The 45493-nt window shown below is 73.8% G+C and carries 35 protein-coding genes and 2 pseudogenes; 15 read left to right on the top strand and 22 right to left on the bottom strand.

Translation table 11 applies throughout. From position 1 onward, the window contains the following. Positions 1–96: 96 nt before the first annotated feature. The 3 genes from ACIQVZ_RS18165 to ACIQVZ_RS18155 form a co-directional block, all read right to left on the bottom strand. Complete coding sequence (locus ACIQVZ_RS18165) at positions 97–1863, bottom strand: DEAD/DEAH box helicase (protein ID WP_402451019.1); 1767 nt, start codon at positions 1861–1863, stop codon at positions 97–99. Between the two features lie 157 nt (positions 1864–2020). Further along, complete coding sequence (locus tag ACIQVZ_RS18160) at positions 2021–2227, bottom strand: cold-shock protein (protein WP_350881634.1); 207 nt, start codon at positions 2225–2227, stop codon at positions 2021–2023. Between the two features lie 323 nt (positions 2228–2550). Then, a complete protein-coding gene (locus ACIQVZ_RS18155) occupies positions 2551–4773 on the bottom strand; it encodes an MMPL family transporter (RefSeq protein ID WP_402451016.1) in 2223 nt (740 codons plus the stop codon). A gap of 403 nt (positions 4774–5176) precedes the next feature. On the opposite strand from ACIQVZ_RS18155, the gene ACIQVZ_RS18150 reads away from it, so the two are divergent. Together ACIQVZ_RS18150 and ACIQVZ_RS18145 are read left to right on the top strand one after the other, a co-directional pair. Continuing rightward, the gene (locus ACIQVZ_RS18150) at positions 5177–6070 is read left to right on the top strand and encodes a phosphotransferase enzyme family protein (protein WP_402451013.1); all 894 of its coding nucleotides are present in this window, start codon (positions 5177–5179) and stop codon (positions 6068–6070) included. A gap of 253 nt (positions 6071–6323) precedes the next feature. Then, the gene (locus tag ACIQVZ_RS18145; RefSeq protein ID WP_402451012.1) at positions 6324–7355 is read left to right on the top strand and encodes a polysaccharide deacetylase family protein; all 1032 of its coding nucleotides are present in this window, start codon (positions 6324–6326) and stop codon (positions 7353–7355) included. Between the two features lie 38 nt (positions 7356–7393). On the opposite strand, the gene ACIQVZ_RS18140 is transcribed toward ACIQVZ_RS18145, so the two are convergent. From ACIQVZ_RS18140 to ACIQVZ_RS18120, 5 genes are all read right to left on the bottom strand, one after another. Further along, a complete protein-coding gene (locus ACIQVZ_RS18140; RefSeq protein ID WP_350881640.1) occupies positions 7394–8095 on the bottom strand; it encodes an exonuclease domain-containing protein in 702 nt (233 codons plus the stop codon). 198 nt (positions 8096–8293) lie between these two features. Beyond that, complete coding sequence (gene efeB, locus ACIQVZ_RS18135; protein ID WP_402451010.1) at positions 8294–9547, bottom strand: iron uptake transporter deferrochelatase/peroxidase subunit; 1254 nt, start codon at positions 9545–9547, stop codon at positions 8294–8296. A 126-nt stretch (positions 9548–9673) separates the two neighbouring features. Then, positions 9674–10129: a GNAT family N-acetyltransferase gene (locus tag ACIQVZ_RS18130; protein ID WP_350881644.1), complete on the bottom strand. Its 456-nt coding sequence runs from the start codon at positions 10127–10129 to the stop codon at positions 9674–9676. Between the two features lie 129 nt (positions 10130–10258). Further along, positions 10259–11818: a carboxylesterase/lipase family protein gene (locus ACIQVZ_RS18125; protein ID WP_402451007.1), complete on the bottom strand. Its 1560-nt coding sequence runs from the start codon at positions 11816–11818 to the stop codon at positions 10259–10261. A gap of 305 nt (positions 11819–12123) precedes the next feature. Next, positions 12124–13398, bottom strand: a complete 1275-nt coding sequence (locus ACIQVZ_RS18120; RefSeq protein ID WP_371516519.1) for an SAV2148 family HEPN domain-containing protein — start codon at positions 13396–13398, stop codon at positions 12124–12126. A gap of 457 nt (positions 13399–13855) precedes the next feature. On the opposite strand from ACIQVZ_RS18120, the gene glgX reads away from it, so the two are divergent. From glgX to treZ, 3 genes are all read left to right on the top strand, one after another. Beyond that, complete coding sequence (gene glgX / locus ACIQVZ_RS18115; protein WP_402451004.1) at positions 13856–16123, top strand: glycogen debranching protein GlgX; 2268 nt, start codon at positions 13856–13858, stop codon at positions 16121–16123. Positions 16124–16193: 70 nt separating this feature from the next. Then, positions 16194–18701, top strand: a complete 2508-nt coding sequence (gene treY, locus ACIQVZ_RS18110) for a malto-oligosyltrehalose synthase (RefSeq protein ID WP_402451003.1) — start codon at positions 16194–16196, stop codon at positions 18699–18701. 2 nt (positions 18702–18703) lie between these two features. After that, complete coding sequence (gene treZ / locus ACIQVZ_RS18105) at positions 18704–20479, top strand: malto-oligosyltrehalose trehalohydrolase (RefSeq protein ID WP_402451001.1); 1776 nt, start codon at positions 18704–18706, stop codon at positions 20477–20479. A 13-nt stretch (positions 20480–20492) separates the two neighbouring features. Here the strand turns inward: treZ and ACIQVZ_RS18100 are convergent, their stop codons facing one another. Continuing rightward, positions 20493–21386 carry a transketolase family protein gene (locus tag ACIQVZ_RS18100; protein ID WP_402450998.1) on the bottom strand — a complete coding sequence of 298 codons (894 nt, stop codon included), beginning with the start codon at positions 21384–21386 and terminating at the stop codon, positions 20493–20495. 103 nt (positions 21387–21489) lie between these two features. Then, the gene (locus ACIQVZ_RS18095; protein ID WP_350881656.1) at positions 21490–22203 is read right to left on the bottom strand and encodes a transketolase; all 714 of its coding nucleotides are present in this window, start codon (positions 22201–22203) and stop codon (positions 21490–21492) included. 57 nt (positions 22204–22260) lie between these two features. Between ACIQVZ_RS18095 and soxR the strand changes: the two genes are divergently transcribed. Further along, on the top strand, positions 22261–22800 hold the full coding sequence (gene soxR / locus ACIQVZ_RS18090; RefSeq protein ID WP_402450997.1) for a redox-sensitive transcriptional activator SoxR: 540 nt from the start codon (positions 22261–22263) through the stop codon (positions 22798–22800). A 128-nt stretch (positions 22801–22928) separates the two neighbouring features. On the opposite strand, the gene ACIQVZ_RS18085 is transcribed toward soxR, so the two are convergent. Both ACIQVZ_RS18085 and ACIQVZ_RS18080 read right to left on the bottom strand, forming a co-directional pair. Then, positions 22929–23435, bottom strand: coding sequence for a GNAT family N-acetyltransferase (locus tag ACIQVZ_RS18085; RefSeq protein ID WP_402450995.1), 507 nt, complete (start codon positions 23433–23435; stop codon positions 22929–22931). Between the two features lie 66 nt (positions 23436–23501). Continuing rightward, positions 23502–24146, bottom strand: a complete 645-nt coding sequence (locus tag ACIQVZ_RS18080; RefSeq protein WP_402450993.1) for a formylglycine-generating enzyme family protein — start codon at positions 24144–24146, stop codon at positions 23502–23504. A gap of 76 nt (positions 24147–24222) precedes the next feature. On the opposite strand from ACIQVZ_RS18080, the gene ACIQVZ_RS18075 reads away from it, so the two are divergent. The 3 genes from ACIQVZ_RS18075 (at position 24223) to ACIQVZ_RS18065 (ending at position 26830) form a co-directional block, all read left to right on the top strand. Next, positions 24223–24867: a CatB-related O-acetyltransferase gene (locus ACIQVZ_RS18075; RefSeq protein WP_402450991.1), complete on the top strand. Its 645-nt coding sequence runs from the start codon at positions 24223–24225 to the stop codon at positions 24865–24867. A 95-nt stretch (positions 24868–24962) separates the two neighbouring features. Then, on the top strand, positions 24963–25394 hold the full coding sequence (locus ACIQVZ_RS18070; protein ID WP_402450990.1) for an SRPBCC family protein: 432 nt from the start codon (positions 24963–24965) through the stop codon (positions 25392–25394). A gap of 176 nt (positions 25395–25570) precedes the next feature. After that, positions 25571–26830: an alpha/beta hydrolase gene (locus ACIQVZ_RS18065; RefSeq protein ID WP_402450987.1), complete on the top strand. Its 1260-nt coding sequence runs from the start codon at positions 25571–25573 to the stop codon at positions 26828–26830. Between the two features lie 739 nt (positions 26831–27569). Here ACIQVZ_RS18065 and ACIQVZ_RS18060 read toward each other — a convergent pair. Together ACIQVZ_RS18060 and ACIQVZ_RS18055 are read right to left on the bottom strand one after the other, a co-directional pair. Then, the gene (locus ACIQVZ_RS18060; RefSeq protein ID WP_350881670.1) at positions 27570–28124 is read right to left on the bottom strand and encodes a hypothetical protein; all 555 of its coding nucleotides are present in this window, start codon (positions 28122–28124) and stop codon (positions 27570–27572) included. Between the two features lie 156 nt (positions 28125–28280). Beyond that, entirely contained in the window at positions 28281–29177 is an 897-nt protein-coding gene (locus ACIQVZ_RS18055) for a LysR family transcriptional regulator (protein WP_402450984.1), read from the bottom strand. A 70-nt stretch (positions 29178–29247) separates the two neighbouring features. Here ACIQVZ_RS18055 and ACIQVZ_RS18050 point away from each other — a divergent pair. Continuing rightward, a pseudogene (locus ACIQVZ_RS18050) lies at positions 29248–29952 on the top strand (hypothetical protein); the annotation flags it as partial. Between the two features lie 134 nt (positions 29953–30086). Beyond that, positions 30087–30728: an HD domain-containing protein gene (locus ACIQVZ_RS18045; protein ID WP_402450982.1), complete on the top strand. Its 642-nt coding sequence runs from the start codon at positions 30087–30089 to the stop codon at positions 30726–30728. Positions 30729–30765: 37 nt separating this feature from the next. Here ACIQVZ_RS18045 and ACIQVZ_RS18040 read toward each other — a convergent pair whose 3' ends face one another. Beyond that, a complete protein-coding gene (locus ACIQVZ_RS18040; RefSeq protein WP_350881678.1) occupies positions 30766–31305 on the bottom strand; it encodes a GNAT family N-acetyltransferase in 540 nt (179 codons plus the stop codon). A gap of 101 nt (positions 31306–31406) precedes the next feature. Between ACIQVZ_RS18040 and ACIQVZ_RS18035 the strand changes: the two genes are divergently transcribed. After that, positions 31407–32693, top strand: a complete 1287-nt coding sequence (locus ACIQVZ_RS18035) for a sensor histidine kinase (RefSeq protein ID WP_402450980.1) — start codon at positions 31407–31409, stop codon at positions 32691–32693. A gap of 3 nt (positions 32694–32696) precedes the next feature. Here the strand turns inward: ACIQVZ_RS18035 and coaE are convergent, their stop codons facing one another. After that, the gene (coaE, locus tag ACIQVZ_RS18030; RefSeq protein ID WP_350881682.1) at positions 32697–33299 is read right to left on the bottom strand and encodes a dephospho-CoA kinase; all 603 of its coding nucleotides are present in this window, start codon (positions 33297–33299) and stop codon (positions 32697–32699) included. Positions 33300–33378: 79 nt separating this feature from the next. Then, complete coding sequence (locus tag ACIQVZ_RS18025) at positions 33379–34020, bottom strand: MBL fold metallo-hydrolase (RefSeq protein ID WP_350881684.1); 642 nt, start codon at positions 34018–34020, stop codon at positions 33379–33381. Positions 34021–34082: 62 nt separating this feature from the next. Between ACIQVZ_RS18025 and ACIQVZ_RS18020 the strand changes: the two genes are divergently transcribed. Beyond that, positions 34083–34508 (top strand): MarR family winged helix-turn-helix transcriptional regulator, encoded by a 426-nt coding sequence (locus ACIQVZ_RS18020; protein WP_402450977.1) that lies wholly within the window; start codon positions 34083–34085, stop codon positions 34506–34508. On the opposite strand, the gene ACIQVZ_RS18015 is transcribed toward ACIQVZ_RS18020, so the two are convergent. Both ACIQVZ_RS18015 and rpsA read right to left on the bottom strand, forming a co-directional pair. Beyond that, positions 34488–36734: an MMPL family transporter gene (locus ACIQVZ_RS18015; protein WP_402450975.1), complete on the bottom strand. Its 2247-nt coding sequence runs from the start codon at positions 36732–36734 to the stop codon at positions 34488–34490. The genes ACIQVZ_RS18020 and ACIQVZ_RS18015 overlap by 21 nt on opposite strands. 246 nt (positions 36735–36980) lie before the next feature. Next, positions 36981–38471 (bottom strand): 30S ribosomal protein S1, encoded by a 1491-nt coding sequence (rpsA, locus tag ACIQVZ_RS18010; protein WP_063347134.1) that lies wholly within the window; start codon positions 38469–38471, stop codon positions 36981–36983. 414 nt (positions 38472–38885) lie between these two features. Between rpsA and ACIQVZ_RS18005 the strand changes: the two genes are divergently transcribed. After that, the gene (locus ACIQVZ_RS18005; protein ID WP_402450973.1) at positions 38886–39740 is read left to right on the top strand and encodes a class I SAM-dependent methyltransferase; all 855 of its coding nucleotides are present in this window, start codon (positions 38886–38888) and stop codon (positions 39738–39740) included. A 6-nt stretch (positions 39741–39746) separates the two neighbouring features. Next, positions 39747–42266, top strand: coding sequence for an ATP-dependent helicase HrpB (hrpB, locus tag ACIQVZ_RS18000; protein ID WP_402450971.1), 2520 nt, complete (start codon positions 39747–39749; stop codon positions 42264–42266). A gap of 43 nt (positions 42267–42309) precedes the next feature. Here hrpB and ACIQVZ_RS17995 read toward each other — a convergent pair whose 3' ends face one another. The 3 genes and pseudogenes from ACIQVZ_RS17995 to ACIQVZ_RS17985 form a co-directional block, all read right to left on the bottom strand. Further along, on the bottom strand, positions 42310–43569 hold the full coding sequence (locus ACIQVZ_RS17995) for a hypothetical protein (protein WP_402450969.1): 1260 nt from the start codon (positions 43567–43569) through the stop codon (positions 42310–42312). 129 nt (positions 43570–43698) lie between these two features. Next, positions 43699–43851, bottom strand: a pseudogene (locus ACIQVZ_RS17990) (DUF397 domain-containing protein); the annotation flags it as partial. A 160-nt stretch (positions 43852–44011) separates the two neighbouring features. Continuing rightward, the gene (locus ACIQVZ_RS17985; protein WP_402451038.1) at positions 44012–45304 is read right to left on the bottom strand and encodes a tetratricopeptide repeat protein; all 1293 of its coding nucleotides are present in this window, start codon (positions 45302–45304) and stop codon (positions 44012–44014) included. Positions 45305–45493: the final 189 nt, after the last annotated feature.

The following is a 45493-nucleotide window of genomic DNA, read 5'->3' as shown; positions in this document are numbered from 1 at the left end:
CCTCAAACGCGCCCAACACCGCAACTGGCCACCACCACAACCGGCAACAGTCACAATCACCCAGCCGGCAACAACCTAAAGTCACCGGCATTGGGCCTAGTCGAAGGCGCGGCGCTGGCGGCCGGTGCCGTAGTTGGAGCCGGACTTGGCGCCGCTGCCGGGCTTGGCGCGGCCGGAGGAGCGGCCGATGAAGCCGGCCGCCTGGGGGCGGTCGCCCTGGGCGGCGGCGCCGCCCAGGCGCTGCTTGGGGCGGGGGCGGCGCGGGTTGCCGTTCATGTCGACGTCGGCGGGCAGCGCGGAGCGCTTGCCGGGACGGCGGCGCGGGTTGCCGGACTTGGCGTCGGCCTTGGCGGCGGGGGCCTCGGCGGGCGCGGGGACGGCGACGGCGACCGCGACGCCGCTGGGGGTGCGGGCGCCGGTGATCTTGGCGAGGTCGGCGTCGCCGGGGCGGACCTTGGTGACGGTGGGGCGGATGCCGGCGACCGTCATCAGCCGGTTGACCTCGCGGCGCTGCTCGGGCAGGACGAGGGTGACGACGGTGCCGGACTCGCCGGCCCGGGCGGTGCGGCCGCCGCGGTGCAGGTAGTCCTTGTGGTCGACCGGCGGGTCGACGTTGACGACCAGGTCGAGGCCTTCGATGTGGATGCCTCGGGCGGCGACGTTGGTGGCGATCAGCGCGGTGACGTGGCCGTCCCGGAACTGGTCGAGGACCCGGTTGCGCTGCGGCTGGGACTTGCCGCCGTGCAGGGCCGCGGCCCGGACACCGGTGGCGAGCAGCTGCTTGGCGAGGCGGTCGGCGCCGTGCTTGGTGTGCACGAACATGATCACGCGCCCGTCGCGGGAGGCGATGTGCGCGGTGGTGGACGCCTTGTCGGCCTGGTCCAGCTGGAGGACGTGGTGGTCCATGGTGGTGACCGCGCCGGCCGACGGGTCGACCGAGTGGGTGACCGGGTCGGTGAGGAAACGCTTGACGAGGCGGTCGACGTTGCGGTCCAGGGTCGCGGAGAACAGCATCCGCTGCCCGCCCTCGGCGACCTGCTCCAGCAGCTTGCTGACCTGCGGGAGGAAGCCCATGTCGGCCATCTGGTCGGCCTCGTCGAGGACGGTGATGGCGACGTCGGACAGGTTGACGTCACCGCGGCCGATCAGGTCGTCGAGCCGGCCGGGGGTGGCGACCAGGACCTCGGTGCCACGGCGGACGGCGTTGGCCTGGCGGTTGATCGACATGCCGCCGACGACGGTGGTGATCCGCAGGTTGACGGCGGTCGCGTAGGGGGTGAGCGCGTCGGTGACCTGCTGGGCGAGCTCGCGGGTGGGCACCAGGACGAGCGCCAGCGGGTAGCGGGCGACGGCGCGGCGCCCGGCGGTGCGGGCGAGCAGCGGCAGGCCGAAGGCGAGGGTCTTGCCGGAGCCGGTGCGGCCGCGGCCGAGCACGTCGCGGCCGGCGATCGAGTCGGGCAGCGTGGCGCCCTGGATCGGGAACGGCGCGGTGACGCCCTCGCGGGTGAGGGTGCTGAGGATGCCCTTGGGCAGGTCCAGTTCGGCGAAGGTGTCCGCCGGGGGCCGGGCCGGGGTGCCCTCGACGACGGTGAAGTCGGCGGCCTCGGGCACGGCGGCGGCGCGGGTGTTCTTGGGGGCGCCGGTGCGGCCGCGCGGCTTGCGGGCGCGCTCGGCGTCGCCGGTGGCGCGCGGGTTCTCGCCGCGGCGGGCGCGGTCGGCGGTGCCGGTGCGGCCGGCGCTCTCGCCGCGGCCGGTGTTCTCGCCGCGGCCGGCGCCGCCGCTGCGGCGCGGGTTCTCGCCACGGCGGGCCTGGTCGGTGGTGCGGGCGGCACGGTCACGCGGCGGGCGGGCAGGGGTGGTCACGAAGTCTCCGTACGTCGGTCGGCAGCCCCGGGTGGGGGCTGGTCGGCCGTCGGTGGGAAATTCGCCGCCCCGGCCGTACGGCGGCATGCGCGGGGGCCCGCACCGTGTGGTACGGGCCCCCGCTTCGCGAGATCGCGAGTCAGCGTGGAGGCTGACGTCAGCCGATGACGCGGATGTTCTCGGCCTGCGGGCCCTTCTGGCCCTGGGTCACGTCGAACTCGACGGCCTGGCCCTCAACGAGCTCACGGAAGCCGTTGGCCTGGATGTTCGAGTAGTGCGCGAACACGTCCGGGCCGCCCTCGGCCTGCTCGATGAAGCCGAAGCCCTTTTCGCTGTTGAACCACTTCACGGTGCCGGTAGCCATAACCGTCTCCTCAAAAAACTGGGGCATCAGGGATTCACACCGCGTGAACCCCGGAGTAGCCGCGATCCCCATCCGGAGACTGAAACACCGGACAAAACAAATGCGCCTGTTGGTTGGACCAGCAGGCGCACACATACGTTCATGGGAACCAAAACTGCAACTGGGTCGACTGTAGCACGGCGACACCCCGATTGACCGGGGACTTTTGTGCTCAACAGATCACGTTTGACGGCCAGGGAAAGAGGGCAAGCGGCGCCCCGCCGAAGCGGGACGCCGCCTGTGTGGCGCGTCGGTCGGGCATCGACCGTGTCCGAACGAGGCGATCAGCGCCGTCCGGCCGGCTCCGGCACGCCGTACGCGTCCGCCGCCGGCGCCGGGCCGGCACCGTGGCTTCCGCCGTGGCCCCCGCCGTGGCCGTGCTCGGGGTCGGCGCCGTGGCCGGGCCACCAGGCCCGGTTGCCGATCAGCGCGGTGAGCGCCGGGGTGAAGAACATCGCCATCACGAAGGCCGCCAGCACGATGCCGAAGGCCATCGCGAAGCCGAACTCCATCATGAAGGTGTTGCCGGCGAGCATGAACGTCCCGAACGAGGCCGCCAGGATGAAGCCGGCCGCCGCGACGGTCGGGCCGGCGTGGCGCAGCGCCTCGCGGGCCGCCTCGCGCGGGCTGCGGCCCGCGCGGGCCTCCTCGCGCAGACGGGCGATGATCAGGATGTTGTAGTCCGTCCCGATCGCCACCACGAAGAGGTAGATGAGGATCGGCATCATGAACATCAGGCCGGTCTCGTTGCCGATCTTCTGGAAGATCAGCGTGGTGGCGCCCAGGGTGGCGCTGAAGCCGAGGCCGACCGAGGCCATCAGGTACCAGGGGGCGACCACGCTGCGCAGCTGGAGGGCCAGGATGAGCAGGATCAGCAGCCCGGCGATCGGGAAGACCAGCTTGTAGTCGTGGGTCATCGCCAGGTTGATGTCCTTGAACACCGAGGTGAGGCCGCCGACCTTGGCCTCGCTGCCGGCCGGGGCCTGCGCGTGGGCGACGGTGCGCAGCTCGGTCACCGCGTCGATCGCCTCGCTGCTGGCCGGGGCGTCCTTGAGCATGACGGTGAACTGGGCGGTGGTGCCGTCGGCGCTGATGCTCTTGGCGTCGGCGCTCGGCAGGTAGACCTTGGACACCCCGCCGACGCCCTGCAGCTTGTCGGCGTAGGCCGGGAAGGAGGCCGGGTCGAGCTTCTTGCCGTCGGTGCTGCTCAGGTAGACCTGGCTCGGGTCGGCGGCGCCGGCGGAGAAGCCCTTGGCCATCTTGTCCTGGACGACCATCGACTCCTTGTCCTTGGGCATGGAGCTGCCGGCCATGTCGAAGTCGCCGTTGTAGCCGAGCGCGCCCACGGACAGGGCGACCAGCACGCCGCCGGAGGCGACGGCGGCCAGCGCCGGGCGCTTCTGGACGACCCGGCCGAGCGCGGTGAAGCGTGCGGTGCTCGGCTCGTCGGTCCACTTCTTGCCGGGCCAGAAGACGGCGCGGGCGGGGATGACGGCGAGCAGCGCGGGGGCCAGGGTGATCGAGGCCAGGGCGGTGACCACGACCGCGATCGCCAGGGCGGGGCCGAGCGCCTGGAACATGCCGAGGCTGGAGAGGATGAGAGCGGCGAAGGCGATGGTGACGGCGCCGGCGGCGGAGGCGATCGCCTCGCCGACCCGGCCGACCGCGTTGGCCACGGCGGTGTCGCGGTCGTCGCCGGCGCGCAGCCGCTCGCGGTAGCGGAAGGCGAGGAACAGGAAGTAGTCGGTGCCGACGCCGAGCACGACGACGATCAGGATCGCTATCAGGATGGGTGTGCTCTTGAGGCCGAAGATGTCGGTCGCGTAGTTGATCAGGCCCATGGAGGCGGGCAGCGCGATCATCAGCGAGACCAGGACCGGCAGCAGGCCGGCCAGGATGCCGCGGAAGATGATGCCGACGATCACGATGACCAGGAGCACCGTGGCCATGGTGATGATGCCCTCGGCCGATCCGGAGGCTTCCTTCTGGTCGAGCGCCTGGGCGGCGGGGCCGCCGAGCTGGAACTTCAGGTCGGTGCCGGAGGCCAGTGCCTTGCCGTCGTCGCGGAGGGCCTTGGCGATGTCCGCGGTGGCGTTCTGGTCCTGCTGCTTCGACTTGTCGACGGCGATCATGGCCATCGCGTACTTGTGGTCCGGGGATATGCCCAGCTGGTCGGACGGCGGGATGATCTTCTCGACGCCGTCGATCTTCTTGGCCGTCAGGTCCTGGACGAGCTTGCCCATCGCGGCCTTGTCCGCGTCGGTGAACGCGGCGCCGTCGTTGCGCTCGAAGAGTGCGAGCGCGCCCGGGGTGAAGGCGGCCGGGAAGGCCCGCTCCTGCACCTGTGCGGCCTGGATGGACTCGTAGTGCTTGGGGAGGAACGCGGCTTCGTCGGTCTGCGAACTGACCTTCGGCGCGGTCATGAGGACGGCGATCATTCCGATCACCCACGCGATGATCACCCACCACGCGCGGCGTACGACGAATTGTCCTAGTCGGTGGAACATGCTCGATGCCTCCTGGGCATGGTTCACCGCAGCCCTTGGGGGACGGGACGCCGGGCGACGGCTGGACCGGCGGGAGACGCGCGGCGGCGCTCCCTAGCCGGTCGGCAGGTAAGTGGGTCTGGGCGTCATCCTACGAGCACTTTGCTTGCCGACCGGCAAGGAGCCCCCGTGGTCCAACCCCCGTCGGGCCGCCACCAAGCGGCCCCGGCCCAGTTTCTCCCGGGCGCACCCCTCTTGACCTCGTGCTCCGGGTGGAGACAGCTCCCCCTCAGGGTGGATCTCTCCCCCTACCCCCTGGGAGGAGATGTCAGGGTAGGAGGGTAGGGAAAACCCCACCCCGGTCCGTCATGATGATCACCGTCCGGAGGCCTCCGGATGAACGCCGCCCCAACGGAGCACCGCCATGATCCCCTTCGACGAAGGCCGCGCCCGGCTGCTGCTCGCCCACGCCTGCGAGTCCGCCGGACTGCCCGGCCCCGGCGACGCCCGGCTGCTCGCGCTCGGCGAGAACGCCGTCTTCGACCTCGGCGACCCGGCCGTCGTCGCCAAGGTCGGCCGCGGCCCCGAACTGTACGAACGGGCCCGGCACGAACTCGCCGTCGCCCACTGGCTCGCCGCCCAGGACGTCCCGGTGGTCCGCCCGTACGACGCGGTGGACGCCGAGCCCCAGCTCGCCCACGGGCACCCCGTCACCTTCTGGCACCGGCTCGCCCCCGCCGTCCGCCCCGCCCGCCCCGCCGACCTCGCCCCGCTGCTGCGCGCCCTGCACCGGCTGCCGCTGCCGCCCTTCCCGCTCGCCCGCCGCGACCTGTTGGCCCCCGTCGAACGCTGGCTGGCCTCCGCCGAGGGCCACGTCGACCCGGCCGACGTCGCCTTCCTGCGCCACCGCCGGGACGGCTTCGCCGCCGCCCTGCCCGACCTCGCCCCGCACCTGCACCCCGGCGTGATCCACGGCGACGCGCTGCCCCGCAACGTCCACGTCGGCCCGGACGGGCCCGTCCTGCTCGACCTGGAGAACGTCTCGCACGACCTGCGCGAACACGACCTGGTCGTCCTCGCGCTCAGCCACGACCGGTACGGCGTGCCCGGCGAGGAGTACCGGGCCTTCGTCGAGGCGTACGGCTGGGACGTGCGCGCCTGGCCCGGCTTCGCGGTGCTGCGCGGGGCGCGGGAGACCGCCAGCGCCTCCTGGGTCGCCCAGCAGGTGCCCGGCAACCCCGCCGCGCTGGCGGAGTTCCGGCGCCGGGTCGCCTCGCTGCGGGAGGGCGCCACCGAGGTCCGCTGGTACCCGTTCTGAGGCGTCGGGTTCCTGAGGTGCCGGGTTCCTGAGGTGCCGGGTTCCTGAGGTGCCGGAACGCCCCCGTCACGGCCCCCGGGATACCCGGCGGGCCGCGGGGGCGCCAACCCGGGCGCGTGTGAGAAGACTCCTACGGCGCTCCGGTCCGCTCCGCAACCGGGCCACGTACGCTCGGCGTCCTATCGGACAGTCATCCTGACCGAGGGATCGGCACCCGTCCTCTGCACCCCTCTGCACCACAGGAGCCGCCGCCATGCCCCACTCCGCCACCCGCCGGCCCTCCCCTCCGACCCGTACGGCCCTCACGGCCCGCCGCCGGCTGGTCGCAGGCTGCGTCGTGGCGGCCGCCACCCTGGGCCTGGCCGCGTGCGGCACCGCCAGCGGAGCGCTCCAGCCGACGGCCGGCGTCAGCACCCAGCCCCCGATCACCCTCGCGCCGACCGACTCCCGGCCGACCGACGGTCCCGTCGCCACCGTCGCGCCCGCCCCCGGCTCCGGCTCCAGCTCTGACAGCGCAGCCGCCTCCGCCGCCCCGCCGGCCGTCCCGAAGCCGCACCCGCCCACGGCGCCCGCCGAGACGACCGCCGCGCCCCACGGCGGCACGCCGGCCACCCCGGTCACCACCACCCCCGTCGCGACCACGCCCGCCACGGGCACCCCCGCGCCGCCGCCCGCGCCGGTCAAGCCGGGCACCGTCATCGGCTCCACCGCCTCCGGCGGCCACACCGTGGCGCTCACCTTCGACGACGGCCCCGGCCCCGCCACCGGCCAGATCCTCGACCTGCTCGCCCAGTACCACGCCAAGGCCACCTTCTGCGAGATCGGCCAGAACGCCGCCGCCAACCCGGCCCTGGTCAAGCGCGTCCTCGCGGCCGGCCACCGGCTCTGCGACCACAGCGTCCACCACCCGCAGCCGTTCGCGAAGCTCCCCCACGACAAGGCCGCCTACGAGATCTCCGCCGCCAAGGACATGATCGTCAAGGCCGGCGGCCCCGGCACCCGGGTCAGCTGGTTCCGCGCCCCCGGCGGCGGCTTCAACGCCGACAACGAGCAGATCACCGCGAGCCTCGGCATGTCCTCGCTCGGCTGGTCCGTCGACCCGCGCGACTGGTCCCGCCCGGGCGTGCCCGCCATCGTCTCCACCGTGCAGAAGCAGCTCAAGCCCGGCGGCGTGATCCTGATGCACGACGGCGGCGGCGACCGCACCCAGACCGTGGCCGCGCTCAAGCAGCTGCTGCCCTGGCTGGTCGCCCAGGGCTACACCTTCGACTGGCCGGCCGGCTAGGCCGGGCCTGGCCCGCCCACCGGCCTCACCGGGGGCGGTCACCTCATCGGCCACCGCGGGTCGACCACGGCCTGCGGGTCCTTGCCCCGGCGCAGCCACGCCTGCAAGCCCTCCGCCCACTCCCGGTACCAGCCGATCTGGCGCCCGTGCAGCTCGGCCGGCGCGACGTCGCCGACCTCGGCCCGGTAGCGCTCGGCGAGCGCGACGGCGACCCGCACGGCCGCCAGCGCGTCGCTGCCCGCCTCGTGCGCGTCCGTCAGCTCGACGCCGTACACCTCGCAGACCCGCTGCAGGGTGCGCGAGCCCTTGCGGTACTTGTCCACCGCCCGGTCGACGACCAGCGCGTCCAGCACCGGCCCGACCGGGGCGCCGAGGCGCTCGGCGAGCGGCACCAGCCCGTACCGGCGCAGCTCGGCGTCGAGCAGCGACAGGTCGAACGGCGCGTTGAACGCGACCACCGGGCGCCCTGCGGCGAGCCGCTCGCAGAGCGCACCGGCTATCTCCTCCACCGCCTCCTTGGCCGGCCGGCCCTTGCCGCGGGCCAGGTCGTCGCCGATGCCGTGGATCGCCTCCGCCTCGGCCGGGATCGGGACCCCGGGGTCGAGCAGCCAGTGCGCGGCCCCCACCCGGCGGGCCCCGACGGTGTCCACGAGCGCGGCCGTGACGATGCGGTCCACGGCCGGATCGGTGCCCGTGGTCTCCAGGTCGAAGCCGACCAGTGGCTGCTGCCACCAGCTCATAAGGGGGTGTCCTTCCGTCCTGCCGCTCGAAACAGCCCCCATCATCACCCGCCCCACCGACATCCCGGCCGCCGGGGCGGTCGGGGTGCGGGCCGGTACGGCGGCGGACGGCAGCGGGCGGCCCCCTCGGTTTCGGCAGGTCGCCCCAACGGCGGGCGCCCGCGCCCCGGTTGGGCGACGGGCGCGCGAACCGGGGCGTCAGGTGGTGGTGAGGAGGGTGCGGCCGAGCCAGTCGGTGGTGTCGTGGGCGCCGGGGAGGACGTAGAAGTAGCCGCCGCCGGTGGGGCGGAGGTGGCGGGCGAGGGGTTCGGTGTTGAGGCGGGTCTGGACGGCTTCGAACTGGCGGGCCACGTCCTGCTGGTAGCAGCAGAAGGCGAGGCCGAGGTCGGGTTCGCCGTCGGGGTCGAGGCCGCGGTCGTAGTTGAAGGCGCGGCGCAGGATGCGACTGTCGCGGGTGCCGTCGGTGCGGGGGTTGGCGAGGCGGATGTGGGAGTCGAGGGGGATGACGGCGCCGTCGGGGTCGTTGCGGTAGTCGGGGGTGTCGGTCTCGCCGGCCGCCCCGAGCGGGGCGCCGTCGTGCTTGCGTCGGCCGATCAGGCGTTCCTGCTGCTTGAGCGGCACCTCGTCCCAGCCGGCGACGAGGGTGCGGATGGCGCGGATGACCTGGTAGCTGCCGCCGGCGGCCCAGCGCGGTTCGTCGCCGCCCTCGCCGACCCAGACGAGGGCGTCCAGCTCGCGGGCGTTCGTGGTGTCGGGGTTCTCGATGCCGTCCTTGAAGCCGAGCAGGTTGCGGGCGGCGCCGGTGGGGCGGGAGCGGTTCTGGAAGCCGTCGAGCTGCCAGCGCGGGCGGATCAGGCCGTTGGTGCTGCGCAGCAGGTCGCGGATGGTGTGCTGGACGGTGTCGCGGTTCTCGGCGCAGATCTGGAGCGAGAGGTCGCCGTGGCATTCGGCGGGGCGCAGCGCGTCGACGGGGAAGGGGCGCATGGCGGTGAGTCGGCGGGGGCGGTGGCGGGTGAGGCCGTAGCGGGTGTCGAAGAGGGAGGCGCCGACGGCGACGGTGACGGTGAGGTCGTCGGCGGGCAGGTCGGGGCCGAGGGTGCCGCTGTCGGAGGGGGCGGCGGCGGGGCCGAGGTCGGGCGGGGTGCCGCCGGCGGTGAGGAAGCGGATGCGGTCGGTGAGGGTGCGCAGGAGGGTTTCGAGGGCCTTGCGGTCGCGGGCCTTGACGTCGAGGGCGAGGAAGGTGCCGTAGCCGGGGGGCGGGTTGGTGATGCCGGCCTGGTGGCGGCCGTGGAAGTCGATGCGCCGGGTGGCGGTGCGGGGCGCGGCCTGGGCGGGGCGGGCGCCGGTGAGGGTGAGGGCTCCGGCGGTGGTGGCGCCGAGGGCGGTGCGCAGCAGGCCGCGGCGGGTGGCGCGGGGGTGTTCGGAGCCGGTGGAGTGCGGGCTGTCGATCATGGACGGGACGCTAACAAGCGGTTGGGCCCGGTACTCGGGTGAGCGCCGCGCCCGAGGGCCGGTCACCATCCGTCCGGCCTACTGGCGTCACCCGGGCGAGTGCCGCCGGGCGCGGCCGGCCCCGGTTCAGGCGGCGGGCTCGCGGACCAGGTAGACGTCGATCGGGTCCTCGTGGTCGAGGACGAAGCCGTGGCGTTCGTAGAGGCTGCGGGCGGGGCTGCCCTGGAGGACGTCGAGGCGCACGGGCTCGCCGGCGGCGTCGGCCTGGGCGAGGAGGTGGCGCAGGACGGCGGTGCCGAGGCCGCGGCCCTGGTGGGCGGGGGCGAGGTAGAAGTGCTCGATCCAGCGGCCGCCCTGCTCGGCGGGGCGGACGGTGACGGAGCCGGCGAAGGCGCCGTCGACGAGGATGACGGAGCTGTGGAGGCTGGAGAAGCCCGCCCGCAGGCGCCGGCGGACCCGGTCGTCGTCGTAGCGGCCGAGGCGTTCGAGGTCGGCGCGCAGGACGACGGCCTTGAGTTCGGCGACGGGTTCGACGTCGGCGGCGGTGGCGGGGCGCAGGGTCCAGGCGGGGAGGCTGTTCACGGCCCGCAGTGTGGCAGCGGCCGCACCGGCCCGGCCAGCGGGTTTCGGGGGCCGGACGCCGGGGCGGGGCGTGCCGAGGGGGCCGGGCGGTGGCCCGGCCCCCTGTTCCGGCGGGCCGGCGGGAGGGCCTCAGCGGGTGCCGAGGTCCAGGGCCGGGAAGGAGTAGTCGTCCCAGAGCGCGCGTTCGTCGTCGTGCGGGGCGTACTGGACGCTGGGGTTGAGGTCCCAGATCCGGGTGGCCCGGGTGTCGGCGGTGTAGGGCGGCCAGCCCGGGTCCCCCGTGCGGGCGAAGGAGGCCCAGGCGTCGGCCATCCGCTCGGACAGCCGGGTGAGTCGGGGCCGCTGGGCGGCGACGGTCTGCGCGCCGCGCGGGAACGCGCCGAGGTCCAGGCCGCCGAAGACGAAGGGCAGTTCCAGGGTGTGCATGGCGCCCAGGTTCTGGGCGGCGGGCAGGCCGGGGACGTAGGGCACGTGCCAGTCGAACTGGTAGACGTGGGTGGGCCGCCAGCGGGACTGGGCCTCGGCCAGGCGCAGGGTGGGGATCCGTTCGGTCTGGTCGGTGAGCATCGCGTTCACCACCCGGCCCTCGGTGGCCCCGGGGCGGTCGGCGGCGTACCGGTCGTACATCTGCTGTTTGCGGTCGGCGAGCACCGGGGGCAGGGTGCGGTAGGCGCTCAGCGGGAGGTCCGGCAGCGTGGGGTCGAACAGCGCCCAGTAGTCGGTCTCGTTCTCGGTGGTGCCGGTCATCACGTCGACGTCGCGGGCGCTGCCGGCGGCGATCCGTTCGACGACCGGGCCGGGCACCAGTGCCCCGTCGATGGAGGGGCCGAAGAAGACCGCGGAGGACAGGCCGGAGAGCCCGTGCTGGACCTGTTCCTGGAGTTCGAGGACCTGTGGGGTGGTCAGCCGGTCGAGGTCCGCGACGGTGTGGATGCCGCCGGTGGCGAAGACCTTTCCGGCGGTGGCCCGCGCGGCGGCCGCGGTGTGCACGAGGTAGCCGGGCCCGCTCTCGACGATGGCGCGCTGGAAGAGCTGCTCGGGGTGGTCGCCGGCCAGCAGGGCGCTGATCGAGATGGCGCCGGCCGACTGGCCGAAGACGGTGACGTTGCCCGGGTCGCCGCCGAAGGCGCCGATGTGCCGGCGCACCCAGGTCAGCGCGGCGATCTCGTCGCGCAGCCCGTTGTTGCCCGAGCCGGCGTAGGACGGGTCGAGCGCGCCGAGTTCCGTCCAGCCCAGGATGCCGAGCCGGTAGTCCAGGTTCACCACGACGGCGTCGCCGCGCTCGGCCAGCAGGCCGCCGTCGAAGACGGGCTGGCCGGCGGCGCCGAGTTCGTCCGCGCCGCCGTGCAGGAAGACCATGACGGGTTTGCGGGCGCCTCCGCCGTGCGCCGACCACACGTTGAGGTACAGGCAGTCCTCGGTGCCGCCGCCGCCCGCGCTCAGGTCCTGCGGGCAGCCGGGGCGGGCCTGGGTGGCGCGCAGCGTTCCGGGCCAGGGCGCGGCGGGCTGCGGCGGGCGGAAGCGGCGCTCACCGGTGGGCGGCGCCGCGTACGGGACGCCCAGGTAGGCGCACCGGCCGTCCTGGGCCACCCCTTGCAGGCGGCCGGCGGAGGTCGCCGTTCGGCAGCCGCCCGCGTCCCGGGCCTCGGCGGGGACGGCGGGCAGCAGGCCCAGCAGGGCTGCCGTCACGCCGGCCAGTGCGAGCGGCCAGCGTCGGCGGGCGGTTGCGCCGTTCTTCCCCGGCCGTCTTCCGCGCCGCCCCGCCCCGGGCGCTTCGCGCGGCCTTCCGGGCGCCGCCCCCCGTACTCCGTGCTTTGTTCCGCGCACCATGGCGCACTCCCCTCGACGTCGTCGCGCCGCTCGTGCGGCCGCGACCCCGCCTTCAGCTTGCTCGGCGCGGCCCGGGGGTGTCGCCGCCGCACGGATGGAGTTCCGGGTCTCCACCCGGGGGTGGAGAAGGGCAACTGACGACACATCAGGAGTGGTGGGCGGGTTCAGGACACCGGCCGGGAGTCGCCCCAGGCGCCCTCGAACTCCTCGCGGTAGACCTCCAGCAGGCCCTGTTCGCTGCCGCCCGGCTGCTGGCCGGCGCCGCCGCGCAGCACCAGGGCCGGGGACTCCATGCCCCGGGCGCGGCGCAGGTAGGGCTGGATGACGCCGAGGTCGCGGCTCTGGCGGCGGCCGCCGACCTGGCCGGTCGGGCGGGGGCCCTCGACGAGGTAGGCGGTGAAGCGCGGGGTCTCGTCGAAGACCCGGATCTCGAAGCCGCCCTGGTCGCGCAGCCGGGCCCGCACCCGGCGCACGTGCATGATGTTCATCTCGATGGAGCGCGACAACTCGCCGCGCCCGAGGCCGAGTTCGCGTTCGCGGCGGCGGACGGCGCTGCTCGCCGGGTTGAGGAAGAGCAGGCGGACCCGGCAGCCGTCGCCGGCCAGCCGCACCAGCCGCTTGCCGGTGTAGTTCTGGCAGAGCATGCCGAGGCCGATGCCGAGCGCGTCCAGGCGTCGGGCGCCGTCCAGCAGGTCCTCGACGGGCAGGTCGCGCTGGAGGCGGACGCGGTCGGCGTGCACGGCGACGACGTCCGCGTACCGGCCGGCCACCAGCGACTCGACGACGTCGGCGGGCACGCCGCCGGCGCCGCCGTCGAGGACGGCGAGCAGGCGGGCGGCGGCGCGTTCGGTCTGGGCGAGGACGGTCTGGGTGAGCACCCGGTTGCGGGAGACCACGTGCCGGGCCACTTCCAGTTCGTCCAGGGCGAGTTCGATCTCGCGCCGGTCGGAAAGGTAGGGCTCGAAGCAGGGCCAGTGCTGGACCATCAGTTCGCGCAGCTGGGGCAGGGTGAGGAAGACCAGCGGGTCGTCGTCGGCCGGGTCGAGCAGGTAGCCCTTGCGGCGGCTGACCTCGCGGACGGCGCCGGCCCGGTGCGCCCACTCCTCGCCGGCGGGGCCGGCGGCGGCGGTGACCCAGTCCTCGCCGTGGGCGGGGGCGTAGATGGGGTGCAGCACCTCGTCGACGAGGGAGCGCAGCCGCTGTTCGACGAGGTTGAGCCAGACGTAGGCGCGGCCGGACAGGCGGACCCGCTGGTAGGCGTCCTCCCATTCGGCGGCGGACCAGGCGAGGGCGGGGACCTCGACCGGGCCGCCCTGGGCGGGCACCAGGGGGCGGCCGGACAGGGTGGGGCGCATGACGACCGTGGGCGCCTCGCTGCGGGCGCCGCCCCGGTCGGGGCCGTCGGGCCCCGGGCCGCGGCCGCCGGCGGGGAACACCATGCGCCACCTCACCTGGTCTGCTGCTCTACGCTCCGCCCCTGCGCGGCTGATGGAGCGCCACCGGCCCGGGGACGGCCGGACGATCAAGAGTACTGCCCGCCGCGAGCGGTGTGCAGCCGGATGGCCCACGGGGCCCGGCACCACCACCAGGCCCACCCTTCACGGACCCACGCCCATCGCAGGCCGCGCCCGTCGCCGGCCCAGCCCCTCGCGGGCCCCGCTCGCCACCGGCCCGCGCTTATCACAGGAATGCCGACTGGACACCCGTTCGGGCGAACCGGCAGCACATGTCCCGGCCGCCGGGGGAAGGCTCGGGGAGTATGCGCACTGTGCCGTGCGTCACGGCGCGCGAGCGCCGCACATGCCCGGCCGCCCGGCCGGGAAGAGAGCGTCCGGGTCCGGGCACGTTATCGGACTACACGTCAGTTTCCGTTGAGTGCAAGGAAGTTGAGGACTCATGCAGGTCTGGCCCGGTAAGCCCTACCCCCTCGGCGCCACCTACGACGGGGCCGGCACCAACTTCGCGGTGTTCTCCGAGAGTGCCGACCGGATCGAGCTGTGCCTGATCGACGAGGACGGCTCGGAGACGGCCGTCGAACTGCGCGAGACGGACGCCTTCGTCCGGCACGCCTACCTCCCCGGCGTCCAGCCCGGCCAGCGCTACGGCTTCCGCGTCCACGGCCCGTACAACCCCGGCCTCGGCCAGCGCCACAACAGCGCCAAACTGCTGCTGGACCCGTACGCCAAGGCGATGAGCGGACACACCGACTGGGACGAGGCCGTCTACGGCTACCACTTCGGCGCGCCCGAGCGCCGCAACGACCTCGACTCCGCCCCGCACACCATGCACTCGGTCGTGATCAACCCGTACTTCGACTGGGGCACCGACCACCCGCCGCGCACCGACTACCACCGCACCGTCATCTACGAGGCGCACGTCAAGGGCCTCACCCGGCTGCACCCCGGCATCCCCGAGGAGATCCGCGGCACCTACGCGGGCCTGGCCCACCCGGCGGTGATCGAGCACCTGGCCAAGCTCGGCGTCACCGCGATCGAACTGATGCCGGTGCACCAGTTCGTCCGCGACCACCGGCTGCGCGACCTGGGCCTGACCAACTACTGGGGCTACAACACCATCGGCTTCTTCGCCCCGCACTCCTCCTACGCCTCCAGCGGCGACCGGGGCCAGCAGGTGCAGGAGTTCAAGTCGATGGTCAAGGCGCTGCACGCGGCCGGGATCGAGGTGATCCTGGACGTCGTCTACAACCACACCGCCGAGGGCAACCACCTCGGGCCGACGCTGTCCCTGCGCGGGCTGGACAACGTCTCCTACTACCGCCTCGCCCAGGACCAGCGGTTCTACGAGGACACCACCGGCACCGGCAACAGCCTGCTGATGCGCAGCCCGCACGTGCTCCAGCTGATCATGGACTCGCTGCGCTACTGGGTCACCGAGATGCACGTCGACGGCTTCCGCTTCGACCTCGCCGCCACCCTCGCCCGGCAGTTCCACGAGGTCGACCGGCTCTCCTCCTTCTTCGACCTCGTCCAGCAGGACCCGGTGGTCTCCCAGGCCAAGCTGATCGCCGAACCCTGGGACCTCGGCGAGGGCGGCTACCAGGTCGGCAACTTCCCGCCGCTGTGGACCGAGTGGAACGGCATGTACCGGGACACCGTGCGCGACCTGTGGCGCGGCGAGACCGCCGCCCTCGCCGAGTTCGGCTCCCGCCTCACCGGCTCCTCCGACCTCTACCAGGACGACGGCCGCCGCCCCATCGCCTCCATCAACTTCGTGACCTGCCACGACGGTTTCACCCTGCGCGACCTCGTCTCCTACAACGACAAGCACAACGAGGCCAACGGCGAGGACAACCGCGACGGCGAGTCCTTCAACCGCTCCTGGAACTGCGGCGTCGAGGGCCCCGGCGCCGACCCGGCCGTCGAGGAGCTCAGAGCCCGCCAGCAGCGCAACTTCATCGCCACCCTGATGCTCTCCCAGGGCGTGCCGATGCTCTCCCACGGCGACGAACTCGGCCGCACCCAGCAGGGCAACAACAACGCCTACTGCCAGGACAACGAACTCACCTGGGTGCACTGGCCGGACGGCGACGGGCCCGAGACGCGGCTGCTGGAGTTCACCCAGGGGATGATCTGGCTGCGCCGCGACCACCCGGTGTTCCGGCGGCGGCGCTTCTTCCACGGGCGGCCGGTCCCCGGGCGCCCCGGGCCGGGGACGCTCGCCGCCGGCGGCCGCCCCGCCGGCAGCCACCTCGCCGGCGGTCGCCCCTCGGGCGCCGACCCGTCGGGCGCCGACCCGTCGGGCGCCGACCCCTCCGGCGGCCACGACTCGGGCGGCCACGGCTCCGGCGGCTACGACGACCTCACCGACATCGCCTGGTTCACCCCCGGCGGGGAGGAGATGACCAAGCGCAACTGGGGCGCCAGCTACGCCAAGTCGCTGACCGTCTTCCTCAACGGCTACGCCATCTCCGAGCCGGACCGGCGCGGCGGGCGGATCGTCGACGACTCCTTCCTGCTGATGTTCAACGCGCACTTCGAGCCGCTGGAGTTCACCCTGCCCGCCGACCACGGGCAGGAGTGGCAGGTCGTGGTCGACACGGCGCAGCCCCGGCTGCCCGCCCCGGGCACGGGCGCGCGGGTCAAGGCCGGGGACGTGCTGTGGCTCACCGACCGCTCGCTGATGGTGCTCCAGCGCCCGGCCTGACACCCCGCGCTCACCTGTTCGGACCAGCAGCGGGTCTTGGCGGCGGGCTCCCCCGGGTACTCATGGACCTATGACCTCCGCCGCCGAGCCCGCACCGCCCCGCCCGGCCGCCGCCTCCCCCTCCTCCGCCACCGCTACCGCCCCGGCCCCCACGGCCAGCTACCGCCTCCAGCTGCAACCCGGCTTCACCCTCCACGACGCCGCCACCGCCGTCCCCTACCTCGCCGCCCTCGGCGTCTCCCACCTGCACCTGTCCCCGCTGCTGGAGGCCGCCCCCGGCTCCACCCACGGCTACGACACCGTCGACCACGGCCGGGTCAGCGAGCAGCTCGGCGGCGAGGGCGCCCTGCGCGCGCTGGCCGCCGCCGCCCACCGGCACGGCCTGCGGCTGCTGGTCGACGTGGTACCCAACCACATGGCGGTGCCCGTCCCCGAGCGGCTCAACCAGCCGCTGTGGCAGGTGCTGCGCGACGGCCCCGACTCGCCGTACGCGCGCTGGTTCGACATCGACTGGGCGGCCCAGCCCGGCCCCGTCGACGCCCCCGCGCGCGGCCGGGTGCTGCTGCCGCTGCTCGGCGACCGGCTCGGCGCCGTGCTGGACCAGCTGGTGGTGGACGGCGAGGTGCTGCGCTACCACGACCACGAGCTGCCGCTGCGGCCCGGCACCTCGGGGCTGCCGCCGGACGAGCTGCTCGCCCGCCAGTGGTACCGGCTCGCCTGGTGGCGGCTGGCCCGCACCGAACTGAACTACCGGCGCTTCTTCACCGTCAACGAGCTGATCGCCGTCCGGGTCGAGGAGCCCGAGGTGTTCGCCGCCACCCACGCCACCCTGCTGCGGCTGCACGCCGACGGCGTCGTCGACGGCTTCCGGATCGACCACCCCGACGGGCTCGCCGACCCGCGCGGCTACCTGCGCCGCCTCGCCGGCGCCACCGGCGGGGCGTACACCGTCGTCGAGAAGATCCTCACCGGCGACGAGCGGCTGCCCGCGGACTGGCCGGTCGCCGGGACCACCGGCTACGACGCGCTGCGCCGCATCGACGGCGTGCTCACCGACCACGCGGGCGCCTGCCGGCTGGCCGGGGCGTACGCGGCGTTCCTGACCGGCTCGCCCCCGGACGGCGAACCCTGCGCCGACCCCCACCCGGCGGTCGCCGCCGCCCGGCGCGGGCGGGCCGACATGACCGCGCCGCACGGCGAGCTGGCCGCCGAGGTGGACCGGCTGGTGCGGATCGCGGTGCGGATCGGCGCCGCCGAGCCCGCGTACGCCGACCACGCGCCCTGGCAGCTGCGCGCGGCGCTGCGGCGGCTGCTCACCGGCTACCCGGCGTACCGGCCGTACGCCCGGCCCGGGGAGCCGGTGCCGCCGGCCTCCGCCGAGCAGGTGCGCGCGGCGCTGGGCGGCTCGGCCGACCCGACGGACCGGCTGGTCGCCGCCCTGGCCCTCGGGGAGCTGGGGAGCGGGCCGCACAAGGACGAGTTCTGCGAGCGCTTCGCGCAGACCGCCGCCGCCGTGGCCGCCAAGGGCGTCGAGGACACCGCCTTCTACCGGTGGAACGCGCTGCCCGGCCTCAACGAGGTCGGCGGCGAGCCCGGCCGGCCGGGGCTGCCCCCGGCCCGCTTCCACGACTGGTGCCGCTACCTGGAGCGCGCCTGGCCGCACAGCATGACGGTGCTGTCCACCCACGACACCAAGCGCAGCGCCGACGCCCGCGCCCGGCTCGCCGTCCTCGCCGAGCGGCCCGAGGCCTGGGCCGCCGAGGCCGCCGCCTGGTCCACCGCCGCCGGGCCCGGCCCCCGCGGCGATCACGACGGCGAAAGCGACCACGACCACGGTGCCCGCGACGGCGACTGGCTGCTCTGGCACACCCTCGTCGCCGCCTGGCCGATCGACCCCGACCGGCTCGTCGCCGCCCTCCTCAAGGCCGCCCGCGAGGCCAAGCTGCACACCTCCTGGACCACCCCCGACGCCCGCTTCGAGCAGGCGCTCACCGCGCGCGCCCGCGCCGTCCACACCAACCCCGGACTGCTGCCCCGGATCGAGGGCCTGGTGCAGGCCCTCGCCCCGTACGCCCGCGCCAACACCCTCGCCGCCGCGCTGCTGCACCTCACCGTCCCGGGCGTGCCCGACCTCTACCAGGGCAGCGAGGAACCGCTGTACACCCTCGTCGACCCGGACAACCGGGGCGTGGTGGACCTCGGCGCGCTCGCCGTCCGGCTCACCGACGCGGCCGCCCCGCGCCCCGGCGACCTCGCCCGCGAGAAACTGCACCTCACCAGCGCGGCACTGCACCTGCGGCGCGACCGCCCGCTCGGGCCCTACCGGCCGCTGACCGCCGCCGGCCCCGCCGCCGACCACCTGCTGGCCTTCGCCCGCGGCGCCGACGTCGTCACCGCCGTCACCCGGCTCCCGTACGGGCTGGAGCGCGCCGGCGGCTGGCGCGGCACCGTCCTGGAGCTGCCCGAGGGCGGGCCCTGGACGGACCTGCTGACGCTGCGGACCCACCCGGCGGGCCCGGTGCCCGTCACGCGGCTGCTGGCGGACCGGCCGGTGGCCCTGCTGACGAGGAGGAGCTGAGCGTGCGGACCTACGAGGTGTGGGCCCCCCTGGCCACCGACCGGGTCGAGGTCGAGGTCGACGGCTGCGCCCACCCGCTGGCCCGGTGCCCGGACCGCCCGGGCTGGTGGACCGGCGGCGCTCCGGCCGGCGACTACGCCTTCCGCCTCGACGGCGGGCCGCCGCTGCCCGACCCGCGCTCCCCCTGGCAGCCGCACGGCCCCGACGGCCCCAGCCGACCGGTCGACCACGCCGTGTTCCGCTGGTCGCGGACCGGCTGGCGCGGCCGCGCGCTGCCCGGCGCCGTGCTGTACGAGCTGCACATCGGCACCTTCACCCCCCGCGGCACCTTCGACTCCGCCGCCGAACACCTCGACCACCTCGTCGAGTTGGGCGTCGACTTCGTCGAACTGATGCCGGTCTGCCCGTTCCCCGGCCGGCACGGCTGGGGCTACGACGGGGTCTCGCCGTGGGCCGTGCACGAGCCGTACGGCGGGCCCGAGGGGCTGAAGCGCTTCGTCGACACCGCCCACCGCAAGGGCCTCGGCGTGGTGCTGGACGTCGTCCACAACCACCTCGGCCCCTCCGGCAACCACCTTCCCGCGTACGGCCCGTACTTCACCGACCGGCACCACACCCCGTGGGGGGCGGCGGTCAACCTGGACGCCCCCGGCTCCGACGAGGTGCGCCGCTACCTGATCGGCAGCGCGCTCGGCTGGCTGCGCGACTACCGGATCGACGGCCTGCGGCTGGACGCCGTGCACGCCCTCGCGGACGACCGGGCCGTCCACTTCCTGGAGGAACTGTCCCACGAGGTCGAGAAGTTGGCCGTCGCGACCAACCGCCCGCTGTTCCTGATCGCCGAATCCGACCTCAACACCCCGCACACCACCGCCCCGCGCGCGGCCGGCGGCCAGGGCCTCACCGCGCAGTGGAGCGACGACTTCCACCACGCCCTGCACTGCGCGCTCACCGGCGAATCCCAGGGCTACTACGGCGACTTCGCGCGCCGCCCGCTCGCCGCCCTCAGCAAGACGCTCACCCGCGGCTTCTTCCACGACGGCACCTGGTCCGGCTTCCGCGGCCGCGGCCACGGCCGGCCCTTCCCCCCGGACGGCGGACACCGGCTGCTCGGCTACCTCCAGACCCACGACCAGATCGGCAACCGAGCCCTCGGGGACCGCATCTCCACCTGCCTCACCGCCGGCCGGCTCGCCTGCGGCGCCGCGCTGGTGCTCACCTCGCCGTTCACCCCGATGCTGTTCATGGGCGAGGAGTGGGGCGCGGCCACCCCCTGGCAGTACTTCACCGACCACACCGACCCGCAGCTCGCCGAGGCCGTCCGGCAGGGCCGGCGCCGGGAGTTCACCGACCACGGCTGGGCCGCCGAGTCCGTCCCCGACCCGCAGGAACCCGCCACCGTCCTGCGCTCCGTCCTCGACTGGACCGAGCCCCGGCGCGCCCCGCACGCCGAACTCCTCAGCTGGCACCGGACGTTGATCCGGCTGCGCCGCGACCGTCCGGAGCTGTCCGACCCCGACCTCGGCGCGGTGCGGGTGGCGTACGACGAGGCGGCGCGCTGGCTGGTGGTGCACCGGGGGCCGTACCGGATCGCCGTCAACCTCGGCCCCGCCGAGGCCGCCCTGCCGCTGGACGGGACCGGGCGCGAACTGGTCGCGGCCTTCGGGGCGGCGGCGCTGGACGGGACGGCGGTACGGCTGGGGGCGGACGCGGTGGCGGTGGTCGCGGTGGCGGTCGTCGCGGTGCCGGGCGTCGCAGTGCCGGGCGTCGCGGTCTGACCTGCCACGCGCGTCACCAGAGGAAGGTGCCGATCCGCTCCCGCAGCGAGGCCGCGTCCAAACCGTAGGCGGCCAGGTGCTCCGCGATCGAGCCGTAGTGCCGGTGCTCCTCGCGCGGCACACCCAGGCCCAGCACCCGGTGCGGGCGGTCGGCCAGCGCGGCGTGCGCCTCGTTCGCCGAGGTGCCCGCCAGGTACGGCTCCACCAGCACCACGTCCGCCTGCTCCCCCACCGCCGCCCGCAGCCCGGCCGCATCGAAGGGGCGCACCGTCGTCGCGTACAGCACGGTGGCGTCCAGGCCCTCGGTGGCCGCGAGCACCGCGTCCAGCATCGGCCCGACCGCGACGACCACGCCGCGCGAGCCCTGCCGCACGGTGGTGAACCGGCCCGCCTCGACCGGCAGGGCCTGCGCGTTCCGGTGCTCCGAGAGGCGGACGTAGACGTTGCGGTCGCCGTCCGCGACGGCGTGGCGCAGCAGCTGCTCGGCCTCGTCCGGGTGGCCCGGCACGTGGACCGTCCAGTCCGGCAAGGTGTCCAGCAGGGCGACGTCGCCCGGGGACATGTGGGTGCGGCCGCCGGCCGGCCAGTCGTAGGAGCCGGCCGCGCTCACCAGGACGGCGCCGACACCCTGGTGGACGAGGTCCAACTTGACCTGCTCGAAGGGCCGTTCGACCAGAAAGCTGGCGAAGGTGTGGGCGATCGGGCGCATCCCGGTCAGCGCCAGGCCGCCGGCCGCGCCGATCAGCAGCTGCTCGCGGATGCCGACGTTGACCACCCGGTCCGGGTGGCGCTGCTGGGCCGGGGCGAAGCCGGCCGCACTGATGTCGGCGAGCACCACGGCCAGTCGGGGGTCCTCGTCCAGCAGGCGGCTGGTGACGTCGATGAAGCGGTCGCGCATGGTGTCCATCGGTGAAGTGCCTTTCGGTGCGTGCTGGTTGGCGCTTGCGTTGGGGTTCTCGGGCTCAGGAGTCCTCGGGCTCAGGAGTCCTCGGGCTCAGGAGTCCTCGGGCTCAGGAGTCCTTGGGCTCGACCCGGGCGACCACCACGTGCGGGCGGCCCGGGTGCTCGGCGGTGTAGGCGCGGTACAGCGCCTCGTGGTCGCGGCCGTCCACCGTCACGGCGGACCAGCCCTCGGCCGCGAACCGGGCCGCGATCCCGCCGTGCCAGCCGTGCGTGGCCGAGGAGTTGTCGATCACCACCACGTGCAGCCGCTCCAGCCCGTACGCACCGGCGAAGGCCACCGCCTCGTGGTTGGAGCCCTCGTCGAACTCGGCGTCGCCGACCAGCACCCACACCGCCGGGTCGGTCAGGCCCTGCGCCCGCAGCCCGAGCGCCGTGCCGACGCCCAGCGGCAGGCCGTGCCCGAGCGAGCCGGAGGCGATCTCCACCCCGGGGACGAGCATCCGGTCCGGGTGGTGGCCGAGCGGAGAGTCGTAGCCGCCGAAGCTCGGCAGCACCCCGGGGTCGATGAAGCCCTTGGCCGCGAGCACCGCGTAGTACGCCATCGGGCCGTGGCCCTTGGAGAGCAGGAAGCGGTCCCGGTCCTGCGCCTCGGCCCGCTCCGGGCTCACCCGCAGGACCCTGTCGTACAGCACCCAGAGCGCGTCCAGGGTGGAGGTGGCGGCCGGGCCGTGCTTCTCGTCGCCGGTCATCAGGCCCATCAGCGCCGACAGGTCCTCGAAACGGGCGGTTTCCGCGAGGTCCGCGGTTGCGTTCGTCGTCATGACCACGATGGTGCAACTTAAAGTCGACTTGAGGTCAAGCGGCTAGAGTGGGTGCCCATGACCGCGACCCCGGACCACGGCCGAGCACCCGGCCCGCACCGCGACGACCTGCTCACCATCGGCCAACTCGGCCGCCGCAGCGGCCTCGCCGCCTCCGCCCTGCGCTACTACGAGAGCCTCGGCCTCATCCACGCCACCCGCACCGCCGGCGGCCAGCGCCGCTACCCCCGCGGCACACTGCGCCGGATCGCCTTCGTCCGCGCCGCCCAGCGCGTCGGCCTCTCCCTCGACGAGGCCCGCGTCGCCCTCGACCGGCTCCCCGACCGCCCCGCCCCCAGCGGCACCGAGTGGGACCGGGTCGCCGAATCCTGGCAGAGCCGCATCGACGAGCAGATCGCCGAGCTCCAGCGCCTCAAGGCCAAGCTGACCGGCTGCATCGGCTGCGGCTGCCTCTCCCTCTCCCGCTGCTCCCTCTACAACGCCGCCGACCGCGCCGCCGACACCGGCCCCGGCGCCCGCTACCTCCTCACCCGCGACCCGGCCGGCGGCCCGGAACCCCTCTCCCCCGCCACCACCGACACCTGCGGGCCCCACTGAACCGCTCCGGCGCGGGGCGCGGGCCGCTTCCTGCTCCCGGCCCGCCCCGGCGGGAGTCGAAGCCCTCCGCGCGGACGCCGGACGCCCTCGCGGAGGAGCGGTTCAGGGTCGCCTAGGTTCAGGGTCGCCTAGGACCTGGGGTCCGTACGCAGCAGGCTGTAGAGGACACCGTCGCGCCATTCGCCGTCCCGGAAGGTGACGCTGCGCCGCACACCCTCGCGGGTGAAGCCGCACTTCTCCAGGGCGCGCTGCTCGGCGTAGTTGGTCACCTCCGTGTCGGCCTCCAGCCGTATCACCGGCGAGTGCGCGAACAGGTAGTCCACCAGAAGGCGTTGGGCCTCCGTGCCGATGCCGCGGCCGCGCCACTCCGGGCGGAGCATGATGCCGAGGTTCCAGTGGTGGCAGGCGCTCATGGACTCCACCCGCCGCCAGCCGACGAAGCCCGCGAACTCGCCCCCGCAACGAACGGCCAGCACCGACTGCTCGGGCGCCAGCAGGCCGTTCTCCGCCCACTGGCGCCGGTGCCGGCCGGGGTCGCGCCACCCGAACCACTGGAACGGGCCCACCGCCTCGGGGTCGAGGAGCAGCGCTTCGAAGTGACCGAGGTCGGCTTCGTCGATCGGTCTGAGGGACACCGGTGCATCGTTCATGCAGACCCCAACGGTCCGTGACCTGGCCCGGGTTCCCCACGGCGCGCGCCTTCAGGCGGTGATCGACCGGGCGAGCCGGAAGCCGACGTCGTCGATCCGCAGGGTGGGGTGGCTGCGGCGGCGGACGGAGGCGCGGCAGCTCCAGTGCTCGTCGAACCAGCCGCCGCCGCGCAGCACGCGGTAGCCGCCGTACACCTCGGCGTCGTACACGTCCCAGCACCACTCCCACACGTTGCCGAGCAGGTCGTACAGGCCGAAGCCGTTGGGGCGCAGGCCGCCCACCGGGTGCGGGCGCTCGTCCGAGGTGCCGCGGTGCCACGCGATCTCGTCGAGCGGCCCGTAGCGGGGGCCGTCCGTCCCGGCGCGGCAGGCGTGCTCCCACTCGGCCTCGGTGGGCAGCCGGTAGCCGTCGGCGGCGCGGTCCCAGGTGACGGACTCGCCGTCCTGGTGGTAGGCGGGGGTGAGGCCGTGGCGCCGGGACAGTTCGTTGCAGTAGTGGACGGCGTCGTACCAGGACACGCTGTCGGCGGGGTGCCGGTCGCCGGCCCCGGCGCCGTACTGCTCGCGGGTGACCGGACAGACCGCCAGCTCGTAGGGGGCGAGCTCGACGGTCCAGCTCCGCTGCGTACGGCGGTCCGACAGCGTGACGCGGCCGGGCGGGACGGCGATCAGGTCGGTTCGGGTGCTCGCATCCATGGGCCGCGATCCTAGACGGTGGCATGATCGATGTCCTGCCCGCGCTTCACGCCTGCCGATCCGAAGTGGTGTCGCCATGAGTTCGGTTCCGCCTGATCCTTCGACGCTGCACCCGATGGCCGGGCAACCGCGCGTGGTGCTCCTCAAGCCGTTGGTGACGTCCCCGCTGATCGACGTCGGCGACTACTCCTACTACGACGACCCGGACGACGCGACCGCGTTCGAGACCCGCAACGTGCTCTACCACTACGGCCCGGAGCGGCTGGTGATCGGGAAGTTCTGCGCGCTGGGTACGGGGGTCCGGTTCATCATGAACGGGGCGAACCACCGCATGGACGGCCCCTCGACGTTCCCGTTCCCCATCATGGGCGGAAGCTGGGCCGAGCACTTCGACCTGATCACCGGCCTCGCCGGCCGCGGGGACACGGTGGTCGGCAACGACGTCTGGATCGGCTACGGCGCCATGGTGATGCCCGGGGTGCGCATCGGCCACGGCGCGATCATCGCCTCCGGTGCCGTCGTCGTCGACGACGTCCCCGACTACGGGATCGTCGGCGGCAACCCGGCCCGACTCATCCGTACCCGCTACAGCGAGCCGGACATCGCCCGCCTGCTGGCCCTCGCCTGGTGGGACTGGCCGACCGAGCACCTCACCCGGCACCTGCGCACCGTCATGTCCGGCACCGTCGACGGCCTCGAAGCGGCCGCGCCGGGCAGGTGACCTCCCGGCGCCGACCGCCGGTCCCTCTGGCGCCCGGCGCACGCCGACCCGAGGATGGTGCCCGTCCGTACGAAGGTCGGCGAAGGGTGACGACGATGGCAGGCACGAAGGTCAGTACGGTTGTGGAGGCTCCGGCCGAGCAGGTGTGGGAGCTGCTGGGGGACTTCCACGACCTCGGCGGCTGGCATCCGGGGCTGCCGGCCAGCAGCCTCGGCAACGAGCTGACGGGCAACGCGATCGGGTCGGTCCGGGTGTTCGAGATCGACGGCACGGCGCTGCACGAGACGCTGCTCGCCTACGACGAGGAGGCCCGCAGCTACACCTACAGCTTCCCCGAAGGGGCATTCGAGCTGTACGGCTACCGGGCGACGCTGCGGGTCACCCCGGTCACCGCGCTCGACGCCAGCTTCGTGGAGTGGAGCGCCACGTACGACGTCGACGCCGAGCACCGCAAGGACTCCGCCGACCGCCTCCACGGGGTGTTCGCGACCGGTCTGGCGGCACTGCGCGAGCGGTTCGCCGACTGACGGCGGCGGGCGGCCCTGCCCTGCGACGGGCCTGCCCTATGGCGGGCCTGCCCTGCGGCGGGCCGCCTTCTCCCCGTCAGACCTCCATTCGAAGTCCCCGTCCGCCTCCCAGGCTCCTTCCAGCGATCTGCCAGCCTCTCATCGACTTCTCATCCGGCACCCCTAGCCTCCGCCAGATGAACGTCTCCCTGCTCGGCGGCTGGTTCCCCTGGGCCGTCCAGGCCGCGGCCCTCGTCCTGTTCCTGGCCGCCCTCGGCTGGCGGGACCGGGCCTGGCGGCTGAAGTGGGGCCCGATCGCCCTCGGGACGGCGCTGCTGCTCACCGCCCTCGCCGCCGTCGGGGTACTCGCCCTCGCCGGGATCACCGATCCGATCCCGTTCGGGGTGTGGCTGTGGGGCGGGGTCGCGATCGCGGCGGTCAGCGCGCTCGGGTTCGGCTGGCGCGGCGCCCGCTGGTGGCGCCGGGCGCTGGCGCCGCCGGCCGCGCTGCTCGCCCTGTTCTGCGCCGCCAACAGCGTGAACATCTCCACCGGCTACTACCCGACTCTCGACGACGCGATCGGCGAACTGGGCGGGCAGCCGCTGCCGGAGCAGATCACGCTGGCCGAACTCGGCTCCCTGCACGGGAAGACGAGGACCGGCCGCATCGTCCAGGTGGACATCCCCAGCACGGCCAGCGGGTTCACCCACCGCCAGGAGCTCGTCTACCTGCCGCCCGCGTGGTTCCGCAGCCAGAACCGGCCGAAGCTGCCGGCGCTGGAGCTGATCGGCGGCGAGTTCGCCGCGCCCGACAACTGGATCCGCTCCGGCAACGCCGTGAAGACCGCGGACGACTTCGCCGCCAAGCACAACGGCTTCGCGCCGATCCTCGTCTTCGTCGATGCGACCGGCGGCTTCCGGATCGACACCGAGTGCGTCGACGGCCCGCACGGCAACTCCGAGAGCCACCTGCTCAAGGACGTCCCGCCGTTCGTCCAGAAGACCTTCAACGCCGCCACCGACCCGCACAGGTGGGGCGTGGCCGGCTGGTCCATGGGCGGCACCTGCGCCGTCGACCTCACCGTCGAACACCCCGACGTCTTCACCCACTTCGGCGACTTCTCCGGCGACAAGGGCCCCGCCACCGGCGACAAGGACCACACCGTCCAGGAGCTGTACGGCGGCGACACGGCCGCCTGGGCCGCCCACGACCCGCTGACCGTGCTCGCCCACCACCCCAAGTACCAGGGCGTCTCCGGCTACTTCGGGCAGGGCGACGAGGAGCACGGCCAGATCGAGTCCGCCAGGGCCCTCGACACCGCCGCCCGGAAGGACGGCATCCGCACCACCACCGCCGTCGGCTCCGGCAAGCACACCTGGCAGACCGGCGCCGCCACCTTCGCCCAGGCCCTCCCCTGGCTCGCCCAGCAGCTCGGCGTCCCCGGCACCCACGCCTGATCCGCCACCGGCCCGGGGCCGGGAGCGCGCCGGGCCGGGCCGGTCGCCCGGAGGGAGGGCGGCGGATCCGGTCGGGGGAAAGCCTTGGCATGAGCCGTCCGCCGCGACCGGCCGCGGGCCCGCACGGGCGGGCGCGCCGGGGCTGCGACCGACCGGCGGACCCGCGCCCGACAGGGGGAATCCGCGACCGCGCGCCGTCCGCCGACCGGTCGGGCGCCGAAGGCCCGCCATACCTTCCGACACGCCCGCACACACCTTCACCACCAACGCCCCCGTGACGGCCGGGGAAGGCGGCCTACCCGCCGGTATCCCGCTTTGCTCCCGGCGGCCCGGTGGCATAAGTTTCGACCGCCGTCGACGCAGCCGACCCCGACCGCCCCTCGGAACAGGGGGGCGCAGCGGGCCGGCGGCCGGGCGGCGGAACGTACGGGGGAAGGGAACAGCCATGCCGAGTGCCCGCATCCGCGAGGCGACCGGGCGGCGGGAACGGGCGGACGGCTCCGCGCACACACGGCCCGGGACCACCGCGGGCCCGGCCCCGGCCCACTCGGGCCGCTGACCCGGCGCCGCGGCCCCAACCACGACCACGACCACAGAACCACCACAGACGGCCCCGCGCACCGCCGAGGCGGCGCCCGGGGCGGACGGCAGGTCGGCCCGTCCGGCACAGGGGACCGGACGGACCGACCGCCGCACCAGCACGAGGACCAGAGGGTCAGAGCGGCAGAGGGCCGGAGAGTCAGAGGCCGAGGCTGCTGAGCGCGGTGGTCCAGTCGGTCACGATGGCGCTGCGGGCGTCGTCGAGGCCGACCTTGCCCTTGCAGACCGCGTTCTTCAGCTTGGTCTCGACGCCGTCCTTGCCGGTCGCGGTCTGGCTGCCGTAGCGGGGCTCGGGCCAGAGGTTGCGCGGGTCGCGCGGGGCGCCACCGAGCTCCAGCGGGACGAAGTGGTCCTCCTCGTAGTCGGACAGGTTGGTGTCCGCGTAGCCGTACTGCGCGATCTGCTGCGCCTTCAGCGCGTTGGTGTAGCTGGTCGGCGGACGGACGGTGGAGGTCCAGCCGGAGACGCAGATGGTCTGGCCGATGGTGGCCTGGGTGACGTCCGGGTTGTAGGCGCCCGGCGTGCAGGACGGATCGGGCAGCGGCAGGTAGGCCTGCGAACAACTCGCCGCGAGCGGACGGATCTTGACGGGCGAGCCCTTGGCGGGGGCGGCCTGCGCGGTGCCGGCCGCGAGCCCGGCGGCGGTGAGGGCGGCCGCCGCGGCGACGACGGTGAGACGCTGACGGAGCATCATGTGGGGAGATCTCCCGGGCCTTGCCCGGCCTCACGCCGGGCGACTGTGTCCATGACAGCACCACCGATGCGACCACCGTCAGTCCCAGGACGTGAACGCCCGGTGATCGCGCCTCCACAAACACCGCGGGCGCCCGGCGCGGTCCGGGGAGCGGGCTCAGGACGTGCCCGACAGCAGCCGCGCCAGCAGCGCGGCCGGCCCCTCCGGCAGGCTGCCGTGCACCAGTTCGGTGCGGTGCACCAGCCGCGGGGCGGAGACCGGCGCGGACGCGACGCCGGGCGCCCCGGCGAGGACGGACGCCGGGAGCAGGCTGAGCCCGTGTCCGGTGGCGACCAGGGCGAGCAGCCCGTGCACGTCGGTGCCCCGGTAGCGGGTCGCGGGGCGGAAGCCGTCGACGCCGGCGGCGGCGCGCAGCCGGGCGGCGGTCGGGGTGAGGTCGGGGGCGTCGAGCCAGCGGGCGGCGGAGAGGTCGGCGAGCGCGACGCCGGTGCGGCCCGCGAGGGGGTGGCCGGCCGGGAGGGCGACGGCGACGGGCTGCTCGTCGACGGCGACGGTGCCGAGCGGGCCGACGTCGGGCAGCGGCAGCGGGTCGCTGGGGGCGGCGAGGCCGTCGATCAGGGCGAGGTCGACCTCGCCGGTAGCGACCTGGGCGGGCAGCGCGTCCTGGGCGAGGACCCGGACGACGAGCTCGGCCGCCGGGTGGGCCCGGCGCACCTCGCCGAGTGCGCGCCCCAGGGTCGCTCCGACCGCCAGCGGGGTGGCGCCGAGCACCAGCCGGGCACGCGGGGCACCGGCCAGGCGGGCGACGTCGGCGCGCGCCGCCTCCAGCCGGACCAGCAGGGGCGCCGCGTGCTCCAGCAACCGCAGGCCGGCCTCGGTCGGGCCGACCGGGCGGCGGTTGAGCAGGCCGGTCCCGAGGTCGGCCTCCAGGGCGGCGATCTGCTGGGAGACCGCGGACTGGGTGTAGCCGAGTTCCCGCGCGGCCTCGGAGAAGGAGCCGAGGCGGGTGACGGTGACGAAGGTGCGCAGCTGCTGCGGATCCACGGCAGTCATCAACTCTTCTGATCGAGGGGTAAGAAATCATCGTTGGCGCTGATCTCGGGTGCGGGGTCAGGATAGTCCCATGACGTACCTCACCCCGCGGATCGCGCTGGTCGGCGACCGCTCCCCCGCCGTCCGCTCGCACGCCCGCATCCCCGGCCTGCTCGACGCCCTCGCCGAGCGCGAGCAGCTCGTCCTGGACGCCTACTGGATCCCCACCGAGGACGCCGGGGCGCCCGGCGCCCTGGACGGCTTCGACGCGATCTGGCTGCTCCCCGGCAGTCCCTACCGCAGCGAGGCGGGCGCGCTGGCCGCCGTCCGGACGGCCCGCGAGCGCGGCATCCCCTTCCTCGGCACCTGCGCCGGGTTCCAGCACGCGGTGCTGGAGTACGCCCGCAACGTCTGCGGCCTCGGCGGGGCAGTCCACGGCGAGGAGCACCCGGAGCGGGACGAGCAGGTGATCGTGCCGCTGGCCTGCTCCCTGGTCGGCCACGAGGGGGCGGTCGCGATCACTCCCGGCACGCTCGCCGAGCGCGTCCTCGGCACCACCCGCACCCTGGAGCGGTACCACTGCGCGTACGGCCTCAACGCCGACTACCTGGACCGGCTGCGCGCGCACGGGCTGCGGTTCAGCGGCGCGGACGGCGCGGGCGAGGTGCGCGTCCTCGAACTGCCGGACCACCCGTTCTTCCTCGCCTCGCTGTTCCAGCCGGAGCTGTCCGGCGACGGCACCCGGGCGCACGCCATGATCCGCGCGCTGGCCGGCGCCGCCGTCGCCCACGCGGCGGGCTCACCGACCTCGACCGACCCGGGCACCGCCCCGACCGCCGCCGTACCGACCGCCACCGACCCGACCGCCACCCACCCGACCGCCACCGACCCGGGCACCACCCCGGAGACCGCCACCCTGGAGGCCACCGCATGACCGCCACCGAGATCGCCGGAGTCTGGATCCCCGACAGCCGCCTCGCCGCCGAGGCCACCGAGCTGGTCCGGGACGCCACCACCGAGCTGCTGTACCACCACTCCCGCCGGGTCTACCTGTTCGGCGCCCTCCAGGGCCGCCGCCGGGGGCTCGACTTCGATCCCGAACTCCTGTACCTGGCCGCAATGTTCCACGATCTCGGCCTGGGCCCCGAGCACCACGCCTCCGGTCGGCGCTTCGAGGTGGACAGCGCCGAGGCCGCCGCCGCGTTCCTGCGCGGGCACGGGGTGGACGAACGGCGGGTGCGCCTGGTGTGGGAGGCGATCGCCCTGCACACCACGCCCGGCATCCCGGAGTTCCTGGAGCCGGAGATCGCGCTGACCACCGCCGGGGTGGAGCTGGACGTGCTCGGCATCGGGTACGCGGACATCGCCGCCGCCGACCGGGACGCCGTGGTCGCCGCCCATCCGCGCCCGGACTTCAAGCGCGGCATCCTGCGCGCCTTCCACGACGGCGTCGCGCCCAAGCCGGAGACCGCCTTCGGCAACGTCAAGGCGGACGTCCTCGCCCACTTCGACCCGGACTTCGAGCGGACCGACTTCGCCGCCGTGATCGAGAACTCCGCCTGGCCGGAGTGACCCCGCCCCGCCCCCGTCTCCATCCCCACAGGGCACGTCACATCGGCAGCGAACGCAACCGCACCGGCCCCTCCGGCCACCGGGCGCCCTCCGCCAGCGGCGCCCACATGGTGCGCAGCGGCATCACCGCCAACCGCCCCTCGGGCTGCTCCACCGTCACCTCCTGCGCGACCTCGCGGAATCCGAGCCCCCGGTAGAACGTGGCCAGCGGCGGGCGGCAGAACAGCAGCGCGTGGCGGTGGCCGAGGGTGCGGGCGTGGCCGAGGGCGGCCCGGACCACGGCCCGCGCGAGGCCGGCGCCGCGCCGGTCGGGGGCGACGGCGACGCCGCCGACGCCGATCGCCGCCAGGTCGGTGCCGCCGACGGTGAGCGGGAGCGGCACCAGGCCGGTGTGCGCGACGAGCCGGCCGTCGGCGGCCCGGATGCCGAAGTGGATGTCCTTGGGCAGCCAGGTCAGTCCGGTGTAGGCGACGCCGTACGGGTCGTCGCCGGGGCCGAGGATCTCGTCATGGTCGGCGCGGGTGTACTGCGGCAGCCGGACGACGGTCGGCGGCTCGGAAGAGAAACGATCATCCATCCGACCATGATCCCTTCCCGGGAAGGCGAATTCCAGGCTGTTCCCGGCCACTGCGGCCCGCTCGCCACCCCGGGCCGGACGGGGTGTGCGAGCATGCCCCCATGCGCCAGCCCACCCAGCAGCGGCCCCGACTCCGGCGCCCCACCGGCCGGTTGGACCCCACCCGTCACCAGCACCACCCGTCCCCCGACCAGCCCCACGGCGCCCACCAGCCCTACGCCGCCGACCAGTTGGACTCCGCCCTCGCCGCGGTACCGCTGCCGGGCCCGCCGTTCCGTCTGCCCGGCCCGGTCGTCGCGCTCGGGCCGACCGTCCTGGTGCTGCTGGTGCTCGTCCCGCTCGCCGCGGGCGACCCCGACATCGGGCCGACCACCTCGGCACCGGTCAACGCGGGCCTGGTGGCGGCCGGCGCACTCGCCCTCGCCGTCCGCCTGCGGTACCCGGCGGCCGTCGCCGCCGTCACCCTGCTGGGCGGTCAGCTCCCGCTCGCCGTCGCCCTCTACGGGCTGGCCACGCGGCGCGGCGCCACCCGGGTGCCGGTCGTCCTGGCCGTGCTGGCCGGGGTGCGCCTGCTCGTCCCCATGGACCTCGGGGACGTCAGCAGCCTCTCCGCCCTCGCCAACCTGGCCGAGGACCCGCTGGTCTTCGGCGCCGTCCCGCTCGCCCTCGGCCTCACCGCCCACCAGCGCGCCCGCGCCGTCGCCGCGCTCGCCGAACGCAACCGGCTGCTGGAGGCGGCCCGCCAGTACGCCGAGGAGCGCGCCGCCGCCGCCGAACGCGCCCGGCTCGCCCGGGAGATGCACGACGTGGTCTCCAACCGCGTCTCCCTCATCACCCTGCACGCCGGCGCCTGCCAGGTCGCGTCCGCCGACGACCCGACGGCCGTCCGGGAGACTCTCGGCCTGATCCGCGCCCTCGGCCTCCAGGCCCTCACCGAGCTGCGCGGCCTGCTCGGCGTCCTCACCCCGGCCTCCGACCAGGGCCCCTCACTGCACGGACTGCCCGCCCTGGTCGAGGAGTCCCGCCAGGCCGGACTCGCCGTCGACCTCACCCTCACCGGCCCCGCCGAAGGGCTGCCCGCACCCGGACCGGCCGTGCAGTACGCCACCTACCGGATCGTCCAGGAGGCCCTGACCAACGCCCACAAGCACGCCCCGGCCGCCGAGGTCGCCGTCACCGTCGAGGTCCACCCGGACGGGCTGCGCCTGGACATCGTCAACTCCCCCGCCGCGGCGGGGGACCCGGACGGGCCCCGGCTGCCCTCCGGCGGCCACGGCCTGGACGGCATGCGCACCCGCGCCGACGACCTCGGGGGCACCCTGCACGCCGGCCCCACCACCGAGGGCGGCTTCGCCGTCCGGGCCCGTCTGCCGCTGACCGCCGCCTGAACCTCAGGCAGCGGCGGCGCGCTTCACCAGCTCCGCCCACACCTCGTCGACCCGCGCCGCGAGCGCCTCCAGCGGCCCGCCGTTGTCGATCACCACGTCGGCGATCGCCAGCCGGTCCGCCCGCGAGGCCTGCGCGGCCATCCGGGCCAGGGCCTCGTCCTCGGCCATCCCGCGCAGCCGCACCAGCCGCTCCACCCGCACGTCGTCGGCCGCGTCGACCACCACGACCAGGTCGTACAGCGGGGCGAGGCCGTTCTCCGCGAGCAGCGGCACGTCGTGCACCACCACCGCGTCCGGCGCGGCCGCGGCCTCCAGTTCGGCGGACCGGGCGCGCACCAGCGGGTGGACGATCGCGTTCAGCGCCTGGAGCCGCGCCGGGTCGGCGAACACGATCGCGCCGAGGGCCGGGCGGTCGAGCGCGCCGTCCTCGCGCAGCACCTGCGGCCCGAACTCGGCGGCCACGGCCGCCAGACCGTCCGTCCCGGGCGCGACCACCTCGCGGGCGATCACGTCGGAATCCACGATCACCGCGCCGTGGGCGGCGAAGAGCCGGGACACCTCGCTCTTGCCGGCGCCGATGCCACCCGTCAGTCCGATCTTCAGCATGGCGTCAGGCTACCGGCGCCCGGACCGCCGGGACCAGCGGCCGACCATCGCGCAACCGGCCTCCCGGCCCCCGGCGCCGTCAGCCGAGTTCCAGGCTCTCGCCCTCCCCGAGCACCGTCAGCTCCGCGCCGGTCCCCGGCCCGTCCGGCCCGAGCAGCCGGGTGGTGACCATGTGCCCGATCGGGCTCAGCATCGCCTCGTGCACCGGCACCGCCACCCGCGGGGCGGCCTCCCGGACGTAGTCGACGACCTCGCTGACCTTGCTCCACGGCGCCGCGAGCGGCAGCAGCAGGGTGTCCACCGAGTGCGGCGGCACGGTGAAGGCGTCGCCGGGGTGGAACAGCCGGCCGTCGAAGAGGAAGCCGATGTTCTTCACCTGCGGGATGTCCCGATGGATGACCGCGTGCCACTCGCCGTGCACGCTCACCCCGACCCCGCCGACCTCGAAGGCGTCGCCCTCGCCGACCACGGCGACGCGCTGCGCCACGCCGTCCAGTAGGGCGGCGACCGCGCTGTTGGTCCACACCCGAAGGGCCGGGTCGGCCTCCAAGGCGGCGCGCAGCCGGGCCTCCTCGAAGTGGTCCATGTGCTCGTGGGTGATCAGGACGGCGTCGGCCCCGGTCAGCGCGGCGGGGTCGGTGAACGCCCCGGGGTCGACGACGACGGTCGTCCCGTCGTGCTCCAGGCGTACGCAGGCGTGTCCGAACTTGGTGATCCTCATGCGGCAGACCATACAGCAGGACTGTACAGTTTTGCTGTGGAGACTCCCGGTACTCTTCTCCCATGAACAGTCCGGCTCCCGAAACCCTCGAACTCGCCGCCGAGCTCCGCGCCGCCATCGGCGACCTGGTCCGCTCCCTGCGCCCGGGCGACGAGCTGCCGCAGAACCAGGCCGGTGTCCTCGGCGTCCTCGTCCGCGACGAACGCGCCTGCACCGTCGCCGAACTCGCCGGGTTGCAGCGCGTCCGCCACCAGTCGATGGCCCGCACCGTCGCCCTGCTGATGGAGGCCGGGCTCGTCACCCAGCAGCCCCACCCCACCGACGGCCGGAAACTGCTGGTCACCGCGACCGGAGCGGGCCGCGCCGCCCTGCTGGAGCAGCGCGCCCGCCGGGAGGAGCGGATCGCCACCGCCATCGAGGCCCGCCTCACCCCCGAGGAGCGGCTGGCCCTGCGGGCGGGCGTCGACCTACTGCGCCGACTGCGCTGAGCCCACCAGGTCCCTGGCCTCCGGTCGCGGGGCCGGGACGGCCGTCGCGCCGACGGCCGCCTCGCCCACAGACGCCTCGCCGACGGTCGGCAGTTCGACGTGCTCGCTCAGCCCGAAGCGCCGGTGCAGGCGCCGCAGCGGGGCGGGCGCCCACCAGTTGAACTCGCCGAACAGGCTCATCGCGGCGGGCACCAGCAGGCAGCGCACCAGGGTGGCGTCCACCGCGACGGCGACGGCCAGCGCGATGCCCATCTGCTTGACCATGAGCATGTCCCCGAGGGCGAACCCGGCGAACACGATCACCATCAGCAGCGCCGCCGAGGTGATGATCCGGCCACTGCGCTGGACCCCGAGCTCCACCGCCCTGGTGCAGCTGTGCCCCTTGTCCCGCAGTTCCTTGATCCGGGCGAGCAGGAACACCTCGTAGTCCATGGACAACCCGAAGGCGAAGGCGAAGACCAGCACCGGGATGAAGGTCTCCAGCCCGCCGGTGGGGCTGAAGCCGAGCAGCCCGCTGAAGTACCCGTCCTGGAACACCAGGGTGAGCGCGCCGAGCGAGGCGCCCAGCGACAGCAGGTTCATCAGCAGCGCCTTGACCGGCATCACCACCGAGCCGGTCATCAGGAAGAGCAGCACCAGCGTGCCGACCGCGACCAGCCCGAGTGCCCAGGGGCCCCGCGACAGCAGCTCGTCCTTGAAGTCGACGACCGAGGCCGCGCCGCCGGTGACGTAGGTCTTCAGCCCGCCGCGGTCGTCCCGCAGTTCCTGGACGACCTGCTTGGCCTGGTGGCCCTGCGGGTCGCCGTGGACGAGCACGTCGACGGTGGACACCGAGTCGCTCACCGGGCTCACCGCCCGCACCCCGGCGACCCCGGGCAGCTTGGCGACGACGTCGTCCGCGTACGCCTGGGCGACGGGCGCGCCGCCCTCGACGACGACGGTGATCGGCGCGGCCGCCGCCTGCGGGAAGCGCTGGTCGACGGCGTCGGCGACCTGCCGCCCGGCCGAGGAGGCGGGCAGCACGGCGGCGCCGGAGTTGCGCATGTCGGCGTGCAGGAAGGGCGCGCCGGCGGCCATCAGCAGGGCGACGCAGGCGAGCGCGACCGGCACCGCCCGCTTGCTGACCCGGCGGACGGTCCGGCTGAAGAAGCCCTCGTCGGGAACGGGCGCGGCGGGCGCCTTGATCCGGGAGCCGGCGAAGCCGAGCAGCGCGGGGATCAGCGTCAGCGCGGCGGCGACCGCGATCACCACCACGCTCACCCCGGCGGCGGCGACCGCGCCGAGCACCGGGCTGGTGAAGACGAACAGGCCGGAGAGCGCGACGGCGACGGTGAGGCCGGAGAAGGCGACGGTGCGCCCGGCGGTCGCGGCGGTGCGTTCGACGGCGGCGGCGATGCCCGCGCCGTGCCCGCGTTCCTCCCGGAAGCGGTTCACCATGAGCAGCGCGTAGTCGATCGAGAGTCCGAGCCCGAGCACGGTGGCGATCGGCAGCACGCTGGTGTCGATGTCCATGATCCGGCTGAAACCGAACATGGCCAGCAGCGCGCCGCCCACCGAGGCGACCGCGCCGATCACCGGCAGGCTGGCCGCGGCGAGGCCGCCGAAGACCAGCACCATGACGATCAGGGTGAGCGGCAGCGTCACCATCTCGCCGAAGCGGGTGTCCTGTTCGGTCTGCTTCTTGACCTCGTCCTGGAGCACCAGGTCCCCGCCGACGGTGACGTGGGTACCGGCCTCGCCGTTCAGGGCGGCGAGGCGGTGGGTGACGGCGTCGGCCTGGGCGGAGGTGCTGGTGTCGGCCATCCGTACGGTGACCAGGCTCGCGGTGCCGTCGGCGGAGCGCAGTGCGGCGGGCGCCGGGCCGGTGCCGTAGGCGTCGAGCGCGGAGGAGACACCGGGGAGGGCGGCGAGGTCGGCGGTGGCCTTGGTGACGGCGGCCCGTACGGCCGGGTCGTCGACCGGCTTCCCGTCCACGACGGCGGTGACGGTGCCGCGGGCCGGGTCGGTCGCGGCGACCACCGCGCCGCCCCGATCGGCTTCGGCGGTGGCGGAGGAGGCGCCGGCCACCGTTCCTTCGAAGACCCGGCCGCCGATCAGCACGCCCACGACCAGGACGACGGCCCACAGGCCGAGCACCCAGCGGCGGCGGCGGAAGCAGAACCGGCCGAGGGCGGCGAGCCGCCCGGGGACCGCGGGGTCGCCGGCAGCGGTGGGAGCGTTGCGCATGAAGGAGGCCTTTCGGGCAGCTCCCCTCAATGTAGGGGCAACCCGGTGTTCGACCTATAGACGGACAATGAGCCACATCTCACAAAATTCCTTCACATAAACCACAAATAAGTGAAGGCGAAATACGAAAGAACGTGAAGTAAAAAACCCCGGCCAAAGGCGGAAACGAAATGGGCCCCACCCGGATTTCTCCGGGTGGGGCCCACCGTTCAGCTATGCGCCAGGTACTGGCAGCGGGTCAGAGCTTCAGCTCTGGCCGCCCGCCAGCTTCTCGCGCAGGGCCGCCAGGGCCTCGTCCGAGGCGAGAGCGCCGGAGCCCTCGTCGCTGCTGGACGAGTAGGAGCCACCGGCAGCGGCGGCGACGGCGTCGCCACCCTCGGCAGCGGCCTCGGCGTCGGCCTCACGGCTCTTGATGACCTGGGCCTGGTGCTGCTCGAAGCGGGACTGCGCCTCGGCGTACTGGCGCTCCCACTCCTCACGCTGCTTCTCGAAGCCGGCCAGCCAGTCGTTCGCCTCGGGGTCGAAGCCCTCCGGGTAGATGTAGTTGCCCTGGTCGTCGTACGAGGCAGCCATGCCGTACAGGGTCGGGTCGAACTCGACCTCGGCCGGGTTGGCACCCAGCGCCTCGTTGGCCTGCTTGAGCGACAGGCTGATGCGGCGACGCTCGAGGTCGATGTCGATGACCTTGACGAAGATCTCGTCGCCGACCTGGACGACCTGCTCCGGGATCTCCACGTGGCGCTCGGCCAGCTCGGAGATGTGGACCAGACCCTCGATGCCCTCGTCCACGCGGACGAACGCACCGAACGGAACCAGCTTGGTGACCTTACCCGGAACGACCTGGCCGATCTGGTGGGTACGGGCGAACTGCTGCCACGGGTCCTCCTGGGTCGCCTTCAGCGACAGGGAGACGCGCTCGCGGTCCATGTCAACGTCGAGAACCTCGACGGTGACCTCCTGGCCGACCTCGACAACCTCGGACGGGTGGTCGATGTGCTTCCAGGACAGCTCGGAGACGTGCACCAGGCCGTCGACGCCACCCAGGTCCACGAAGGCACCGAAGTTGACGATCGAGGAGACGACGCCGGAGCGCACCTGGCCCTTCTGCAGGGTGGTGAGGAAGGTCTGGCGGACCTCGCTCTGGGTCTGCTCCAGCCAGGCACGGCGGGACAGGACCACGTTGTTGCGGTTCTTGTCCAGCTCGATGATCTTGGCCTCGAGCTCCTTGCCCACGTAGGGCTGGAGGTCGCGGACGCGGCGCATCTCGACGAGCGAGGCCGGCAGGAAGCCACGGAGGCCGATGTCGAGGATGAGACCACCCTTGACGACCTCGATGACGGTACCGGTGACGATGCCGTCCTCTTCCTTGATCTTCTCGATCGTGCCCCAGGCACGCTCGTACTGAGCGCGCTTCTTGGACAGGATGAGACGACCCTCCTTGTCCTCCTTCTGGAGGACCAGGGCCTCGATGTTGTCACCGACGGCGACGACCTCGTGCGGGTCGACGTCGTGCTTGATCGAGAGCTCGCGGGACGGGATGACGCCCTCGGTCTTGTAACCGATGTCGAGGAGGACCTCGTCACGGTCGACCTTCACGATGACGCCCTCGACGATGTCGCCATCGTTGAAGTACTTGATGGTCTCGTCGATGGCGGCGAGGAACGCCTCGGCGTCGCCGATGTCGTTGACCGCGACCTGCGGGGTGGTGCTGAGGGAGGAGTCGGTGGGGCTCGTCATTAGGAAAAGGGCTCCGGTACGGACATGAAAGTCGTAGGTAATGCCACGCGGAGGGCCCGTATCGCTCCCACCGAAAGCCGGACAGCCAAGAACACGGCGCACCGGCATTCCCGCACAAACGGGAAATCCGGCGTCCGTCTTGCGACCGTGGGGTCTTCGACAGATGCGAGCGCGACCTGCTCCGTCTGAGGCGCGCAGGCCCGCAGCGCAACTTGTAGCATACGGGGACGGCCAGGCACGGTCAACGCCAAGAGCGGCAAGACGGTGGAGCCCGGTATGGATCAGGCCATATCCTCCGATTGCGCACCTTGCGGTGGCGCCCGAAGGGGCCCTTCCCCGGATGCCACCACCAGGATCGGGTCCTTGACGGGCCCGGTCTCGGCAGCGGCGCTTCCGCACTCCACACCCTACGCGATGGGCATTATCACCGTGGCCACCACCCCCCAGTCCGACCTGCATGATCTTGACGGCGACGGCGACGACGCGGTACGGCGCGCGGCCGGCACCGGGGAGAGCAGCCGGGCCAGCCGGCACTGGTGGGACCGCAACGCCGACGAGTACCAGGACGAGCACGGGGAGTTCCTCGGCGACGACCGCTTCACCTGGTGCCCCGAAGGCCTCGACGAGGCCGACGCCCACCTCCTCGGCGAGGTCGCGGACAAGGACGTGCTGGAGATCGGCGCCGGCGCCGCCCAGTGCTCGCGCTGGCTGGCCGGCCGCGGCGCCCGCCCCGTCGCCCTGGACATCTCCCACCGCCAACTCCAGCACTCCCGCCGGATCGACCTCGGCCGCGGCGCCACCCCCGTCGCCGTCGTCCAGGCCGACGCCGCCGTCCTGCCCTTCGCCGACGCCTCCTTCGACCTCGCCTGCTCCGCCTACGGCGCCGTCCCGTTCAGCGCCGACACCGCCGCCCTGATGCGCGAGGTGCACCGGGTGCTGCGCCCCGGTGGCCGCTGGGTGTTCTCCGTCACCCACCCGATCCGCTGGGCCTTCCCCGACGAGCCCGGCGTCGAGGGCCTCACCGCCGCCTCCTCCTACTTCGACCGCACCCCCTACGTCGAGGAGGACGAGCACGGCCGCGCCAGCTACGTCGAGCACCACCGCACCATCGGCGACCGGGTCCGCGAACTCGTCGGCGCCGGATTCCGGTTGACCGACCTGGTCGAGCCCGAGTGGCCGGCCGGCCTGGAGCAGGAGTGGGGCGGCTGGTCCCCGCTGCGCGGGCGGCTGATCCCCGGCACCGCGATCTTCGTCGCCGAGCGGGGCTGAGCCCCTTTGACCTCGACGAACCCGGCCTGGCGCGAACTGCCCGTCCGCACCGCCCTGCCCGCGCTGCACCGCGCCCTCGACGAGCAGGGCACCGCCGTCCTCGCCGCACCGCCCGGCACCGGCAAGACCACCCTGGTACCGCTCGCACTCGCCGGTCTGCTCGATCCCGAGCGCCCGACGCTTCGCGTGCTGGTCGCCGAACCACGCCGACTCGCCGTCCGGGCCGCCGCCCGGCGGATGGCCTGGCTGCTGGGCGAGGCGGTCGGCGGGCAGGTCGGCTACACCGTGCGCGGGGACCGTCGCGTCGGGCCCTCCACCGTCGTCGAGGTGGTCACCACCGGCGTACTGCTGCAACGGCTCCAGCGCGACCAGGAGTTGCCCGGAGTGGACGTGGTCGTCCTGGACGAGTGCCACGAACGGCACCTGGACGCCGACACCGCGCTCGCGTTCCTCCTCGACGTCCGGGCCGCGCTGCGGCCCGAACTGCGGTTGGTCTGCGCCTCGGCCACCTCCGACACCGCGGCCTGGGCCGAACTCCTCGGCGGCGCGTCGGTGGTGGAGGCGCACGGGGTCTCCCACCCGGTCGAGACGGTGTGGGCGCCGCCGCCGCGCGCCGTCCGGCCCGCCCACGGCACCCGGGTCGACCCGGCGTTGCTCGACCACGTCGCCGCCACCGTCCGGCGGGCGCTCGCCGAGCAGGAGGGCGACGTGCTCTGCTTCCTGCCCGGCGTCGGCGAGATCAGCCGTGTCGCCGGGCAGCTGTCCACCGTGGCGGCGGACGTCCTGCAACTCCACGGCCGCGCCCCGCAGTCCGTCCAGGACGCCGCCCTCACCCCCTCGGACGGCCGCCGCGTCGTGCTCGCCACCGCCGTCGCCGAGTCCTCGCTCACCGTGCCCGGCGTCCGCGTCGTCGTCGACGCCGGGCTCGCCCGCGAACCGCGCACCGACCACGCCCGGGGCCTGGCCGGGCTGGTCACCGTCCGCGCCTCGCTCGCCGCCGCCCGCCAGCGCGCCGGCCGTGCCGGCCGCGAGGCCCCCGGCACCGTGTACCGCTGCTGGAACGAGGCCGAGGACGCCCTCGCCACCCGCTTCCCCACCGCGGAAATCGCCCTCGCCGACCTCACCGCGTTCGCTCTCCAGGCCGCCTGCTGGGGCGACCCGGACGCCACCGGCCTCGCCCTGCCCGACGCCCCGCCCGCCGGGGCGATGGCCGCCGCCCGGCAGACCCTCCAGGCCCTCGGCGCCGTCGACACCGACGGCCGGGCCACCCCGCGCGGCGTCCGCCTCGCCCGCACCGGGCTGCACCCCCGGCTGGGGCGCGCGCTCGTGGACGGCGCTCCTGCCGTCGGCGCCCGTCGAGCGGCCGAGGTGGTCGCCCTGCTCTCCGAGGAACCGCCGCGCGCCCTCGGCGACGACCTCGGCGCGGTCTGGCGGGCGGTCCGCTCCGCCAACGACCCGTACGCCGGCCGCTGGCGCGAGGAAGTCCGCCGCCTGCTGCGCGCCGCCGGCTCCGAACCCGCCACTCAGCTACCCGACACGACCGCCGCCGGCCTCGTCGTCGCCCTCGCCTTCCCCGAACGCATCGCCCGCGCCCGGGTGGAGCGGCCCGCCCCCGGCGAGCGCAGCCCGTACCTGATGGCCTCCGGGACGGCGGCCGAACTCGCGCCCGGCACCGCGCTCGGCGCACTGCCGTGGGTCGCCATCGCAGTCGCCGACCGCTCGGCCGGCTCCCCGTCCGCCCGCATCCTGCACGCTGCGGCACTGGACGAGGACACCGCCCGGCTTGCCGGTGCCTCGCTGCTCGAATCCCGCGAGGAAGTCCACTGGGACACCCGCCGCGACGAGGTCGTCTCCCGCCGGGTCGAGTCGCTGGGCGCGATCGAACTCGCCGAGAAGCCGCTCAGCCGCCCCGACCGGGCCCTCGTCCGGGGCGCCATCCTCGAAGGCCTGGCCCGCGAGGGCATCAGCACCCTGCTGACATTCCCCTCCGGCCTGCGCGAACGCCTCGCCTTCCTCCACACCGCCATCGGCGACCCCTGGCCGGACGTCTCCGACGCCGCGCTGCTGGAACGCGCCGACGAGTGGCTGGAGCCGGAACTGTCCCGCGCCCGCCGCCGCGCCGACCTGGCCAGGATCGACACAACGTCTGCCCTCCAGAGGCTCCTCCCCTGGGCCACCGGGGAAGCAGGCCGCCTCGACGAGCTGGCCCCCGAACGCATCACCGTGCCGTCCGGCTCGAAGATACGAGTCGACTACACCGCCGAACGCCCGGTGCTGGCCGTCAAGTTGCAGGAACTCTTCGGCTGGACCAAGACCCCTGCCCTGGCCGGAGGACGTGTCCCGCTGACCATTCACCTGCTGTCGCCCGCCGGTCGCCCCGCCGCCGTCACCGGCGATCTGGAGAGCTTCTGGCACAACGGCTACCGCGCCGTCCGCGCGGATCTCAGGGGCCGCTACCCCCGCCACCCCTGGCCCGAGGACCCGACGACGGCGGAACCCACCCGCCGCCTCAACCCGCGGAACTGACACCCCTCCCCGGCGGGGGTGGGATTCCTGGCTCGCGCTGCCGTCAGGAGATCGAGAAGCCCAGCTGGTTCACCACCGGCGTCATCGGCACGTAGAGCACCTGCGCGTAGCAGGTCGTCGAGTGTGCCGTCGATCCGGCCGGGCATCCGACCTCCGACCTTCCGGCCACGATCACGCCGCGAGCCTCCATGTCGCCGTTCGCGCCGGACGGGTTGGCGAGTGTGGGGCCGCCGCTGTCGCCCTTCGCACCGATCGCCCGTCGGTCACCGCCCTTCGACTCCGCGATGTCCACCGGCTTGATCTTCGTCCCCTCGTCGTTCGTCGTCTCGACATCGACCTTCTTGACCTCCACGTCGCACTTCCACCCCGACTGGGCGCCGCTGAGGCAGACGAGGTCCCCCACGTTGTTGCGTCCGATCCCGTACGTGCGTCGCGACGAACCGCTGCCGTCCGACCAGGCACCGTCGTAGAACCGGCCGGTGCCGTTGCCGTTGATCGCGATCATGGCGACGTCCAAACCGTCGCCGATCGCGTACAGGTCGCCGATGTGGCCGCCGGTGCCGTTGTAGTACCGGCCGCCGCCGCAGTGTGCGGCGGTCAGCAGCACCTTCGTCCTGTCCTTCCAACCGCTGAACGCGGTCGAGCAGAACGAGGCCTTGCCGGTGTTGACTTCGGCGCCCGCGTAGTACGGCGCGCTGTCGGAGTGCCGGCTGCCGGACAGCGCTGCCGGGATGCCCTCGACGGTGGCCGTCACCGGCATCCCGGCGATCTCGGCGGCCGTCCGGGAGTACGCCTGCTCGGTCGTGGCGCCGCCGGTCGGCCGCGTCGCCTTCGTCGGCACGTACGTGATCGCGATGGCGGTGCCGTCCTCCTGCGGGCCGATCGACGTCCATGCCTCGGGCGCCACAGCGGCGGTGAACCGGTCGATCGCGGCCCGCATCTCCGCACGGGAGTAAGGGCTTTGGTGAACGTCGACGGTGTAGCCGGGGCCGGCGTTCGCGTCGAGCAGCGCCCGGACCTCGGTCGGGGCCTCACCCTTCCAGTAGATGTCGGCGTGCTGGTTCGACGCGTCGATCACGGTCCCGGCGTAGCCGTCCGCCGCCGGAGCGCCGGACTCCACCCAGTCCTGCACCGGGTCCGTCATGCGGTGGAGCCTCTGCTGAGCTTGCGGGTCGCGGAGCACCGGCAGGCTGACCGATGGGACCGGCCCGTCCGGCGCGTCCGGCGCGGCGTCGGCGGCGACGAGGGCGGAGGCGGTCACGGCGGACAGGGCCAGGAACAGCATGAGGCGGGAGCGGCGCATACGCGGTCCTTCGACGGGGCTGGCGGGCCGACACCCAGCGTAGGGACCGATCCGCGTTTCGCCTGGTCAGAAGGCGCGTTTCAGGCTGCGGCAGGCGCACGCGGAAGACGACGCGCCCCCGGCAGCTGGTCACCGCTCCGGGAAGTCACCGGCCTGGACGGAGGAGAGGAAGGACGTCCAGGCCGAGGCCGGGAAGACGAGCACCGGCCCGTGCGGGTCCTTGGAGTCACGCACGGGGACGAGGCCGGGGAATCCGGGGGCCACCTCGATGCAGTCGCCCCCGTTGCCGCCGCTAGCGAGTTACTCACCGGGAGTATCTCACTGCGAAGCCGACCATAGACGCGCCGGTGTGCAGCGACGACTTCCGGATCATTGCTCGGATGCGCTCGATCCAAGCTCTCCGAGGAGACATCGTTCTGCCCATTGGGCATCTCCGGCCCGGTCAGGCCGCCTTCGCCATCGGCCGAGCGCGGTCGTACAAGTCGCGCGCGTACCGGTTGCCCTGGTAGGGCTTGATCATGGCCATCATCGAGCGGAAGCGGTCGTCGGCCCGACCGGACTGGACAGCCGGGTAGTCATCGAGAGCTCGATGCCAGTCCACACAGGCTTCTTCGAGGCGGCCGGCCTGCAACTTCCACTCCGCGAGCATGCCGGTCATCCGCACCCGATTGCGCACGTACACCGAGTACCGCAGGCGGTCGGACGCCTGCATCGCGGAGATGGCGCCAGGTTTGTCGCCGAGCTCCCAGCGAACCTTGGCCTCGTGGTACGCGAGGGAGGACGGGTCGTAGGAGCCGAACGCCTTCGCCTTGGACTCGGCCTGCTCCATCGCGACTTCCGCCATCCGCAGGTGGTGCAGGGCTCCGGCCCTGTCTCCGGTCTGGGCGGTGGCGTGGGCCTGTTGGCCCGCGAGGAAGGCCCTCATCCGGGGGCCGGCCTGCGGGGAGGCAGCCGAGGCGGCATCCGCGAACCGCGTGGCGGCACTGCCATGGCCGAGGTCGACGGCCTGCACACTCATGCCGCGCAGGGTGGTGCAGTACGTGAGGTGATCGCCCGCATGCCCTGCCAGTTCCAGAGCCTTCATGTAGTAGCGCTGGGCCAGGGCATCGTGACGCTCGTCCATCGCCATGTAGCCGGTCAGGTAGCAGTGGTCGGCGGCGGCCGACAGCATCGCCTCGCGAACGTCCTCGGTGGCGTCCGCCTGTAGGTACGGGGCGATCGTGTTGACCAGGAACGAGGCGGCCATCGGTCGTGCCATCCGGCCACCGAACTGGTCGTCCAGGTCGCTGATCCGTTCGGTCATGGCGGCGACCGACTGGACCTCTGCCATGCCGATCCGCAGGTGCGGGTTGGTCCGCAGTTTCTCGAAACGGCCTACCAGGTCGGGCCAACCCGGAATGGTGAGAGCTACCGAGTACAAGCTGGCTGTGAGAACTCCGCGCCGGGATGGGTCCATATCGAGGCTCCCCAGATCGATCAGCCCTGACACCGTATCCGTCGACTCGTCAACGGTGGTAGGCCTGTCGCGAAATCCGGCCTCGAAAGCGGTGATCGGCCGCTTGAGTCTCCGTGCCAGCGCTTCCAAGACCACCGGCAGGGCCTTCGCCGCAGGCGAAGTGCCGCCGAGCCAGTGAGAAACAGCCGAGGCATCGTACTTGAGCCGCTGCCCAGCCTCGGTACCGGTCCGGTTGACGGCCCGCGCCAATTCGCCGTTGCCCCAAGCGGCTTCGGTCATCAACGAAGCGAGCTTTCGGTTCGGTTCGCGGTCGGTTCGCACGACAGTTCCCCCCTGCAGACGGGTTTCAAGGGTTTCAACTTCCCGGCTCGGCCCGGCCATAGCCGACCACAGGACCGGCCTGTTGACTGTTCGTCATCAGTCAATCACCAGCAGTGGTGAAGTTAACCCCATTCCGCCCCTGAGGTG

The sequence above is a fragment of the Kitasatospora sp. NPDC098663 genome (assembly GCF_044760075.1).
Classification (GTDB): Bacteria; Actinomycetota; Actinomycetes; order Streptomycetales; family Streptomycetaceae; genus Kitasatospora.
This window is presented reverse-complemented; position numbering and strand designations above follow the sequence as displayed.

What these genes read in the sequence shown, in the direction of transcription:
- ACIQVZ_RS18160 (WP_350881634.1), bottom strand. Translation starts at nt 2,227, where the DNA reads ATGGCTACCGGCACCGTGAAGTGGTTCAACAGCGAAAAGGGCTTCGGC.
- ACIQVZ_RS18155 (WP_402451016.1), bottom strand. Translation starts at nt 4,773, where the DNA reads ATGTTCCACCGACTAGGACAATTCGTCGTACGCCGCGCGTGGTGGGTG.
- ACIQVZ_RS18150 (WP_402451013.1), top strand. Translation starts at nt 5,177, where the DNA reads ATGATCCCCTTCGACGAAGGCCGCGCCCGGCTGCTGCTCGCCCACGCC.
- ACIQVZ_RS18145 (WP_402451012.1), top strand. Translation starts at nt 6,324, where the DNA reads ATGCCCCACTCCGCCACCCGCCGGCCCTCCCCTCCGACCCGTACGGCC.
- ACIQVZ_RS18140 (WP_350881640.1), bottom strand. Translation starts at nt 8,095, where the DNA reads ATGAGCTGGTGGCAGCAGCCACTGGTCGGCTTCGACCTGGAGACCACG.
- efeB (WP_402451010.1), bottom strand. Translation starts at nt 9,547, where the DNA reads ATGATCGACAGCCCGCACTCCACCGGCTCCGAACACCCCCGCGCCACC.
- ACIQVZ_RS18120 (WP_371516519.1), bottom strand. Translation starts at nt 13,398, where the DNA reads ATGGTGTTCCCCGCCGGCGGCCGCGGCCCGGGGCCCGACGGCCCCGAC.
- glgX (WP_402451004.1), top strand. Translation starts at nt 13,856, where the DNA reads ATGCAGGTCTGGCCCGGTAAGCCCTACCCCCTCGGCGCCACCTACGAC.
- treY (WP_402451003.1), top strand. Translation starts at nt 16,194, where the DNA reads ATGACCTCCGCCGCCGAGCCCGCACCGCCCCGCCCGGCCGCCGCCTCC.
- ACIQVZ_RS18100 (WP_402450998.1), bottom strand. Translation starts at nt 21,386, where the DNA reads ATGGACACCATGCGCGACCGCTTCATCGACGTCACCAGCCGCCTGCTG.
- ACIQVZ_RS18095 (WP_350881656.1), bottom strand. Translation starts at nt 22,203, where the DNA reads ATGACGACGAACGCAACCGCGGACCTCGCGGAAACCGCCCGTTTCGAG.
- soxR (WP_402450997.1), top strand. Translation starts at nt 22,261, where the DNA reads ATGACCGCGACCCCGGACCACGGCCGAGCACCCGGCCCGCACCGCGAC.
- ACIQVZ_RS18080 (WP_402450993.1), bottom strand. Translation starts at nt 24,146, where the DNA reads ATGGATGCGAGCACCCGAACCGACCTGATCGCCGTCCCGCCCGGCCGC.
- ACIQVZ_RS18075 (WP_402450991.1), top strand. Translation starts at nt 24,223, where the DNA reads ATGAGTTCGGTTCCGCCTGATCCTTCGACGCTGCACCCGATGGCCGGG.
- ACIQVZ_RS18070 (WP_402450990.1), top strand. Translation starts at nt 24,963, where the DNA reads ATGGCAGGCACGAAGGTCAGTACGGTTGTGGAGGCTCCGGCCGAGCAG.
- ACIQVZ_RS18065 (WP_402450987.1), top strand. Translation starts at nt 25,571, where the DNA reads ATGAACGTCTCCCTGCTCGGCGGCTGGTTCCCCTGGGCCGTCCAGGCC.
- ACIQVZ_RS18060 (WP_350881670.1), bottom strand. Translation starts at nt 28,124, where the DNA reads ATGATGCTCCGTCAGCGTCTCACCGTCGTCGCCGCGGCGGCCGCCCTC.
- ACIQVZ_RS18055 (WP_402450984.1), bottom strand. Translation starts at nt 29,177, where the DNA reads ATGACTGCCGTGGATCCGCAGCAGCTGCGCACCTTCGTCACCGTCACC.
- ACIQVZ_RS18045 (WP_402450982.1), top strand. Translation starts at nt 30,087, where the DNA reads ATGACCGCCACCGAGATCGCCGGAGTCTGGATCCCCGACAGCCGCCTC.
- ACIQVZ_RS18040 (WP_350881678.1), bottom strand. Translation starts at nt 31,305, where the DNA reads ATGGATGATCGTTTCTCTTCCGAGCCGCCGACCGTCGTCCGGCTGCCG.
- ACIQVZ_RS18035 (WP_402450980.1), top strand. Translation starts at nt 31,407, where the DNA reads ATGCGCCAGCCCACCCAGCAGCGGCCCCGACTCCGGCGCCCCACCGGC.
- coaE (WP_350881682.1), bottom strand. Translation starts at nt 33,299, where the DNA reads ATGCTGAAGATCGGACTGACGGGTGGCATCGGCGCCGGCAAGAGCGAG.
- ACIQVZ_RS18025 (WP_350881684.1), bottom strand. Translation starts at nt 34,020, where the DNA reads ATGAGGATCACCAAGTTCGGACACGCCTGCGTACGCCTGGAGCACGAC.
- ACIQVZ_RS18020 (WP_402450977.1), top strand. Translation starts at nt 34,083, where the DNA reads ATGAACAGTCCGGCTCCCGAAACCCTCGAACTCGCCGCCGAGCTCCGC.
- ACIQVZ_RS18015 (WP_402450975.1), bottom strand. Translation starts at nt 36,734, where the DNA reads ATGCGCAACGCTCCCACCGCTGCCGGCGACCCCGCGGTCCCCGGGCGG.
- rpsA (WP_063347134.1), bottom strand. Translation starts at nt 38,471, where the DNA reads ATGACGAGCCCCACCGACTCCTCCCTCAGCACCACCCCGCAGGTCGCG.
- ACIQVZ_RS18005 (WP_402450973.1), top strand. Translation starts at nt 38,886, where the DNA reads ATGGGCATTATCACCGTGGCCACCACCCCCCAGTCCGACCTGCATGAT.
- ACIQVZ_RS17995 (WP_402450969.1), bottom strand. Translation starts at nt 43,569, where the DNA reads ATGCGCCGCTCCCGCCTCATGCTGTTCCTGGCCCTGTCCGCCGTGACC.
- ACIQVZ_RS17985 (WP_402451038.1), bottom strand. Translation starts at nt 45,304, where the DNA reads ATGACCGAAGCCGCTTGGGGCAACGGCGAATTGGCGCGGGCCGTCAAC.